The sequence below is a fragment of the Streptomyces sp. NPDC002577 genome, from assembly GCF_053594815.1.
On record NZ_JBSFWK010000062.1, the window covers coordinates 1 to 48221 of the forward strand.

Here is a 48221-nt window from a genome sequence, read left to right on the forward strand (position 1 = left end):
GGTGGGCCACCCTGCTCTGCGTGACCCGGTGTGTCTCCAGTAAGCCCCGGACGAGCGCTGCGGGTCACGCCCCTGCAATTCGGGGCTTGACGGACACGACGACCTTTGGTCGAGGACCAGGCCGCCGTCATCCGGCACGGCGCCGGCGGCCTCGACGCAGCCGCCCGGCCCACGGCCTGGTCGCCGCGCGCTTCCGCCACTCCGCCTTGCCTCCGTTTCCGACCTGGACCGCAGACCGCCCGCCGGCCCTGCCGCGCCGCTGCTAGGGCGTCCAAGGCCTGCTTGAGGCGGTCAGCCTGGGCGGGGGTGGCCTACTGCGGGTGGGGCTGCTTGAGATTGCAGCCGGGCGCGAGCACGATCAGGCCGGCCGCGGTCTCGTACAGGTTGGCTTCGGCGAGCTGCTCCCCCTACCTGGTCGCTCCGCACAGCGCTTTTGACTGACCCGTGGGCTGCCGGGTTCAGGGGCGGCCAGGCCAGGCTCCGGTCAGCTCGGCCGGGGGTGGAGCAGGGTCGCCCGTAGGTCGTGCTCGGTGATCTGGTCGGCGGGGCGGTGGAGTGTCCAGCGGTGGACCCCGCCGTCCATCGGCAGCACCTCGACGACGGTTTCCAGCGGTGGGTAGCCGAGTTCACCACAACTGAATTGGCGGATCACGACGGCGGTGTCGTCGTCCAGGCCGAGCAGGATGCGCACAGCGTCCCTCAGTTCGCGGAGGTGTGGACTCGGCCAGGCGATTCCTGGGCGTGGTTCCAGGTGCATGGGAGATACCCCTTGTTCCGGGAAGAGTGGCAGGTGGCGTAGATGGCGGGCTCCGCCGTGGTGGTTCAGTCGGGTGGTGTGCGGGTGGTGGCCCCGTTCCGGATCGGTGGCCTGACGGGTGGTCGGGCAGCGCGGTGTTGTGTGGCCACGGTCATCTGCCAGGTCGCGAGAAGCAGCAGCGTGCCGGTTTCGGCGAGGAGACTGAGGACGGCCTGTGGTGCGGGCTGCAGACCGCGCTCGGTGAATCCGAACACGCCTACGGTGCGCGAGGCAGTGAAGCCGCCGAGGGCCCCGAGCGCGACGCCTGCCGCGGCGGCCCTCAGCAGCAGGGGTGGTGTCCCCGTCAGCAGCAGGGCAGCGAGGGCGAAGGAAGCGCCGGCCTGGAGGAGGAACAAGGGGCCGATGATGTGGATGAAGCGGTACTCGTCGATGTAGAGCTGGGCGTGGATGTATCCGCCGGCGGCGAGGGTTGCGGCAGTCGCCCACCGCAAGGCGGGGGTCGGGAGTCCTCGGATGTTCATGCCAGCCTCTGATCCTTTATGGCCAGTTCGCGGTCGCCTTGGCGGTAGCCGACGCTGCGGATGCCGAGTGCGTCTTTGAGCTGTCGGGCGGGGACGACCTGCGGGGTGGGGGCGGAGGCACGGCCCGGTTTGGGCAGGGGGTAGGCGGTGGTGGTGGCGGAGTGGAAGGTGATGTTGCCCTCTGTCTTGGTGAACAGCTGGTGGACGTGCCCGTTGAGACAGGTGACAGAGGAAAAGCGGCGCAGGAGGGCGATAGCCTTGAGGGCGTCGTCGGTGCTCCAGCCCCACTGCGGGTACATGGCGAACAGCGGTATGTGGCTGAAGACCACGATGGGGGTGTCCGACGACAGTCCGGCGACGTCCTTGCGAACGAAGTCGATCTGGTCGTTGCCGAGGTGGCCGAGCTTCTCCAGGCTCAGGGTGTTGACCAGGGCGATGAAATGCACGCCGTGGGTGTCGAAGCTGTACCAGCCGTCGCCGAGCGTGCCCATGCCGAAGGTCCGCCGGTAGGCGCGGCCCGCATCGCCGATGGAGTCGTGCTCGCCGGGTACGGTGAAGACACGGTCTGTCTTCATTCCGGCCATCATCTGCTTGACCTGGTCGAACTGTCCGGCCGTGGACAGGTGGGTCAGGTCGCCGCTGTGCATGACGAAGTCAGGCCTGAATCCGAGCGAGTTGACCTGGTTGATCGCTTCGGTGAAGGAGCCGGCCACGTCCATGTTCGCCGGGCCCTGGAACCCGATATGGCTGTCGGAGACCTGCACGAACCGCAGCGCGTCGCTTCCAGCTGCAACGGCCCCGGCGTTGGTGCCCCGGGAGTCGGCGATGTGGCTGATCACCTCTCCACTGGCCAGGGTCAGTACCACCGCACCGCCGAACCACCCTGCATGCCGGAGGAGTTGACGCCGATTCATACCGTGTTCCGTATCGGGCTGACCGGCATCGTGGTCCGGCGCTCCGTCGTGACTGTCGTAGTAGTCGGTCATCAGGTCACCTCCACGGTGGCGGTCATGAACGGATGGATGGTGCAGAGATAGGCGTAGGTGCCGGGTTTGGTGAACGTGTAGCTGTAGGTGGCGTGTGTGGCCAGGGCGGCGGAATGCAACGGGCCGCCCGTTCCGGCGCTGGTGACGGTGTGGGCGTCGGTGTCCTGGTTGGTCCAGGCCACCGTCGTACCCACCTTCACCTTCAGCGTGGCCGGGGAGAATGCGAAGTTCGTGATGGCAACGGCGTTCCCGGCCACCGGCGCGGCCGGCGCGCCCGTGCTCGAGTGACTCGTGGGCATGCTCATGCTGGGCATCGGCGAGGCGCCGGGAGGGGAGCCCGCCGTGTTCCCCGGCCCCGTGGCACCGGGCATCCCGGCCGTCCGGTGCTGACCCGGACCGGGTGTGATGGCGCCGGCTCCGGAGGACGAGGGGTGCGGCGACTGGCCGCATGAGCTGAGGAGCCCCAGCGCGCCAGCGGTGGCGATGGTGGCGACGGCCAGCCCGGCCGCAGAGCGTGATCGCCGGCCTGGTGTGCGGAAGTTCAGATGCATGGTGTCCGTTCCTCACTGATCAGGCGGAGATGGGGGCTGCGCCGACAGGGGGCGCAGGCAACCGCAGGGATGTGTGGTGGATGCCGTGTTCATGGCCTCTCGATCGCTGCACGCGTCCAGCGCTGCGCAGAGCCGTCGCCGTGGTGTGCCCTGGGTACGGGCCGGGGGGCGCGGTGGCGCCGACTTCGATGCACGGGGGCACGGCGAGCGTGGCCGGTGCCAGGAGTGCACGCGTCGCGTGGTGTGTTTCGGTCACCTCTGATCCGTCCTTTGACACGGGGGAATCGATGAGGAACTGCGTGTAAGTCGGCTTTCGTCCGGCTCCACGGACGGCGGGGGTCATACGGTTCGGCATATATGCACTTTTGTGAGACTTCTTGGCATCGCCGCAGATCGGTCGGCCTCCTCGGGTGCTGTGCACGGATGGTCCCGGTGGTGTCGTGAGGCCAGCTGCCGACGTGCTCCCGCGGTGCTCACAGAGTGTTACTTGTGCCTCGCTGTGTGTTACCGGACAAAGCGGTGTATATGCGCGATGATCGGCTTATGTCCCGGAGTTCCCGAAAGCGTGATCCAAGGACCGATCCGGATCGCTCCGCGCGCCGTGTCTCCGGTAAAGGGACCCTTTCGACCGCGGATGAGGAACTGCTGCGCACTCTGTACGCGGAGCACGCAGGAGCCCTGTTCCACTACGTGCTGCGACTGACCTCAGGAGACTGGCAATGGGCGGAGGATGTGGTGCAGGAGACACTGCTGCGAGCGTGGCAGCATCCCGCCGCCTTCGACCCCGCACGCGGCCCGGCCCGGGCATGGCTGTGTACGGTCGCCCGGCACCTGGTCATCGACGCCCATCGGGCCCGGCAGGCCAGGCCGACCGAGGCCGGCGGCGAGGTGCTGGAGCGAGCCGCCGAGCAGAAACCTGGCGAGGACGAGATCGAGCAGGCACTGCAGAGCTGGGCGGTTGCCGACGCGGTCCGGTCGCTGTCCCCGGACCACCGCGCCGTCCTGCTGGAGACCTACTACCGTGGCCGGACCATGGTGGAGGCCGCGCAGGTGCTGGGCATCCCGCTGGGCACCGTGAAGTCGCGGACGTACTACGCCCTGCACGCCCTGCGGCTGGCGCTGCAGGAACGGGGGATCGAGCCATGACCGTGGCGGGCAGGAGGTGGCGACCATGAGTGCGGAGCACGACGCACTCCGGCTGGCGCTGGGAGGATACGTCCTGAGCACGCTGCCCTCGGCGGAAATGGAACGGGTGCGCGTCCACCTCGCGGAATGCGCCGAATGCCGGGCCGAACACACCCAGCTGGCGGGATTGCCTGCGCTGCTGGCGACGGTGACCGAAGCCGAAGCCGAAGCCTCGGGCCAGACGGTGCCGACGGCCGACGGGGACCTGGCCGGCCGACTGGTGGCACGGGCAGCCGAAGGCGCGCAGGGCTCCCTGCCCGAACGGCCCGCCGCGCCCGCGGTGTCCCAGGTGCCAGAGGGGGGTGTGCTGGAGAGGCTGCTCCAGCAGGCCGCGTCCCGGCGCCGCAGGACCTGGCGTCTGCAACTGGCCGGCGCTGCAGCCTCGCTGATGTTCATCGCGGCAGCGGCCGGCGGCACATGGCTGGCGGCTGTCGGATCCGTGGGCAGTCAGGCGACGCCGCCTGGGCCGACCGCGCCGACTGCCTGGCGCACCTTCTCCGGAAGCGATCCCGCCACCGGCGTCTCCGCCTCGGTGAAGGTCTCGCCCTCTGCCTGGGGCAGTGTCCTGCAGGTCTCCGCCAAGGGGGCACCCGCCGGAATCACCTGCCGGCTGCAGGCGGTCGGGCCCGGCGGAGCCAGGACGGACGGCGCTACCTGGCGGGCAGGCGAGTACCCTCCCGGCACCACGGTCCCAGGAGCGGTTGCCATGTCCCCTGAAGCCATCGAGCACTTCGAGATCCTCGCAGGCAACGGTCAGAAGCTGGTCACGATCCGGGCGTGACGCGACCACAGCTGTCGGGTGTGAGTGCACGGCGGCACAAGAGGCCAAGAAGACGTCGCGACCGAAGGGGCGTGTGCCGCGGCGGAGAGGGGCCGGCCAGTCGACAAGAAGCGAGCCGCCTCAAGACGGGTGGACCGGGCTGGAGGGGTGCGCTGAGGGCGTCCAGCCGATGGCCATCGAGAAGGCTTGTGCTCGTGACATCGGCTGCACAGGCACGCTCGTGATCACCGTCGTCGACCGATGCCACCACGCCGCACGGCTCCGGGATCGGCGAGATCGTCCGACAAGGGCACCCGGTGGATGAGCGCGGCGGCGGCCTCGAAGGCCGACACCGACACCTCTATGGCTGAGGGGCTGATCGGCGCCACGCGCGCGAAGGTGGCTGGTGGTCGAAGCGGCTGCCACAGGCCGGGAAAGGTCACCTCCGCGGCAGGGCGGATCAAGGTGAAGGCCGTCCGGGTGCGCACGACCGGCGGGTCGAGGGGCGGGGCCAGCGGTCGCAGTGGCAGGCCGGCCACCCCGCGACGGGCCGCCTCGGGTGCCGGCCGCGTACATGGGTGGGCACGGCTATGTGAGGGCCGGCGGCATGCACCTCAACCTCCACCGGGAGGAGGCCGAAGCCGGCGCCCTGGTCCTTCCAGCAGCGCGCCGACGGTTCCCGGGCCCTGGTCACCCTCACCCCCGGCTCCAACGAATCGGCCCAGTCCTCAGCCGACTTGATGCGTGAGTGCGCCGACGGGGCGTGCACTTCCTGTCCGGGTGGCCGGTGGCGCCGCCCTGGTCTTTACGACGGGCACGGCCGAGGTGTTGCCCTTCCCTGCCGCGAGCAGCGGTATGCGGTTCACCAAACGGCCGGCGACCTTGACTCTCCTTTTCCTCCGAAGTCCGTGCAGCAGGGGAGAAGAGGATCCCGGATGTCTGCATGCCGAGTGTCGCGACCAAGTCGAGATGCGGGCTGGGATGTTCGTCCGGCTCTATGGCGTGAGGTTCCCGCAAGGCCGTCCGGAAGACCACGGGCGAGGAGACCGAGCCGCCGGTGTCTGGTCCGGCCGAGTACGGCATCGAGCTCTGACGGAGGCGAGTGAGTCCAGCCAGGCCGCTGGCATTGACGTGACTCGCAAGAAGTAGAACAAAAGGGGCGAATAACTCGAACCGTTCGGCATGCGTCGCCCGTGGAACTCAATGAGCGCGCCCATGCAGGATCCCGCCTGTCGACCGCCCCCGAAGTTGTTGGCGGTCTCTCCCGATCCGGCCTCCGTACATCCACAGAAGAGACAGAAGACCATGTTTGTGACGGATTCCCCCAGCCCGAGTTCCCTGCTCGGCCAGCCCTGCCGCCACCAGGCGCTGCTCACCCTGCCCGCGCAGGAGGCGCACGTCTCCGCCGCTCGTCACTTCACGGCCGATCTGCTGGAGACCTGGAGTGTGCCCGCAAGCGAGCGGGACTCCGCCGTTCTCATCGTCGACGAACTCGCGGCCAACGCCGCGCAGTACGGCCGCGAGCGTATGACCCTGCTGCTCGTCCTCGACCACGGCACTCTGCACATTGTGGTCGCTGACTCCGGCACGACCGTGGAACGCCATCGCCCCGACATCGCCCCCGAAGAACACGGCCGCGGCACCGGCATCGTCCAGTACCTCGCCCAGTCGACCGAGGTCCGCCAGACACGCAGCGGCCGCGAAGTCCGCGCCTGCCTGAGGTGCTCGCCATGACCGGGCCGGACGTTTCGCACGAGCTGCGACCCCCTGCCGGGGCCGGCACTGCCGCACAGCGACGGGTCACCGGGCGGCGGCTGCGGCGTCGGGTCACCCGACGACCCGCCGAGTGGGCCTTCGCGACCCACAAGCCGTGCCCCATCGACGGCTGCCCGAGCCCGGCCCAGGTGTACATGCGGTCCGCGGCACACCCATCGGCCCTTGATCACGGCGACCCCGACCACGACACGGTGCTGCGTCAACGCTGCGGCGCCAGCCCCTACGTACCGGCGGAGGTGTGAGCGTGGACGTCACTCCGAACAGCGGCGAGGGCATCAGCGCCCCGCCCCCGCACGAGGCGTACGCGAATGCGCCGGACCTGCGCCGCGAGATGCACCAAGTGCTCGCTCTCGGGGCCGAACGCGACGGCCGCCAGGCCAGGCCCGTCACCGGCCCCCCGGTCGATGCGACGGCCGCCGAACGCGCCTGGCTGCTCTGCCAGGCCGCCCTCATGGACCGGATGGCCCTGGACGACCCCGGCCCCGGCCCGGTCGCAGCCGCCGCAGAAACCGCCGAACAACTCGTCCTGTACGACCGCTGCCATCCCGACCTGGTGGCCGGCCCGCACCACCCCGACGCGATCACACTCGCCCCCAGCCGCCGCCTCTACGTCCGCCAGGAGTACGCCGCCTGGACGGCCGCCGGGCGCCCCGGGATCTGAATCGACCCCGACCCGACAGGAAGAAGGACACATGCCCCGCAAGGACATCGACACCCGGCACGCCCCCGCAGCAGCCGGCCAACTCCACTCGCCTCGCCTTCCACGCCCGACAGGCACGCGTGAACATCGCGCCGGTCGGCGACAGGAACGGTCACGCCAGGGAAAGCCGATGAACGCACCGTGGCCGCACGCGAAGACCCATCGGCTGTTCCAGGTGCCCGAACATGGTTGCTCCCAGGGGCAGCGGCTGGGCGTCCATCCGGCCCAAACGCCCCCGCACACTCCGCGGGCCGGGCAGCCGGCGCAGGTGGCCATGCAGGTCACAGGCGGCGAACTGCGCCTCGCCGTACGCCCGTTGCCGGTCGAGCTCCCCGCGGTTGCGGCGGCGACGGGCGACGAAGTCACTTGCGAGGCCTGGCTGGACGACGCCGTGGGAATCTCCCGGTGGCGCGGGCGGCGGACACCGGTGAAACCGCCGTGCCAAGTGCACCGGGAAACCTCCTCCCAGGCGCCCGCCCACGAGACCTCGGGCACGGACGCCGGCCTGACCGGCCACCTCCTGCGGATCCCCTTCTGCTACGACGAGTGCCAGCCATCCGTCGGTGCAGAGCCCTGCCGGGTCGTGGACATCGACCGCGTCCGGCAGCGTGATGTCCCGGCCGAGTGCGGCCGGGACGCGGAGGGGGAACTCTTCGCCGTATCGGCGGACAGGCAACCGTGCTGGACGCGCCCGCCCACGGCAGCGGGCCGTCGTCCGCGGCCAAAGGCGTGCGCCTCCCGCCGCGTCGGCCTTCCGCAAGGCCCGGTCGTGGGTGGGACGCTTCTGTGGGCAGCGGCCGAGGCTCTGTGCGCGCCCGGAGAGCGATGGGGGCATGCTCGGGGCGGCAAGACACGATGCGCCGCGGGCGCTCCCGCTCCCACCGCTCCCGCTCCCACCGCTGCCGAGCAGGAACAAGCGGCACAGATCGCCGAGGCAGGTATGAAGGCCGACGCGTTCGAAGGGGTGGTGTGACGATGTTCCGCGATGCGCTGGAGCCCTGGCACCTGCTGATCCTGGTCGCGGTGGTGGTTTTGATCTTCGGCTCGAAGAAACTACCCGACACGGCCCGGGCACTGGGCAAGTCCATGCGGATCCTCAAGAGCGAGACCAAGGCCATGAAGGACGACGGCGCCTCGAACGAGCCACGCCCCGAGCCTGAGCCTGCACCGGGACCGCGGACGATCCCGGGCGCTCCCGGAGACACCGCCACCGCCCGAACCGCGCCCACGGACAGCACGACCAGCCACTGAGGCTGAGCCCGGTCCTGGGCGGCCGCCAACCGGCGCCGTGGCGAGCTCGCGCCCCACCGGGCGACGGAGACGATCAAGTACTGACGCAGGGCCGGTAGTCACCGGCCTGCCGCACGAGATGAGGACGTGGCGTGCCCCAGTCGGCCCGCAACAAGGAGAAGGATCCCGAGGGGCGGATGCCGCTCGCGGAGCACCTTCGTGAGCTCCGCAACCGGCTCGCCAAGGCCGTCCTTGCCATCCTGGTCGTCACGATCGCCGCGGGCTTCTCCTACAAGGGCATCGTAGACTTCTTCACCAGGCCGGTGCTGGACTCGGTCGGCTGCCCGACGTCCTTCGCCGATCTGGCCAAGCAGACCGCGGACACCACCTGCGCGCGGATCACGATCAACGGTCTGCTCGCGCCCTTCACCCTGGCGCTGAAGGTGTCCCTGATGGCTGGCGTCGTGCTGGCCTCGCCGGTATGGCTGTACCAGCTGTGGGCGTTCGTTGCTCCCGGCTTGCACAAGCACGAGCGGAAATACGCCTACGCGTTCGTCGGTGCGGGCGTCCCGCTGTTCTTCGGCGGCGCCGTCATCGCCTACAAGGTGCTGCCCACGACCGCGAAGGTGTTGATCGACTTCACCCCGCACGGGGTGGACAATCTGCTGCCGCTGGATGATCTGCTCGACCTCGTCACCCGCATGGTGGTCGTCTTTGGTCTTTCCTTCGAGATGCCGCTGCTGCTGGTGATGCTGAACCTCACCGGAGTGCTGTCGGGCCGGCGGATGCTCGGCTGGTGGCGCGGCATGATCGTGGGGATCACGGTGTTTTCGGCTGTGGCGACGCCGAGCACGGACCCGCTGAGCATGCTTGCGCTGGCCACGCCGATCGGGGTGCTCTATTTCGCTGCCGTTGTCTTTTCACTTCTCAATGACCGGCGCAAGGCCCGAAGAGAGGCAGAGGGACCCGGCGAAGACGAGATCTCCGACCTCGACCTCACGCCGCAGGACATCGGCGAAGTGGAATCGGTGTCCGCCAGCCAGGCCCTGCCCGCGCAGCCGGACGCTGACGACGACCGCGCCGACGGTGTGTCGGACTGCTCACCGGAGCCACGCTCGGCCCGATCGACGCGTGGTTGCTGCTGCGCGGCATGCGCACCCTGCCGCTGCGTGTGCCACGGCACAACGCCAACGGCCAGGCGCTCGCGGAGGCACTGAACGAGCATCCAGCCGTGGCCAAGGTGCACTATCCCGGCCTGGCGACCCACCCACAGCACGCGCTGGCGGTCAGTCAGATGAGCGGTTTCGGCGGGGTACTGGGAATCGAGTTCGCCGGCGGTTTCGAGACGGCCGACGCCTTCCTCGGCCGGCTGCGCTACCCCCGCCGGTCGGCCAGCCTCGGCGGCGTGGAGTCGCTGGCCGTGCATCCGGCGTCCATGTGGCGGGGGATGCTCAGCGAGGAACAGATCGCCGAGTCGGTCCCGTTGGGCCTGGTCCGACTGTCCGCGGGCACGGAGGACACGGCTGACCTGGTAGCCGACGCGCTCGCCGCGGCCGACGTGGTGCTCTCCGAAGCAGCGACCACCTGAGCGACCGTTCGTGCCGCGGCGGCGACGCCCGTTGCACGCCTGCCGAGACTTCAGTCGCCCCGCCCTCACCGTGGCCGAGGCCGCGACCGCTCCCGGCCGCCGGCGAACTTATGAACGGGTCGTGCTGGTCGCCCTGCTGTCGGCGATGAACGTGGCGATCTTCGTGATGCTCACCCAGGGCACCTTCATCGCCGGCTATTTCACCCGCCTGCGCCTGCAGGAGGAGATCCAGAACGAAGTCGAGCGCCAGTTCATCGACGTGGTCGGCACGACGCCGACGCTGGAGGTCCACGAGCGTTCGAGCCGCTCCGACAAGGCGGCCGTGGTCCGCGGTGCGCGGGGCGAGATCGGGCCGGGCTTCGACCGGCTGCTGTGGCTGGCCGGAGCCGCGCTGGCCCTGAAGGGTGCGGGTAGGGGCAGGGGTCATGGTGCGGGCAGGGCTTGTGGACAGGATCGCGTGCGCGGCCCGTTCCGCGGCGGCGAGAGCGCCCTCCGTGTGTCCGGCGTGGTCGGGGGCGGTCTCGGTCGACGCCCGGTGCAGTTTGCCGCCCAGCGCCGGCTGGTGGCAGCGGCGGGCGCGGCGGTCATACGCCGGTCGTGAGGACCATCCGGAAGCGGGCCCGTCCCTCGCGCAGCGTGTCAGCGCGTGCCGCGCCTCCTCCAGCGGGACTGCCTGAATCCACGGGCGGACACCAGTGGCGACCGCGAAACGCATGGCCTGTTCGATGTCGGAGGGGCTGCCGGTGAGGCGGCCCATGATGCACTGCGCCCGCATGACGAGCTTGCCCAGGGGCAGGTGCAGCGGGGTCCCGCCGAAGCCGACGACGGTGAGCCTGCCGTGCGGGGCGAGCCCGTCGACGAGCTCCGCCAGCGGCTCGCTGCTCGCGGCCGTGGAAAGGATCAGCCGGGCCCCGCCCAGCTCCTGCAGCGCCGTTCCCGGTGCCTGCGCCTCGGCGTCGATGTAGTGTCGCGCTCCCAACTGCAGGGCGGCGCAGTCGACGGGGGCGGGCCTGCCAGCGGGCGCGGTCGGCGCGGCTCATCCAGAGGAGCCTCATGTTGCCCCTCCAAACGGTGGTCATCCGAAAGGGCGGCTGGGTGACCCGTCCCAGGCAGTGCACGGGCCCTGCCAGGGCGGTGCCGGCCGAGCTGTACGGCGGCGGAACCCCGTCGTCGATCATCTGCCGAGAGGCCGGCGACCTGCTCGCCGGCGCTCCGGACAACGCACTGTCCATCCTGGGCGAAGCCGCCGGCCCCGACAGCACCGCCCCGCGCCTGCTGCTCCTCCTCGACGACGCTCGCGACCGCCTGTCCCGCCTGGCCCAGCGCCTGGCGGATGCGGGGTACGCCGGCGGCGAATGATCGGGGTTCCCGCCTCGCACGGACGGCTGTCCGCATGGCCGCGTCTGTCCAGGTCTCCTGACGACAGCGGCCTGCGCTCGTAGCGGTGTTCCAGACCCGGGTGCTCAGTCGGCGGCTGCGCCCGGTGGTTTCCGGGCGGCGATGGCCTCGCGGAGCCGGTCCTGTGCGCCTGCGGGGGCGCCCGCGGTCAGCAGTGCCTCCGCCGCGGCGCCCGCGACCGGCGCCACGTCCAGGACCCGGGGGCGGGCCAGCGGTGCCTGGGCGGCCAGCAGAGTGCCGATGTGGTCGCGCAGCAGCAGTTGGCCGTTCTGGAGGGTGCCGCCGCCCAGGACAACCGGGGTCGGGGTGCGCAGCAGACGGAGCCGGCGGAGCAGGGCGGTCACCATGGCGACGATCTCGTCGCCCAGGCGTTCCACGATGCCCCGCGCCACCGCGTCACCGCTCTCGGCGGTCGCGAAGACCAGCGGCGCCAGGCCGTGCAGGGCGGTCACGGGGATCTCCCCGGCGCTGACGGCCAGCGCGACGGCCTCCACGCTGTCCAGGCCGAAGTGCACCGGAAGCTCCTGGCGCAGCCGGGTCGCCGGCCCCCGTCCGTCGCCCGCGCGGACCGCGGCGCCCAGGCCGGCGCGGGCCACCGCGAGCCCGCCGCCCCAGTCCCCGGTGATGTCGCCGAGGGAGAGGAAGCGGGCCGAGCGGCCGCCCGGGTGGACGGCGGCGGCGTTGATGCCGGCGCCGGACACCACCGCCACGCCCCAGCCGTCTGGTGCGCCGGCTCGCAGCACGGCGAGCGTGTCGTTGTGCACGACGGTCCGCTCGGCCACGCCCAGATTGGTCAACTGCCGCTGGGCCAGCCGCTCCTGGGTCCGCCGGTCGACGTTGGCGAGGAAGTACGCGCCGGCCGACACCAGGGCCGTCTCGGGCAGGCCCGCCTCCTCCAGCGCCTGCCGGCCGAGGCGGGCGAGCCTTTCGGTGGTGGTCTCCATGCCCTCCAGGTGCGGACGGGTCCCCGCGCCGCGCACCCAGGACAGCAGCCGTCCCTCGGTGTCCGCGAGGACGAGGTCGGTCTTGGAGTTGCCGCCGTCGACGCCCACCACGAGGTCAGGCATCGGCAGCCTCGCTGGCGAAGAACCGGGGAAGATGGCGGCGGTTGGCCTCCAGCAGCGCGTCGAGCAGGGCGTTTGCGACGCCCCATTCGCGTATCAGCGGGTTGGCCATCAGGGCCCGCCGGGCCACTCTGCGGTCGCCGGTCAGGGCCGCCTCGACGGTGAGGGTCTCGTACGCCGTGACCGCCTGGACGAGGCCCAGCATCTCGGGCGGCAGCGGTGGCACGGGCATCGGGCGGGGTCCCGCATAGCCGACGTCGGCGGCCACCTCGACCACCGCCTCGTTCGGCAGGCCGCCCAGTAGCCCGTCGTTGCGGACGTTGACGTAGTGATGGGCGCCGTCGCCGGTGAGCAGGCTGGTGACCAGCGCGGCGGCGGCCTCGCTGTAGTAGGCCCCGCCCCGCTGTTGCAGGAGGTCTGGTTTGCGGTCCAGGGCGGGATCGGCATAGAGCCTGAGCAACTCCTTCTCTATGGCCAGGACTTGCTCGGCACGGGGCGAGCCCGCCCGCTGGGTCCGGATCTCTTCCTGGGTGCAGTAGAAGTAGTGGAGGTAGTAGGAGGGGATCGCGCCGAGGTCGCGCAGCGCCCCGGCAGGGACGCGGACTTGCGCGGCGAGTTCGTCGAGCGCGTCGCCGCCCAGGAGTTCCGGCAGACGGTCCACACCGTCCACGGTGACCGAGCGGATCCACGACAGGTGGTTGAGACCGGCATGGCCGAGGCGCACCCGGTCGGGATCGGTGCCGAGCCGGGCGGCCAGCTGCCGCTGGAACTTGATCGCAACGTTGCACAGGCCGACCGCGCGATGGCCGGCGTCCAGCAGGGCTCGGGTGACGATGCCGACCGGGTTGGTGAAGTCGACGATCCAGGCACCGGGCCGGGCCCGCCGCCGTACCTCCTCGGCGATGTCGAGCACCACCGGCACCGTGCGCAGGGCCTTGGCGAAGCCGCCGGGACCGGTGGTCTCCTGGCCGAGCAGGCCGAAGCCGCCCGGCAGGGTCTCGTCGACCAGCCGGGCCGCCTGGCCGCCCACCCGCAGCTGGACGAGCACCGCGGCGGCGCCGTCCACCGCCTCGGCCAGGTCGGTCGTGGTGGTCAGCCGGCCGGGGAAGCCCTGCCGGGCGAGGATACGGCGGGCCAGGCCGCCGATGACGTCCAGGCGCTCGGCGTCGATGTCGTGCAGGACGAGTTCGCCGACCGGCAGCACGTCGGCGCGCCGGGCGAAGCCCTCGATCAGTTCGGGCGTGTAGGTGCTGCCACCGCCGACAACGGTGATCTTCACTCGTGCTCCCATGAGAGATGTGGGGGTCAGCCCTTGACGCCGGTCAGCGCGATGCCCTCGACGAAGACCTTCTGCGCCAGGAAGAACAGCACCAGGACCGGCAGCAGGAACATCAGCGAGGCCGCCATCTGCAGCTGGTAGGCGTTCTGGTGCCCGTTCTTGGCGAGCTGGCTGAGGGCCACCGCGAGGGTCTGGCCGGTGTCGCTGTTGCCCGTGTAGAGCAGCGGGTTGTAGAAGTCGTTCCACGCGTAGAGGAAGGCGAAGAGGCCGACGGCGGCGATGGCCGGGCGGGCCATCGGGATCAGCACCCGCCACAGGATGCGCAGTTCGCCCGCACCGTCCACCCGGGCCGCCTCGGTGAACTCGTCCGGGATCGTGAGGAAGAACTGGCGCAGCAGGAAGATGCTGAACGCGTCCCCGAAGAAGGACGGCACGACGAGCGGCTTGAGCGTGCCCACCCAGCCGGCGTGCGCGTACATGACGTACAGCGGCAGGCTGGTGACCTGGGCCGGGATCATCATCGCGGCGAGGACGACCAGGAAGACCGCCTCCCGGCCGCGCCACCGCAGCCGCGCCAGCGCGTAGGCCACGGGCACCGAGGAGACGACCACACCCACGGTGGAGAGTCCGGCGTACAGCATGGTGTTGAGCAGGTCGCGGCCGAACGGCATGGCCCGGAAGACCTCGCGGAAGTTGCCGAACTCCCAGGGCGAGGGCCACAGCGAGCCGGTACCGGCCTGGTGCTGGGTCATGAACGCGGTGAGCACGCAGACGGTCAGCGGCAGCAGGAAGCACAGCGCGACGGCGACGGCGGGCGCGTGCTCGGCGAGCACGTACAGCGCACGGCGCCCGGCACGCTGCTTCGTCAGCTGAAGGGTGCTCATCGGCCACCGCCCGAGTAGTGCACGAAGCGGCGCGAGGCGCGGATGAACACCACGGTCGCCGCGAAGATGACGAGGAACAGCAGCCAGGCCATGGCCGAGGCGTAGCCGGTCTTGAAGTAGCCGAAGCCCTGCCGGTACAGCTCGGTCGAGTAGAAGAGCAGCGAGCCTGCGGGGTAGCCGATCAGGTCGTTGCTGGATGAGGTGGCGTTCGCGGAGCTGGAGGCGACGAACGCCTCGGTGAAGTACTGGAACGTGTAGATCATCCCGGTGAGCAGGGCGAAGAAGATGACCGGGGAGATCGCCGGGAGGGTGACGCTGCGGAACTTCTGCAGAGTGCCCGCGCCGTCGAGTTCGGCGGCCTCGTACAGCTCACGGGGCACGTCGAGCATGGCGGCGGAGAAGATGACCATCACGTTGCCGCTCGCCCACAACGCCATCAGGACGAGGCTGGGCTTGGACCATGCGGGGTCCGAGAACCAACCGGGCCCGCTCACCCCGACGAGGTCCAGCAGCCGGTTGAGCGGGCCGACCGGGTTGAGCAGCACGATGAACGACAGGGCCGCGGCCACCACCGGCACCATCGACGGCACGAAGAACAGCGTGCGGTACACGGCCCGGCCGCGCTTGACGCGGATGATCACCCAGGCGGTGAACATGGCCCAGGCGGTGCGCAGCGGCACCATGACGACGACCATCCACAGGGTGTTGCGCACGGACACCCAGAAGGTGTCGGACTGGGTGAACAGGGCGCGGTAGTTGCGCATTCCGACGAACTGGACCGGCCGGTACGACCCGGCCTGGAAGTCGGTGAAGGAGTAGTAGAGCGTGGCGGCCACCGGGTAGAGCACGAAGACGCAGAACCCGATGACGAACGGGGACAGGAAGGCCAGTACGACCCACCAGCGGGCCCGGCTCGGACGGCGCCGCCCGCCCCGGGCGGCGCGCTGGTGCGCCGTGCCCGGGGCGTCGCCGACGGGGGCGAGGACGGTCGTCATCGCTACTGCCCGCTCTCGGAGTTGAGGTCGTCGATCTTCTTGCCGACCCCCGCGAGACCGCTCGCGACGTCCTTCACCTTGCCCTGCTCGTAGTCGAGCAGGAACGCCCGCCAGGTGTCCATGTCCTCGATGCCCGCCGGGGTGAGCGTCTTGTAGGAGGAATGCTTGTTCTCGAAGATGTCGACGAACGGCTTCCAGTGCGGGTCGTTCCGCTTGTCCCAGGCCTTGAGCGCGGCGAACGTGGTCGGGACGTTGTAGACCGTGTCGGCGAGGGTGTTGAGGAACGTGGTGTCGGTGGTGAGCTGCTGGAGTGCGAAGAACGCCTCCTGCTTGTGCTGCGAGCCGGCCGACAGGTAGGCGACGGTGCCGAGGGTGCTGCCCGCGCCGTAAGTGCCTGACGATCCGTCCAGGACCGGCATCGGTACCACGCCGTAGTCGAAGCCTTTCTTCTCCGTGGCGATCTCGCCGACGTGCCACTCGCCGTCGAACTCCATGGCGGCGGCCCCGGTCAGCAGCGCGTTGCCGGCGTCGTCGGCGTGCGGCTGGTAACGGCCGACGAACTTCTGGACATTCGCCTCGCCGTAGTAGTCGATCAGCTCCTGGTCCCACTTCAGCAGTTGCTGCCACTTGGGGTCGGAGGCGAACGTGGTCTTCCCGTTCCCGGCGTAGAACTCGGTGCCGCTGTGCGCGCCGGTGAAGAGGTAGCGGTTGACGTCGTAGTCGGAGCGGGGCATGAAGCCGTAGGTCTTGATGGAGCCGTCTGCGTTCTTGACCGTCAGTTTCTTGGCAGCGGCGGTGAGTTCGGCGAGCGTCTTCGGCGGCTCGGTGATGCCGGCCGCCTTGAACATCTGCTTGTTGTAGTAGAGCGCGAAGGCATCGGTCAGCAGTGGCAGCGCGCACTGCTTGCCCTGGTAGCGGGTGTAGGCCAGGGTCGCGGCGGGGAAGGTCTTGGCCGCGTCGATCTTCGCCGACCTCAGGTAGGGGCCGACGTCGGCGACCGTGCCGTTGTAACAGAACTTCGCCACGTTGTCGGGCACGGAGCTGATGAAGACGTCGGGCGGATCGCCCGCGGCGACCGCCTTGGCGTAGGCGGCGTCGTCCTTGTTGGGCACGAACTTCACGGTCAGCCACGGGTACTTGGTGTGCAGCTGGTTCAGGGTCGCCTTGAACGCGGCCACCTCGTTGGGCAGGTGGTTGAACGTCCAGACGGTGACCGTGGTGGCCGCGTGCGAGGCGCCGGGGGATATGGCGGAGTCGGGCTGGGAGGCGGAGGGTCCGGTGGAGGTGCAGCCTGCCAGCAGCAGGACTCCGGCGGCCGTGGCGGCCGCGGCCCCGGTGATAGGTTTGAACACTGATCGTCCTTCCTCGGAGACGGGATTCCCTGGGTGACGGATCGGTCGTCGGTCGACGGGCACGGCAATGCCCGGTGACCAGGAGCGGCGGCGCTGTCCGGCAAGACGGCGTCGCCGCGGTGTTTCTCAGGACAGAGCCGACGGCTCCGCCTGTGGCACGGGGGTGGTGGCGGCGGCGAAGGCGGCCTCGCGGGCCAGCTCCGCCGACATGGTCGTGGCTCCGGTGAGCACGGCGTCCTGGCCGAGGCCCGACGCGACGATGGGCGGCCGGAAGGTACTGAAATCGGCCAGATGACGGGCGACCGGCTCGAGCAGCAGATCGCCGTTGGCGCCGATGGCGCCGCCCAGCACGATGAGCGCCGGGTCGATGAGAGGGGCGACGCAGGCCACCACGTAGGCGACGCTGCGGGCGGTGTCGTCCACGATCGCCAGCGCGCCGGGATCGCCGGCGCGGGCCAGGTCGAAAACGGCGCGCGGGCTGCCGTCGCCGGGCAGGCCCAGCCGCCGCGCCTCGGCGCTGATGTAGCGGGCGCCCAGGTGTTCCTGCACCAGGTCCCGGCGCTGTCCGACCGGTGCGATCATGCGGTCGCTGGGCAGGTAGCCGGCCTCACCGGCGACCCCCGTGGCACCCCGCCGGACCCGCCCGTCCACGACCAGTCCGAGGCCGAGCCCGACGCCCAGGCTCACCAGCACGAAGTCGTCGGTCTCGGTGCCGAGGCCGTGGGTGCGCTCGGCCAGCGCCGCGAGGTTCACGTCGTTCTCCAGGACCAGCGGCACCGGGACCGCCCGGCCGAGCGCCTCGCCGAGCCCTTCCCCGGCGTCCGGCAGTCCGGCCGCGTACGACAACCGGCGTCCGTCCGGCCCGACCGCGGCCGGCAGGCCCGCGACGACCTGGGTGATCTCCCGCAGCTCCCGGCCGACCTGCCCGGCGAGGTCCACGCACATCTCCAGGACCTGGCTGACGAGGGCGTCGGCGCCCCGGTCGCCGTGCTGCTCTGCCTCGGCCCGCGCCCGGATCCGGCCCGTGACGTCAGCGACCGCGGCACGGATCCTGCGGTGCCCGACGTCGATACCGATCGCGAAGGCGCAGTCGGCGTTCACCCGGTACTGCGCGGGGGCCGGCCCCTTGCGGCCCGTCGCCGGACCCACCTCCGTGATCACCCCGCGCTCCAGCAGCAGCCCGACGGCGGCGGCCACGGTGGGCCGGGACAACGGGATCCGCCCGGCCAGATCGGTGGTCGTGACCGGCCCCGCTTCGTCGATCGCCTCCAGAACGGCACGGCCGTTGAGCGAACGCAGCAGCCGCTGCGGACCTGCTGGATAACGGCGGGTCACGGTGCCCTCATCTCTCCATCAGCCAGCCTGTAAGAAAGAAAGTTGCTTATTTATACGCTCGGGCATGACTGGAATCAACCCTTCGCGCATCTCCGCAAGACGGCGGCGGAGCCCGTCGGTACGCCGAGTGAGGCAGGAGTGATCCGGACAGGCCGACCTACACGGCGTGCGGGACGCCCTGGCGGATCGCCCCGGAATTCGGCGAGGGCGGCCTTCGCCTCGGTGCGGGAGCCGGCGGGCAGTCGGACGGTGACCTCGACGGATCCGGAAGCGCCGAGGGTCCGGTTCTCCGCTTCCGGGGTGTGGATCCGCAGGATGCCGTCGGCGTGGGCGACCTCGATCCGCTCGGCCGCCTTCACGTCGCGGCTTCCTGGACGCGTTGGCGGGCAGGACTTCGACCGTGGTGTCGGCCCGGGCGGCGGCGATGAGCCCTCGACCATCACATGCGAGGTCATGAGCAACGGCGGCCCCACCGCCTACCGCGCCCACCTCGCCACCGAACACCGCGCCCACAGGCGCAGGCAGACCGCGCCCCAGGGGCCGGAGGCGCCCCTGCAGGCCCACGGACGCGACGCCGAGGCCGTGCGCGAGTGCGAGGAGACGTTCACGTGAGGTTCTGTCCGCGGGCTTGCGGGGTCGGTGAGTGGCAGGGATCAGTCGGTCGCCGTGCAGGCCGTCCCGCGGGGGCTGGGCCCGAATCGAGATCGAGCACCCGATACCCTGCCGGGGTATGGTCTGATGGCGGGCGCTGAAGGAGAAGGAAGGGCATGGCCGTGGACAGCTCACAGGTAGGCAGGCGGGGCATGGCCCGGCTGCTGACGGTGTGCGCGGTGCTGTTCGGCCTGTTCCTCATGCACGGCGCCCCGGCCACGGCCGCGGAAGGCTGCCACGGCGCCATGACCGCGGTTGCTGCCTCGCCGATGACCGGCGGCCACCACGCCGCCGTCTTGACAGCCGCGCCGGCCGGGCACGTTTCCGGTCCCGCGGTCCGGGCCGCCGGCCCATCCGGGATGCCCGGGATGCCGTGCGTCTCGACCCCGGCCCACGAGCGGACTCTCCTGCCCGCACCCGACCTACTCGCCGTAGCAAGTACCGCAGTGCTCGCCCCGTGGACGCTGGCCCGACTGCGGGCGGCGGCCGACGAGACGGCGCGGCGCGGGCCACCGGCCTGCGGAAGAGATCTCCTGCTTCAGGTGTGCATCGCGCGGACGTGACAGGCGCGCGCCGGACCCCGGCCCAGGCCGGAGTCGGCACCGTGTCCTGCTCGTTTCCGCGTACCACCGGTGTGGTGCGCCCACCCGGAAAGACCCACGTCGATGTCTTCTTCTTCCCGTTCCACCACGCGCCGCCGCAGCCTCGCAGCGGCCGGCGCCGCTGCCGCTCTCGCGCTGACGCTGGCCGCCTGCGGCTCCTCCAGCGACTCCTCGTCGTCCATGCCCGGCATGGGCCACGGCGCCAAGTCTTCCGCGTCCTCCTCGCCCAGCGCAGCGCAGGCGATGGGTGACATGCCCGGCATGGACCACATGGCCACCGGCAACGGCCTGTTGGCCGCCCAGGACGGCTACCGCCTCACTTCCAAGGACGCGACCCTGCCGTCGGGCAAGCAGACCGCCTACCGGTTCACGGTGACCGGCCCGGACGGCAAGCCGGTCACCGACTTCGCTGTCGACCAGACCAAGCGGATGCACTTCTACGCCATCCGCTCCGACCTGACCGGCTTCCAGCACATCCACCCCACTATGGCCGCCGACGGGACCTGGAGTGCCGGCCTGGCCTCCCTCACCCCGGGATCCTGGCGTATCTTCGCCTCTTTCACCCCCACGGCCGGGGCCGGCAAGGGCAAGGACTTCGTCCTCTCGCACACCGTCACCGTGCCCGGCAACGCCACGAAGACCCCGCTGCCCGCCCCCGCCGGCAGCACGCAGGTCGACGGGTACACCGTCACCGTCAAGGGCGAGCCCATGGCGGGGATGGCGCACCCGCTGACCGTCTCCATCGCCAAGGACGGCAAGCCCGTCACCGACCTGCAGCCCTACCTGGACACCTACGCCCACCTGACCGCTTTCCACGAAGGCGACACCGCGTTCGCCCATCTCCACCCGACCACCAAGGTGACCGGCGACCACGGCGGCCCGGACCTGAACTTCCACGCCGAGCTGCCCACGTCCGGCAACTGGCGGCTGTTCCTGCAGTTCCAGACCGGCGGCACGCTCCACACCGCCGCCCTGACCCTGCACGTCGGCTGACCCCCGGCGGGGCGCCGCCTCACTGCGGCGGCGCCCCGGCCGACAGCAGGGCCTCCGACACGGGCGTGTCCCCGGGCCGTACGCCGCACCTTGGAGGGAAGGCTTCACAGATGCACGCAGTACTGCACGCACTGTCGATCACCGGGGCCATGACCTGGGAGATCACCTGGGCCCTGATCCTCGGCTTCACCCTGTCCGCCGTCGTCCAAGCCGTGGTCCGCAAGGCCACCGTCGTCTCCCTGCTCGGCGACGACCGGCCCCGCACCCTCGCCGTCTCCGCGGGCCTGGGCGCGGCGTCCTCTTCCTGCTCCTATGCCGCGGTGGCGCTGGCCCGCTCGCTGTTCCGCAAGGGCGCGAACTTCACCGCCGCGATGGCTTTCGAGATCGCCTCCACCAACCTCGTCGTCGAACTCGGCGTCATCCTGGCGCTGCTGATGGGCTGGCAGTTCACCGCCGCAGAGTTCGTCGGCGGCCCCATCATGATCATTCTTCTGGCTGTTCTGTTCCGCCTGTTCCTGCGCGAGCAGCTCCTGCGCCAGGCACGCGAACAGGCAGAACGGGGCCTTGCCGGGGCGATGGAGGGCCACGCCGCGATGGACATGTCCATTCAGCGCCAAGGCTCCTTCCCCCGGCGCCTGCTCTCCCGCGAGGGCTTCACCGCCACCAGCCACGTATTCGTCATGGAATGGGCGGCGATCCTGCGCGACCTGGTCATGGGCCTGCTCATCGCCGGCGCCATCGCCGCCTGGGTCCCGGACTCGTTCTGGCGCGCCTTCTTCTTCGACGGCCACCCGCTCGCCGCCAAGCTGTGGGGCCCGATCGTCGGCCCGCTGGTGGCGATCGCCTCCTTCGTGTGCTCCATCGGCAATGTGCCGCTGGCAGTGGTGCTGTGGAAGGGCGGCATCAGCTTCGGAGGCGTGGTGGCGTTCATCTTCGCCGACCTGCTGATCTTGCCGATCCTCAATATCTACCGCAAGTACTACGGCGCCAAGACGGCCGCCTTCCTCCTCGGCACCTTCTACCTCGCGATGGTCATCGCCGGATACATCGTGGAGTTCGCCTTCGGCGGCCTCGGCCTGATCCCCGACCAGGCCACCGCGAAGCTCCCCATGGAAGGCGTCAGCTGGAACTACACCACCTGGCTCAACATCGCCTTCCTCGTCCTCGCCGCCGTGCTCCTGGTGCGGTTCTTGCGGACCGGAGGGCTTTCCATGCTCCGCATGATGGGCGGCTCACCCGGCGCGGGCCGGGGAGCGGCCGCGCAGCGCTACTGGTGAAGCGGGTCGGGGGCGAGGGCGATGTTCATCCACGGCACGGCGACTTGGCGGAAGCTGTGCCCGACCGGCTCGAGGCCGCCCTGCTCGTCGAGGCTGAAGATCATCGCCGAGTCGTCGGCGACGGAGACGAGGTGGGTCCCGCAGCGCGGGCAGAAGCCGCGGTGCAGGGTCGGCCAGGTCGCATACCAGGTCGGCTCGCCTGCGGGGCCGGTCCAGGTCAGCTCGTCCCTGCGGAACCCGCCCCAGGCCATCGCCGGCGAGCCTGAGATGAGCGTGCAGTGCTTGCACGAGCACAGGTGGGGGTCGTCCGGGGTGCCGGTCACCCCGTAAGCGATGTCGCCGCACTGGCAGCGGCCCGTCCGCAGTTCGGGTGCGGCGGTTGGTCCGGTCATTCGAACATCTCCCTTGGACACAGAGGAGGGTTGGGAGTGCCAGTGTGCTACCGGGCCGGGATCCCGGGCTGGTGTGCGAGGTTCCGGGCCCTGCGGGCGGGATCAGGTTCACTCCGCGCGGTGAACGGCTCGGCACGGGGACGGCTTGCCGGCGACGAGGGTGGCAACCGGCGCGGGTGCGTAGGCGGGCGTCTGTCCGGGCACAGTCCAGCAAGGCCGGTCAGCCGAGTGTTGAGACTCGTTGAATTTGGCTCTGTCCGCAGTTCCATGATCCGGCTTGATCGTCACGATCTGGGCGGCGGCACAGGCCAGGGGTGTCCATCTGGTGAGCTGTTCGCCGGTCGTCCGGCGACGATGTACGGCCGGGCCTCGTTCGAAAGCTCACCGCGCGCATGGTCACCCGCAGCGGGCGGCTCTGGGCCCGGGAATGTCGGATACGGGCCGCGTCCTTCATCCGGTGGATGCCCTCGAGCAGCTCATGCCGCTGACCGAACACGTCCACGCCGATTCGGGCGGCACCTATGATGCCCGCCGGATCACCCCTGCCCTGCGGCGCAAGGGCGTCGCCGTGGCCCGCTGCACCGCCAAGCGGTTGATGGCCGACCTCGGGATCGAGGGCGTCATCCGCGGCCGGCGGCGCCGCACCACCGTGCCGGAGCCGTCGGCACCCCGACCGCCGGACCTGGTCGACCGCGACTTCGCCGGGCGGGAGGACAAGCGCATCGCGTGGCTCACCAGAAGCCGATATCGGCAGAAAACTTGCGCGTCCGGCGGGGGACAGGCGCTGCTCCGAGTACCGATCTACGTACCGATCTACCGGGTGGACTGACTGCTGTGAGCCGCACACCCGTCCGCGGGTGCACTGTCCGCAGCTGGCCGGGACGCGACATTTCGCGCATGGCCCGGAGAGGAACGTGCGCAGCCCGACAACGGTACCTAGGGTGGGTAGTGGCAGGTCTGTGACACAGCCTGGAACGAGTGACGAAGCAGGAAGACGCGCGACGCAGTGTCCAGTGCGCTGTGGGCCCGGCCGCGACGAGCGGCGACCGGTGCTACCGCATGCACGCCGTCGGGCGTTGGGGATGGACCAAGGGTTCTGAACCATGAGGGATGTACATCGGCTTGAGCCCATCTCGGCGAACCTGGGCAGCGGCACCGTGCTCGAGGCGTGGGAACGGTTCGTGCAGGGCGAGGACCAGGTCCCGGGTGTCCGGCCCCTGGTGGCGATCTCCTGGCATCGCTGCCGAGAGCAATACCGGGTCGATCCTCACCTCACAGAGGCTCCGCCAGCCGTCGCGGAGCCGGACCGTACGCCCGAGCACGATGCCGTATTCGCCGAGCTGGGTTTTCGTGCCGCCTCCGTGGCACATGAAGTGGGCAACCTCGGTGGCATCGTCACCGTCACCGATGCCAATGGCCGGATCCTGGCCGAGTGGGGTGATCAAGCCACGCTCGCCAGAGCCGACGACTGCAATCTGGCGCCCTGGTTCTGCTGGTCCGAGTGCGCGGTCGGCACGAACGGCATGGGCACGGCGCTCGAGGCGTACGGCCCGGTACCGATCAGGGGCGCGGAGCACTGGTGCCAGGCGTTCCACAACTGGGTCTGCGCGGGCATCGCGGTGCGTGACGTGGTGACCCGAGAACCGATCGCGGTCCTGAACATCTGCTGCTGGCGCTGCCAGCTTCCCGCGTCCACGGAAAGCTGGCTGGCGAACGCGGTCACCATGACCCGGTACCCGCTGAAGAGGCGCGCCCGGGACAGCGGTGCCGAGTTGGTCGCGGCCTACACCCAGGCCAGGGCTCACTCCAGTGCGGCGCTCGCCGCTGTGGACACCGCGGGCAAGGTGGTGATCGCCGACGACATGGCAAGCGTGCTCCTGGGCGTGCCAGCATGCACCCCGGCGATCGACCCCACGCTGCGATGGAACCCCGGGCTGCCGGAATTGATCACAGCCGCCCGGTATGCCAGCAGGCAGGCAGCCCACAATCCTGACTGGGTCGGCTCGACGCAGATCTTCGCCCACCTCGCCGACGAGCCGACATCGATCAGCATCCGACCCGTCTTCTCGGCCGGGCACCTGATCGGGAACCTGGTCTCGTTCGGTGCCTCCGACGGGGCGCAGTTGCCCCAGGCGGAGGGGTCCGCGCACCCTCGGGTGCAGCCGCGCCGACTGGTTGCGATGCGCGACAACCGGATGGTGCTGCTGCGGCTGCCGGAGGTCTCCTTCGCCGAATCGCAGGGAAACGACGTGTGGCTCTCCACCGATCAGGGGCGATTGCGAGCCGCCTCTCTGAGTCTGGACAAGCTCGACAGTGAGCTGGCGGATGTCGGCTTCCTGCGGGTGCACCGCCGGTATGTGGTCAACCTCAGCCGCATCCGCGAAATAGAGCGCGGGCTCAAGGGCGAGCTGTCTCTGGTCATGGATGACCGGAGACACGAGATGGTGCCGGTCTCCCGGCGGAACGCGCCGGCCGTGCGTCGCGCGCTGGACATCTGAGTTCCCTGGCAGAACCTCTGGCCCTGGAAGGAAGTTCTCGTGTCTGACAGTCCGGACGCCGTTGTCGGCGATACGAACGCTGGGAGCGCGGGTGGCCTCGGCCTCTCTGCCTCGGCCGGGCACCGCGGTCATCCGACGGGGGGCGCGAGCAACCGCGACTGGTGGCCGAACCGGCTCAACCTGACGATCCTTCGAAAGCACCCGCCCATGGCCGACCCCATGGGCGAGGACTTCGACTACGCGGCGGAGTTCCGGACGCTCGACCTCGACGCCCTGGCGCGGGACGTCGACGAGGTGCTGACGACGTCGCAGCAGTGGTGGCCGGCCGACTTCGGCCACTACGGGCCGCTCATGATCCGGATGGTGTGGCATTGCGCCGGGACGTACCGCATCGACGACGGCCGCGGAGGCGCGGGCGCCGGCATGCAGCGTTTCGCGCCGCTGAACAGCTGGCCGGACAATCGCAACCTCGACAAGGCGCGCCGGCTGCTCTGGCCCGTGAAGAAGAAGTACGGCCGTAAGATTTCCTGGGCCGATCTGATGATCTTCGCGGGCAACCGCGCCCTGGAGACGATGGGCTTCACGACCTTCGGCTTCGCCGGCGGCCGGGCGGACGTCTTCGAGCCCGACGAGGACATCTACTGGGGTCCCGAGCGCGCCTGGCTCGGCGACGAACGCCACGGCGGCGTCCGGGAGCTGGAGAACCCTCTGGCCGCCGTCCAGATGGGCCTCATCTACGTCAACCCGGAGGGACCGAACACCGTCCCGGACCCGCTCACCGCGGCACGGGACATCCGCGAGACGTTCCGGCGCATGGGGATGAACGACGAGGAGACCGTCGCGCTGATCGCGGGCGGCCACACGTTCGGCAAGACACACGGTGCGGCCGGCCCGGATGCCTACCTCGGCCCCGAACCCGAGGGCGCCCCCCTTGAGGAGCAGGGCCTGGGCTGGAAGAGCAGCTACGGCACCGGAAAGGGCAAGGACGCCATCTCCAGCGGGCTCGAGGGTACGTGGACACCCACCCCGACGAGATGGGACAACAGCTTCTTCGAGACCCTGTTCGGCTACGAGTGGGACCTGGAGCTGAGCCCCGCCGGTCTGTGGCAGTGGATCCCGAGAGACGGCGGCGGAGCCGGCACCGTGCCGGACGCCCACGACCCATCGACGACACACGCCCCGACGATTCTGACGACGGACCTCGCGCTGCGGTTGGACCCGGTCTACGAGCCGATCTCGCGGCGCTTCCTGGAGAATCCGGACCAGCTCGCGGATGCGTTCGCCCGGGCCTGGTTCAAGCTGACGCACCTCGACATGGGCCCGATCCAGCGCTACCTCGGACCGCAGGTCCCCCGGGAGACGCTGATCTGGCAGGACCCGGTCCCTGCCGTGGACCACGAGCTCGTCGGGGCGGCGGACATCGCCGCGCTCAAGAGCCGAATCCTCGCCTCCGGGCTGTCCGTCTCCGAGCTCGTCTCGACCGCGTGGGCGTCGGCCTCGACGTTCCGCGTCAGCGACAAGCGTGGCGGGGCGAACGGCGCGCGCATCCGCCTCGAGCCGCAGCGGGACTGGGAGGTCAACGACCCCGACACGCTGGCACAGGTGCTGCGCACCCTGGAGGGGATCCAGGAATCCTTCAACAGCTCCGAGACCGGGGACAACAAGATCTCGCTGGCCGACCTCATCGTGCTCGGGGGAGCCGCCGCCATCGAGCAGGCCGCCAAGGCCGCCGACTACGACGTCCAGGTCCCCTTCGTTCCGGGACGCACGGACACCACGCAGGAGTGGACCGATGCGGAGTCCTTCGCCCCGCTCGAGCCGACCGCGGACGGGTTCCGCAACTACCGCGGCAAGGGCAACCGGCTGCCGTCGGAGCACCTGCTGGTCGACCGTGCGAACCTGCTTGACCTGACTGTGCCCGAGATGACCGTTCTCGTGGGTGGCCTGCGGGTGCTGGGCGCCGACTACCAGCAGTCGCCGCTGGGCGTCTTCACCTCGGCGCCCGGGTCGCTGACCAACGACTTCTTCGTGAATCTGCTCGACACGGGTACGGAATGGAAGCCGACATCCGCGACCGCGGAAACCTTCGAGGGTCGCGATCGCGCCACCGGCGAGGTCAAGTGGGCCGGTAGCCGCGTCGACCTCGTTTTCGGTTCGAACTCCGAGCTGCGTGCCGTCGCGGAGGTCTACGCGAGCGACGACGCACGGGAGAAGTTCGTGCAGGACTTCGTCGCCGCGTGGGCCAAGGTCATGAACCTCGACCGGTACGACCTCGCTTGATCCTCCATCGGGGCCCGGACGTCGGGAGAGCGTCGTGACCGGTCAGCCGGTGTCGACCGGCGACCATCGATCGGGTCTGCTGCCGCCCCCGGCACGACGCGGTGCAGTGCAGCCCGGCTCCTCCGAACGGTCGCACATCGGGTACGAACGGTACCTGGTCGCGGACGAACGGCATGAGCCGGCCCGAATTGGGGCTCACCCTTGTCGGTGTGATTCACCCGGCGTAGCGTGTGATTTTAGTTGTTAATTTCTCACCCTTTTCGGTGTGATTCATCCGTCATAGCGCGCTCCTTGACCACCGATTGCATCCGGCATCGGGCGACGCAAAATAAATCGAGGTCAATTCGGAGAACATTTTTGCCGAGCGGAGGTGTGCAACCGGCCGCGAGGTGTCTCCTTCAGCGCGGCCGATGCGAAGCGGACACAGAGATTCGGGATGAGGAGAGTGAAGCCCCGATGACGACCGCGCAGGAGCGGGCCGACCTGCTGGACCAGATCGGGTTGGACGCACAGAACAAGGCAGCGCTGGGTCAAGTGCTGGGAACCGGACGCATTGCACTGGCTACCGAGAAATCGGATGGCCACATGGAGGCCACCATTCGCATCCACCCGGATGAGCTGACCTGGGATCCCGACATTCTGGTCATGCCCCATGGGGGCGATATCGAGCTCGAGCTCGTCAATGACGACATGAACACGCACTGCGCGCTCCTGCCGAGCAATGGCGACCGGAAGTTCATCTGGCTGGTGAACCATTCACGCGGACACGCGACCCTCAACCTCGACGGACCGGGCTACTACTGGTTCAGCTCGCCCACGGGCAATGACGAGGGCCGGGGGCTGACCGGCGCCATCGTCGTCCTGGGAGACGCTCCGCCGGAGGCTCGCCTCGATCGTCCCGAACAGCCGCGGCCGTAGCAAGAAGTAGGAGGTGGAGGAAGTGACCGTCGACTACGTGGACGCGGGTGAGGCTGTCGATCAGGGAACCCTGAGTGGCAAGGTCGCGGGCGGGGATGTCGCGCCGCCGGTAGTGGCCGGGGTCAACTACGAGCGCATACTCAATGCCCGCGAGGAACCCCAGAACTGGCTCACCTACTACGGCGCCTACAACGGGCAGCGGTACAGCCCGCTGGATCAGATCAACACGGAGAACGTCAAGCGCATGGTCCCCGCATGGGTCTTCCAGGCCGGAACGACCGGCCTGATCGCGGGCGCGTCGACCTACTCGTTCGAGGCCGCCCCGATCGTCGTCGACGGAGTCATGTTCCTCTCCGGCTGGGACGGCTGGGTCTGGGCCCTTGACGCCAAGACGGGCGTGGAGATCTGGCGGTACAAGCATGCGGTCCCCTTCGACGTCTCCCTGTGCTGCGGGAACGTGAACCGTGGGGTCGCCGTGGCCCAGGGGAAGGTCTTCTTCGTCACGGCGAATGCTCGTGTGCTCGCGCTCGACGCCACCACCGGCAAGCGAGTCTGGGACAAGACATACGGTGACGTCCGGGCCGGGGAGAGCGCCACGCTCGCCCCGCTGATCGTGAAGAACATGGTCATCGTCGGGAGTTCCGGCGGTGAGTTCGGCGTACGGGGCCACCTCGACGCGTTCGACCTCGAGACCGGCGAGCACCAGTGGCGCTGCTACACGGTGCCGAAGCCCGGGGAGCCGGGCTCGGAGACCTGGCCCGCCGAAGGCGAGGCCTGGGCACGGGGTGGGGCGAACTGCTGGGTCACCGGCACCTTCGACCCGGAGACGAACCTGCTGTACGTCGGCACCGGCAACCCGGCGCCCGACTTCGACGGAGAGGTACGCGAGGGCGACAACCTCTTCACCGACTGCGTCATCGCCGTCGATGTCGACAGCGGTCAGATCCGCTGGCACTACCAGTGCACCCCGCACGACGTGTGGGACTACGACAGCATCGCCGAGTGCATCCTGTTCGAGCAGGACGGGCGCAAACTGCTCGGGCACTTCGACAAGAACGGCTACTTCTTCGTCCTCGACCGCACGAACGGCGAGAGGGTCGGGATCACCCCCTTCGTGGACCGCATCACATGGGGGGCGATCACGAGGGACGGCAAGGTGACAGCGAAGGTGTACCCGGACAAGGAGGGAGAACCGGTCCACTTCTACCCAGGTCCGGCCGGCGCCAAGGAATGGACCCATGCGGCCTACAGCCCGAAGACCGGGCTCTTCTACGTCCCCGTCCAGGACACCGGCGCCACGGCCACCCGGCGGCGTCGGGAGTTCAAGGAGAGCATTCCGTACTGGGGTGCGGGCGTTCAGGTGGACATCGAGGACATGGCGGGGTCCATCAGCGCGTTCGACGCCACCGGCGAGGAGAAGTGGCGCTGGCGCAACGAACTCCCGATGTGCGCCTCGGTGCTGGCCACCGGCGGCGACCTGGTGTTCGCCGGTGAGCCCTCCGGCGAGTTCAACGCACTCGACGCCCGCACCGGGGAGCAGCTGTGGCAGTTCCAGTGCGGAAGCGGCCACCACAGCAGCCCGACCACCTACATGGTCGACGGCAGGCAGTACATCGCCGTGCCGGTCGGTTGGGGCGCATGGGCCGAGGGGTTCCTTCCCGGCATGCTCGGCGCGGGGCACGGAAGCGCCCTGCTCGTCTTCGCCCTCCCGGAACCGTCGTAGCGCGTTGACCGGAGCCTTGCCGCATTCGGCCGAGAGGAGGTGACTCCATGGAGACCCAGCTCGCTGTGTGGGAGACACCCGAGTTCGACGAGATCGCAGTCGCGGCCGAGGTGACCATGTACCTCGCTCAGTTGGAGGACTAGCGGTCGTGGGACGGCGCCGGACCTGGTCCGGCGCCCTCCGACGGCTCGAGACGGCCACGGACGGCCGCGCCGACGACGGATCCGGATCCTCACGGACGCGCATCCTCGATGGAACGGAAGTGCCAGCGTGTTGCTGCGAGTGCTGGGCTCGGCGGCGGGGGGCGGCTCCCCCCAGTGGAACTGCGGCTGCCCGGTGTGCGCCGCGGTCCGCTCCCGGGCCGGCCTCGCGCGCACCCAGTCGTCGGTCGCGGTCAGCGCCGACCGCCGCCGGTGGTTCCTCATCAACGCCTCGCCCGACCTCCGCGCCCAGATCGAGGCCTTCCCGGGCCTGCACCCGCACGACGACCGGACGACGCCGTTGGAGGCGGTGCTGCTCACCGACGCTGAGCTGGACCACACGCTGGGCCTGCTTCTGTTGCGCGAGGCCCGCGCCCTGCGGCTGTACGCCACACCGGCGGTGCGCAAGACCCTGTCCGACGGCTCCGGGATTCTGCGTACGCTCGAGCGCTACTGCCCGGTCGAGTGGCGTGCCGTGACCCCCGGCGCCGGCCTTGCCCTGGCGGACGGGCTCTCCTGCCGGGCGTTCGACGTGCCCACCGTCAAGCGCGACCGGTTCGGAGCCGGGGTGGACCACGGCCGCGTCGTGGGCTACCGGCTGACCGACGAGCGCAGCGGCGGGAGACTGGTGTACCTCCCAGGGGTGCAATCGCTGACTCCGGCGCTGCACGAGGAGATCGAGGGCTGCGCATGCCTGCTGATCGACGGGACCTGCTGGCGCGACGACGAGCTCGTACGGCTCGGCCTGGCAGGCAAGACGTCCCGGGAGATGGGCCATCTGCCCATCGACGGCCCGGACGGCAGCCTGGCGCAGCTCCCGTCGCTGGGCGTGGGGCGGACGATCTTCGTACACATGAACAACACCAACCCGATCCTCCTGGAGGACGCGCCCGAGCGGCGTACCGTGGAGGAGAGCGGCATGGAAGTGGCCATGGACGGCCTCGAGGTCCAGGTGTAGAGCCGTGACGACAACGACCACCAGAATCGGCGCCGACGGCTTCGTCGAGACGTTGCGGGCCCACTCGCGGCGATACCACGACCAGCACCCGTTCCACGTCCGGATGAACGCCGGCCAACTGAGCCACCGGCAGATCCGAGGCTGGGTGGCCAATCGCTTCTACTACCAGGAGAACATCCCCCGCAAGGACGCCGCGATCCTTTCCAACTGCCCCGACCTCGAGGTCCGCCGCCGCTGGATCCGGCGGATCGTCGACCACGACGGCACTGCCGCCGGCGAGGGCGGCATCGAGGCGTGGCTGCGCCTCGGCGAGGCCGCCGGGCTGACCCGCGAGGAGGTCCGGGACCACCGGCACCTGGTACCCGGGGTGCGGTTCGCCGTCGACGCCTACGTGAACTTCTCCCGGACCCGGCCGTGGGTGGAGGCGGTGGCGTCCTCGCTCACCGAGCTGTTCGCACCCGACCTGATGGCGGCGCGGCTGGCCGCGTTCGAGCGGTGGTACCCGTGGATAGACCCCGAGGGCCTCGTCTACTTCCGCGCCCGCCTGGAGCAGGCTCCCCGCGACTGCGAGCACGCCCTCGAGGTGGTCACCGCGTACTGCCTCTCCGCCGAATCCCAGGCGCGCGCCGTCGACGCGCTGTCGTTCAAGTGTGACGTCCTGTGGAGCCTGATGGACGCCATCGACCAGGCCTACCCGGAGTGACCGCCATGGACCCGACCCATACGGGAACGACCCAGACCAGAACTGGGACCCCGCCCGGCCTCGAGGTGTCCGGTTCGGACCGGCCCCGGCTGGCGCGCCATGTCCGGCTGACCTTCTGCCGGACCAGGCAGCGCAAGGTCCTGCTGCACCCCGAGACAGTGGTGGTTCTGAACGGCAGCGGCGCGGCCATTCTCGAGCTGTGCGACGGGCGGCACACCGTGGCCGAGATCGTGACCGAGCTGGGCACCAGCTACCAGACCGTCCCCGAGGACGAGGTGCGGCAGTTTGTGACCCGGCTCGTCGCCCGGCGCTGGCTGGAGCTCACCGATGGATAGCCCGTTCGGGTTGCTCGCCGAGCTCACCTACCGCTGCCCGCTGGCCTGCCCGTACTGCTCCAACCCGCTGAACATGGCCGGCTACCAGGACGAGCTGGCCACCGACGAGTGGCGGCGCGTGCTCGGCGAGGCCGGCGACCTCGGGGTTCTGCAGTGCCACCTGTCCGGCGGGGAACCGCTGCTGCGGCGCGACCTGGCGGAGATCGTGGCGGACGCCCACGACCTGGGCCTCTACACCAACCTCATCACCAGCGCTCTCGGGCTCTCGCGTCCGAGGGCCGAGCAGCTGCGGGCCGCCGGCCTGGACCACGTGCAGATCAGCATCCAGGCCGATGAACCGACTGCGTCCGACCGGATCGCGGGGACCCCGTCCTTCCAACGCAAGATCGAGGCGATGGGCGTGGTCAAGGATTTGGGCTGGCCGCTCACCATGAACGTGGTGCTGCACCGGCCCAATATCGACCGCGTCGCCGACGTGCTCAGGCTGGCCGAGGAGGTGGGCGCCGACCGGCTGGAGCTGGCCAACACCCAGTACTACGGCTGGGCCTGGCGAAACCGTGACGCGCTGTTGCCGAGCCGGGCCCAGCTCGAGGCGGCGGAGGTCGTCGTGCGGGCTGCCCGCGAGCGGCTGCGGGACCGCATGGACGTCATCTACGTCATCCCCGACTACTACAGCCGCTACCCGAAGCCCTGCATGGGCGGCTGGGCCTCCCGGCAGCTGACCGTGACGCCGAACGGCGACGTGCTGCCCTGCCCGGCCGCCCAGTCCCTGCCGTTGCCGCGGGCCAGCGTGCGGGAGGACCCGCTGGAGCGGATCTGGGCCGAGTCCCCGGTGATGACCGCGTTCCGGGGGACCGACTGGATGCCGGAGCCCTGCCGGAGCTGCTTCCGGCGGGACCTGGACTTCGGCGGGTGCCGCTGCCAGGCGTTCCTGCTCACTGGTGACGCCGCTCGCACCGACCCGGTCTGCTACCTGTCGCCCGACCACGACCTGGTCACCCGGGCGGTCGAGGCCGCCAACGCCGACTCGCGGGCCGACGATCTTCCGCTGGTCCCCCGCTCGCACCGACCCGGTCTGCTGCCTGCCGCCCGACCACGACCTGGTCGCCCGAACGGGTGAGGCCGCCAACGCTGACTCGTGGGCTGACGATCTTCCTGCGTTGAGTGAGCGGGTCAGCCGCCGAACCACAACGGCAGCGCCGCAGCGGCGATGATCAAGGTGACCCCGCTCAGCAGGTCCGAGCGGATCCGGACGAGGCGCGCCGCGGCCCGCCCGAGTTGCAGCCCGACCAGCGACATCACCGCCGTCATGACGCCGAAGACGGCGGCCGAGAACCACGGCGAGAGCCCAAGGACCCCCAGGCTCGCCCCGGCGAACAAGTTGTCCAGGCTCAGCGTCAACGGGATGCCGAACAACGCCCATGGGTGGTCCAACTCGTCCGGCTCGGGGTTCCGAAGGGCCGAGACGACGAGGTAGAGACCGTACCCGCCGAGCGCGGCCGCGCCCACCAAATCGGCGACGTCCCCGACGGCCTCCCCGATCTGGCGACCGATCAACAGCCCGACCAGGGGCATGATCGCGTCCCACAGTCCGAAGGTCAGCGCAACCTGCACCGCGCGCTTCAGACCGAATGGGACGGTGCCGAGCGCGATCGACACCCGGAAATTGTCGAGGCCGAGTACGAAACCCAGGACCAATATTTCCCAGATCATGGCAACGCCGCTGCCCGATGACGACCGACGTCGGCAGAAACGACTCCGCCTCGGCTAATACACGCCACAATTATGTATTGTATCGCGGGCGGTTCGCTGCATAAACCCGGCAAGCTCATTTCCGGAAGTTTTTCGACACTACTCGCCCGACGGTGACCATCGCTTCCAGAAGAGCCCGCTGATTGAACCTATGTGCCTCATTTTCAACATCTCGTAGATGGCGTTACTGGGCCAACGCTGACAATCACAGGCTCATTATGGGGCTTGTAATCGATTTGGGCGGCTGCTCAACACCCGCCACCACCTCGACACCGCCGCACTGACCGAGGCGGTGTGGCAGCAGCGGCGGCAGGCCGAGCGCTGGTTCCTGGCCGCGGGCGGCGAGTCCGGTAAGAGGTTCGGCAACTGAGACCATCCGCGTCCCCCTCGACGGCGAGATCAGCATCAAGCTGCCCGCCCCGCCCGCCGAGTGGGAGGACGCCCAGCACGGCAGGTACGTCCTTGCCTCGCGGATGCGGTTCTGGCACCGGTCAGGCGAGTGGGCGGACCGCGTGGAAGCGAACAGGGCCGTCGCCTATCGCATCTGCTACGACGTGCCGCTGGGCCGCTGGTACCTGACCGCCTCATGGCAGATCCCGCCCGCCAAGACCATGCCACTCGACGCCGCGCCCGGGGGCGTGGTCGGTGTGGACACGAACGCCGACCACCTGGCCGCCCGGCGCCTCGATGTCCACGGCAACCCGGTCGGCGAGCCGAAGACGTTCGGCTGACCTGTCCCACGCCGCACAGTGCCGGGACGCACAACCGCGGCACGCCCTGATCCGGCTGCTGCACAGGGCCAGGCGCCACGGCCTCGCGGTCGCGGTCGAAGACCTCGACTTCACCGCGGAGAAGACCCGAGAGAAGCACGGCCGCCAGAAGCGGTTCGGCAACCTGATCTCCGGCATGCCCACCTCCAGGCTGCGGGCCCGGCTGGTGGCCATGGCCGCCGAAATCGGCGTGCCCGTCGTCGCCGTCGACCCCGCCTGCACCTCCAGTTGTGACGGGGCGTCCAGCACTGGCAGAAGCCCCTGACCACAGGCAAGAACAGGACGACCACTCGTCATCATGCGGCAGCGGGGGCCATCGGCGGGCGCGCCCTGGGGCACCCGATCCGGCGACGGACGGCACCGCCCGCGCACGACCGAAGCGATCGTGCGGGACATCGGACCGTCCAGGCCCGACCGGCCACCCCAAGGAGTGAGGGAAGCCGCCCCCGTACTCCCGGACCACGGACACGATCCGTGCGCGCCGGGTACGGAGCGAAAGCGGAGGACCAGAACGCCCGGCACCGTTCAAGGCGTTCGGCTGAGTACGGGTCCTGGGCAAGAGGACTCACCCGCTCAGTCCTCAGGACCGGTGCGATGCGTCACCGTACGTGAACAGACCTGCCGGGAATATCACCTGAATGCCGATGTACCGTAAAATGAGCTGTTGGTACCAGTGGGATGTTGATCTCTAAATCGATCAAAATTCGTATGACGGGCTGTGGCGCGCCGATCCGGTGAGGAGCGTGGTTCGGGTGCCTTCATATGACCTGGACCGTCTCAGCAGCGCCTACGAGCGCTTCCTGGCCGGCGGCACGGTAGAGGCGGAGGTCAGGGACAGAATTCTCGCGTCCTGGCGGCGCTGCAAGTCCCTCCGACTGGAGCCCGACCGGCTTGAGATTCCCTACCAGGAGGAGCTGGACCCGGAGGGGCGCCTTCTCCGCGCGGCCGGCCCCGTGCTCACGCAGCTGGAGGCCACACTCTCCGGAAAGAACGTGAGCGTGATCCTCACCGACGAGTACGGCAGGGTGCTTCAGCGCCGGGGCGGCGACACGAAACTCAACACAGGCCTCGACGCGGTCCAGCTCAGCGTGGGATTCACCTTCGCGGAGCCGATAGCCGGAACCAACGGCATCGGCACCGCGCTGGCGGAACGCCAGCCCTGCTACATCCTCGGCCGCGAGCACTTCGCCCTGGGCATGGAGCCTTTCGCCTGCGCCGGCGCCCCCGTCCGCAACCCTCTGAGCGGGCACATCGAAGGCGTCCTCGACTTCACATGCTGGCGGAACGACGCCGATCCCACCATGCTGACCACCGTGTCCGGGGCCGTCGCGGAGATAGAAGAGCGCCTGCTCGAACAGGCCACGGAAGGGGAGCGGCAGCTGTTCAGGACGTTTCTGCGGACGGGCCACCACGATCGGCTGTCCATCGGTCCGCCGGTCCCAGGACGAGGGACGGTCGGCATCCATCCGCCGATCGGTGAAGTCCTCGACCGCAGCGATCATGCGCTGTTGCGGGAGAAGGCCGCGGAACTGATCTCCTCCCCTCTGCGGGTCACCACCGAGGTGATGCTCTCCTGCGGCCAGATGGCCACGCTCCGGTGCCGGCCGGTTACCGGCCCCTCCGGCAAGATGGGTATGGCGGTCGAGGCCAGGCTCTCCGGCGCCGGCCTGCGGGGGCGGGTTGCCCGCACCGCCTCTGGTACCACCGGCGCCGTCCCCTTCGCCCCGGACTCGCTGCTGGTCGCGACCGACCGACTGACTCCGAGCAGGCTGAGGCCGCCCCGGGCCGCGTCCGCGAACAGCGCAGCCGCCGCACCGGCACGCGAGAGCTCCGCCCCGAACCTCCTGGGGCCTCCCGTCCCGGCCGCCTCAGCGCAGGCGCCCCCAGCCCCGGTGAGCGGCACCGACGAGTGGCTGCTTCTCCTGGACGAGCCGGGGGTGGGGCGGCGTGCTGTCCAGGCGCGGCAGCGTCTGGCGCTGCTCTTCGCCGCCGGTTCCCGCATCGGCACCACCCTCGATGTGAACCGGACCGCCGAAGAGCTGGCCGAGGTGGCGGTTCCGCAGCTGGCCGACTTCGTCACTGTCGACCTGATGGACGCCGTGTTGCACGGCGAGGAACCGGTGCTGGGCCACGACGAGGTGCGCCGGGTGGCGATGAGAGGGGTTCGTGAGGGCTCCCACCTGTACGCGGTGGGGGAGCTGATCGACTTCGTTCCCTCCACCCCGCAGGCCCGCAGCCTGGCGCACCGGCGGTCGGTGCTCGAACCGGTGCTGGCCCAGGCCCCGGGCTGGATCGCTCAGGATCCGGCACGGGGCGCAAAGATCCTCGGTTCCGGGATCCACTCGCTCATCACGGTGCCCATGCAGGCCCGCGGCCTGCTGCTGGGAGTCGTCAGCTTCTACCGCGCGGAGTGCCCCGACCCGTTGGAGGACGACGATGTGTCTCTCGCCGAGGAGCTGGTGGGCCGTGCCGCCCTTTGCATCGACAACGCTCGCCGCTACGCCCGGGAACACACCCTGGCCCTGGCGCTGCAGCACAGCCTCCTCCCTCAGGGGCTGCGCTCGCAGAGCGCGGTCGAGGTCGCGCACCGCTATCTGCCGTCGAAGGCCGGTGTCGGCGGTGACTGGTACGACGTCATCCCGCTGTCCGGTGCCCGGGTGGCGCTGGTCGTCGGGGACGTCGTCGGCCACGGCGTGCACGCGGCGGCCACCATGGGGCGTCTGCAGACGGCCGTCCACAGCTTCTCCTCCCTCGACCTGCCCCCCGACGAACTTCTCTCGCGCCTCGACGCCCTGGTCGACCGCCTGGACGCGGACCAGGACATGGCGGGAACGGGTCGAAGTGTCGGCAGCGGGGTCGTGGGAGCCACCTGTCTGTACGCGGTCTACGATCCGGTATCCAGGCAGTGCGTCCTGGCTCGCGCCGGCCACCCGCTACCCGCGCTGGTCCTCCCCGACGGCACCGTGGAGTTCCCCGAGGTTCCCGCTGGACCGCCGCTGGGCCTGGGCTGCCTGCCCTTCGAGACGATGGAACTGGAGATGCCCGAGGGTAGCGAACTCGTCCTCTACAGCGACGGGCTCATCGAGGACCGCAACCGCGACATCGACGTCGGGCTCGCGCTGCTGCAGCGTGCCCTCGCGCAGCCCAGCCGCCCGCCAGAGGAGACCTGTGACGCGGTGCTGGACGCCCTGCTGCCCGCCCGCCCCAGCGACGATGTCGCCCTTCTCGTCGCCCGCTTCCGCTCGCTGGACGCCGGGCGGGTTGCCGTCTGGGACCTGCCGCACGACCCGGCGTGCGTCTCCGGGATACGCGCCGCGGTCACGGAGCAACTGGGGTACTGGGGCCTGGAAGAGCTGGTGTTCGCCACCGAACTGCTCGTCTCCGAGCTGGTCACCAACGCGATCCGGCACGCGGTCGGGCCGATCCAGGTGCGCCTGCTGCGCGACCGCACCCTGATCAGCGAGGTGTCCGACGGCAGCAGCACCTCGCCCCGCATGCGTCGGGCGGCCACCACCGACGAGGACGGCCGCGGCCTGTTCATGACCGCTCAGCTGGCGACCCGCTGGGGAACCCGGTACACCAACAGCGGCAAGGTCATCTGGACCGAACAAACCCTGCCGTGACTGCCCCTCCAACAAGCCGAACCGTCGTCACAGCGGTCCGGATCGTGACCGGCTGCGTCCACAGGCAGAAAGGATCGCCATCGGCTGACCCCGCCCCGCCCCGAAACTGACGCTGCCGGACGCACAGCACGCGGGTCAGCATCGGGAGGGTGAACTCGCCGTCGACGGTTTCCGGTTGACTCGAGAGGTAGGCGCGGATCCGGCCCAGCGTGGCCTCCCGTTCCTGTTCCGGCAGGACCAGCATCCCCGCCTTCGTCGCGCGGGTCGCGACGAGTAAGTCGGCGGTGCGACGCTGCCCGTGCGGGCATTCGGCGTGGTCGTCGACTTGGGTCTGTCACGGGGCGGGTAGTGGCCTTCGCTCGGTTTTCGGTGGCACATGCTCAGTTTTCGGTGGCGTGGGGTAGCAGAGTGAGTTGGCCTGGTTGTCCGTGTCATGGAGCGAGTCGCACCGATGCTGAAGTGCCTGTGCGCTCTCTCTGCCGGGGAGGTGTCGTGGTCTTGATCGCTCTGCTTGTTGCCGTGCTGGTGATGCTGTTCATGCTCGCGTGGCTTGGTTCGCTTCGAGCGACAGTGTTTGGTCATCGGTATGGGGGAGGGTCGGGCATTCTCGGCGTCGTGAATGGTCGGGAGAAACGACGTCACGCGGAGCAGACAGACCTGTCTGGCGCGGCCTCCCGTCCCGGGCTCATGTTGAGGGCGGTGGCGAGGACGGGTTGGCCATGGTGTGACCCGGATCACCGCAACGTGGCTCGCGCAGCGGACATGGAGGAGTGTGGAGATTTCACTACGTGCTCGTGTGCGGGCCGGGAATCGGATGCATTCAGGCAGCTCTTCGACGAGCACGCTTCTGTGGTCTACCGGCACGCCGCCCGGATGACCGGCAACTGGGCCATGGCCGACGACGTTGCGTCGCTGACCTTTCTGGAGGCATGGCGGCTGCGGGAGCGGGTCCTTCCGGGTGACGACAGCCTGCGGCCGTGGCTGCTGGGGATCGCGACGAACGTCACGCGCAACACGGCGCGGGCGGCGCGAAGACACCAGGCGGCGCTCATGAGAGTCCCGCCCCCCGAGCCTGTGCCGGATATCGCCGACGAGGTGGCACCGCGACTCGCCGACACTGAGGAACTGGCCGCCGCGCAGAAGGCGTTGAGCATGGTGCGCCGTGGGGAGCGCGAGGTGTTCACGCTGTGCGTGTGGGAGGGCCTGGATGCCGCCACGGCGGCCGAGGCCCTGGGTGTCGCCGTCGGCACCGTACGGGCGCGGCTCTCACGCGCAACCAAGGACGGTGCCGACGAAATCTGGGAAGGCCGCCACAACTGGACCAACACCCACCTCATGGACGCCCTCCAAAACGGCCTGGATGCACATCATCCGCTCCCAGGCATTCGCTAACCTCTGGTGTAAATCCCACCGGGCCCACAGCAACGGCCTGACCGTCGTCCGTGTCCGCGGCACCGAAGAACTCCACGTGGCCGGCGACTGGCGCACGGTATTCACCGAAGGCCGCCTCACCACCCAGATGAAAAAAAGACCAATACCCCCTGCCGAGGCTGTCCGGGCCCGCGGTTGGCGGGCGTCGGCACGCGCAGGAGCTTGGCGAGCCGGGGCACCTTGGTGAAGCGGCCGGTGTGGTAGGTGCCGGCGACCGCGCCGGAGCGCGAGCGGCACGGCGAGCCGGGCCCGGCCCGGCAGCGCGGGCAGAGGTGGCACTCGACGTCGTCCGCGTCGCTCAGGGACGCTTCTTGAGGGGCCGTCATGCCTCCGGATGCTGTCACAAACAATTCTCAGAAGTACCCCGAACCCATCCTTGAGTGAGAACGAGTTTTGCGAACTGATCCCGCGTTTCGCGATCTCCGTACGGCACTTCTCGATCTTGCTCGGACAAAGGATTCGATTGTGAGAACCGTGTGGCATCGAGGGGCCTAACGAGCTTCGTCGCCGGAGCTGGCCGGTGCGTACGGATTCGCCTTACGGTTCGCCGCCGCCAGCCCGAGCGTTGCCGAGGCGTGCGATCACCAGCTGTACTCGTCGGGTTCTGGTTGACCTACGATGACGCGGTGAAGTTCGTGATGGTGCCGGGTGGCTGGCAAGGTGGATGGGTTTTCGACTCGGTGGCTGCCCAGCTGCACCGAGACGGTCACCACGTCGAGGCGGTGACCCTGTCAGGGTTGGAGTTGGACGGCCCAGTCGATGTGGACCGTCCGCCGAACCTCGACGCCCATATTGACCAGGTAGCCGAGATCATTGCCGGTAGCGACGAAACGCCCCTCGCACTGTGCGGGCACAGCTACGGCGGGATGGTGATCGCCGGTGTCGCGGATCGGCTCAGCGACCGCCTCGATCAGCTCGTCTTCATCGACGCCTACGTCCCGGACGACGGGGATTCATGTTGGTCTTTGACCAGCGACAGCTTCCGGGAGTTGTTCATAGCCGGCGCCCACGCCGACGGTCGATGGGTCGCAGTCCCTGATGGGCTCGACCCGCGCGCGCGACCGCACCCAATGGCGAGCTTCGTCCAGTCGATCAGGCTGGGAGGCAACCCCAGCCGCGCGCTCGGCCGAACGTTCATCAGTGGTGGCGCGTGGCCAGGTAGCCCGTTCGTGACCCTGACCGAACGGTTGCGCAACGACTCAGGCTGGCGGGTTCACGAGATTCCGGTTGGTCACAACATCGCCCGCCGCGACCCGCATAGCCTCGCGACCATTCTCGGCGCATTGCCGCCCAACTTCGGCTGACGCACAGCTGCTCACTCCTCTGTGCCGTCGTCGTCCTCGTCGAGGTGGACGGTCGCCGGGTCGCGCAGGGGGTGCAGGCCCTCCTCCGCGGGGAGCGCCCGCAGGTGCGCGACGGCGGCGTCCAGGTAACGGGTCGTCCAGAGCACGGCGGCATTGAGGACCAGGCCGAGCGCGCCGAGTTGGTCCTCCTGACCCGTCCGGTACGCCTGCATGATCTGGCCGCGCTTGCCGTGGCAGATGTCCCGAGCCAGCTTGTGACGCGACTCCTGGACGGTCAACTGCCGGTTCATCTGCCGCCGGTAGGTGTCGTCAACCCGGTCGACGACCCGCAGCAGGTGCAGGGTCTTGGCGATCCGCCCGTACTCGGCGAACGCCTGGCCCAGCGGGGTCGGCCGCCCCTCCCGGCCGAACATCCGCAGCAGGTCGTACGCGCGGACCTGCCCGGTCACCAGCGAGCCGGCCACCCGCAGCATGTCCGGCCAGTGCGTGGTGACCTTGTTCAGGTTCACCTTGTTTCGGGCCAGGTCCTCCAGCGGCCCGTAGCCGCCGGTCTCCACACCGGGCATCTCCGCCCGCCAGAACCGCTGATCTAGGTCGAGCGCCTGCTGAAGCAGGGCTTGCGCCTGGTGTAGGTCCCCTGTGTCACGCGCCCCTTCCGCCCGCGTACACAGGCTCCTGGCATTGGTGACGTCCAGCCCCTGGTGGGGCAGCCTGAACCGGCGTTAAGCCTCCGTTGCCCCTGGAGGGCGGCTGACGGGGCGTCGGGTGCACTGTCGCGGGAAGCGAGTGCGCTCCGCGTGACATGCCCGTGAACGTCCCGGCGTGTCGTGAGCGGTCAGGAATCGAGAAGCCCGGTTCACGAAGTCGCCTCTAGCCTGCTCGCCATGGACATCACCATTCACACGACTTCTCTTCCGCACGACGATCCGGACGCGTCGCTCGCCTTCTACCGCGACGTCCTCGGCTTCGAGGTCCGCAGCGATGTCGGGCAGGGCAGGATGCGCTGGATCACGGTCGGCCCGGCCGGTCAGCCGGGCACGTCGATCCTTCTGGCGCCGCCTGCCGCCGATCCCGGCATCACCGAGGACGAGCGCCGCACGATCACCGAGATGATGGCCAAGGGCACCTACGGCTGGATCCTGCTGGCCACCCCGGACCTCGACGTCACGTTCGAGAAAGTTCAGGCCGGTGATACTGAGGTCGTCCAGGAGCCGACCGAGCAGCCGTACGGCGTCCGCGACTGCGCGTTCCGCGACCCCGCGGGCAACCTGGTCCGCATCCAGGAGCTGCGCTGAGCTGTGCGGGTATCGATGCGGCCGTCCGGGCCGACATCGCGACCACCCATACGTTGAACCGGTCATGAGCCCGGACTCCGTCCCGCTGTTGTCCGGCAGTTGCTCGACCGGCTGGTCGAGTCCGGCGGGTCGGTCCACACCACCGAGCGTCTGGGGTGCCCGCCGAGGCGGGCACCCCAGACGCTCGAAGACGTCGATGGACATGGAAGATGAAAGACAAAGGGGGGTTCTCATGTGTAAGCCTGAATGGCGGCGTGCACGCGTCCAGGCGCAGCGCCTGGCTGATCTCGCGCGGCTGCGCCGCGTCCGCGACCGGATCGACAGGAAATACGCGCAGCCGCTGAACGTGGAGGCGCTCGCCCGTGATGTGAACATGCCCGCCGGGCACCTGAGTCGGCAGTTCCGGGCCGCCTACGGTGAGTCGCCGTACGCGTACCTGATGACGCGTCGCATCGAGCGGGCGACGGCGCTGCTGCGGCGGGGCGACCTCAGCGTCACCGAGGTCTGCTTCGCGGTCGGCTGTGCGTCGCTGGGCACGTTCACCACCCGCTTCACCGAGCTGGTCGGCATGCCGCCCGGGGCCTTCCGGCGCCAGGCGGCGGATACGGCGGCCGACCATGCCGATGCTGCGGGTACGGCCCGCGATGCGGGGTCGGCGATCAAGGTGGAGGGGATGCCGGCGTGCGTGGCGAAGCAAGTCTCAAGACCGGTCAGGAATCGAGAAGCCCCGGTCGCCGCGCAGCCCCTAGCGTGATGGTCATGGCAACCACCACTTCCAACGCAGCCAACTCGTCCCTCGTGTCCGTCACCCTTGAGGTGGCCGACCCCGAGGCCGCCCGCCGCTTCTACAGCGCCTTCGGCGCGGACACGTACATACGCCTGCGGGCGTCCGAGGCGCACTCCACCGGATTCCGCGGCTTCACCCTGGCGCTCACGGTGTCCGGGCCGGCCACCGTCGACAGCTTCGTCGGCGCCGCCGTGGACGCCGGCGCCACGGTGCTGAAGCCCGCCGCGAAGTCGCTGTGGGGCTACGGCGGCGTCGTCCAGGCCCCGGACGGGACGATCTGGAAGATCGCGACCTCGGCGAAGAAGGACACCGGCCCCGCCACCCGCGAGATCGACGAGGTCGTCCTGCTGCTCGGCGTCGAGGACGTGAAGGCCACCAAGCAGTTCTACGTCGGCCGGGGCCTGACCGTGGCCAAGAGCTTCGGTGGCAAGTACGCCGAGTTCGCCCCCGGTCAGTCCAGCCCCGTCAAGCTGGCGCTGTACAAGCGCCGTGCCCTTGCCAAGGACCTCGGCGTCCTGGCCGACGGCACCGGCTCGCACCGCATCGTCCTCGGCAGCACCGCCGACACCTTCACCGACCCGGACGGGTTCGCCTGGGAGGCTGCCGCGTCGCCCGCCCCCACGCCGTCCTGACTCCCGGCCCCCGCACTCACCGCCCCGCCTGACCCTGTACGAGAGGAAACTTGCCATGCCGTCCACGACGTCGCCCGCCGAGGACTCCGGCACGACCACCGAGAAGTACAACGGATTCACCGCCGAGGAGCGGGCGGCGATGAAGGAGCACGCACGCGAGGAGAAGAAGGCGGCGGCGCGGCGCGGTTCGTCCCGGGCGGAGAAGGAGGCGGCGGCGGAGCGGGACGTGCTCGCGAAGATCGCCGAGATGCCGGAGGCGGACCGCGTCCTCGCCGAGCGGATCCACGAGATCATCAAGACCGCCGCTCCGGACCTCGCGCCCAAGCTCTGGTACGGGATAGAACGCATCGACGGCAACGCGCTCGACGTAGCGATCGGCTCCTGGCTCGCCGCCCGCGACCCAGACCGCCTGCCATCCGGTCAGGACCCGCTCTCAGGGCCCCGCCGTTCCCTGGCCGTGGACGGCAAGACGGTGCGTGGCGCCCGCCGCTCCGACGGCACCCAGGTCCACCTGCTCGCCGCGATGACCGCCACCGGCCTGGTCACCGCCCAGCGCGAAGTGGACGGCAAGACCAACGAAATCACCGTTTTCCGGCCCATGCTCGCCGAGCTCGACCTGGCCGACACCGTGGTCACCTTCGACGCCCTGCACTCGCAGACCGCGCACGCGCGCGCAAGGACAAGAAAGCCCACTACATCGCCGTGATCAAGGGGAACCAGCCCCTGCTGCACCAGCGCCTGAAACGCCTGCCCTGGCGGGACGTGCCCCTGCTGGGCAAGACCCGGACCACCGGGCACGGCCGCGACGAGATCAGACGGGCCAAAACCGCCACCGTGGCCGACCTCGACTTCCCGCACGCTGCACAAGCGGTGCAGATCGTGCGCCGCCGGCGCACCATCACTGCCGGCGCGGTCACCCTCGAGCGCGTATACGCCGTCACCGACCTCGCGGCCGACCAGGCAGACGCTGCCGAAATCGCGCGCCGCATCCGCCGGCACTGGGCCATCGAGAACCAGCTCCACCACGTACGTGACACCGCCTGGACTGAGGACGCCGCCCGTGTGCGCACCGGCACCGCCCCTCGGGCCATGGCCAGCCTGCGCAACCTCGCCATCGGTGCCCTCCGCCTGGCAGGGCACCGGAGTATCGCCGCCGGCCTGCGCCACCACGCGCGCAACGCCACCCGCCCCCTGACCACCCTCGGCATCACGTGATCAAGCCGGACAACGCTCCCAAATGACGTCCAGCGCCCTGTGCCGCACGGCGAGGCTGACTGAAATCGTGGATGGTGCTGCATAGTTTTGAACGCGTTCAACTCTTTGGTCTAGGCTCACCGAGACGAAGGAGGGGTAGCCGATGAAGATTGTGATTCCTGGGGGCACCGGACAGGTCGGCGCGGTCCTTAAGCGCGCACTCGACGCCGCCGGCCACGAGGTCGTGATTCTCACCAGACGCCCCAGGCGCGAGGGCGAGGTCCAATGGGACGGTCAGGCCCTGGGGCCATGGACGGCGGCGGTGGACGGCAGCGATATCGTGATCAATCTGGCCGGACGCACTGTGAGTTGCCGATACACGGCGGCCAATCTGCAGGAAATGATGGACTCCCGGGTCGACTCCACCCGGGTCGTGGGCGCCGCGATCGCGGGCGCTGCCCGACCGCCCCGGGTCTGGCTGCAGATGAGCACCGCCACGGTGTACGCGCACCGCATCGACGCCCCCAACGACGAGGCCACCGGTGTGATCGGCGGTACCGAACCGGGCGTGCCGGACTACTGGGCGTACAGCGTCGAGATCGCCAAGGCCTGGGAGCAGGCTCAGCAGCAGGCCGAAACGCCGGCCACGCGCAAGGTCGCTCTGCGCTCGGCCATGGTGATGAGCCCGGACCCCGGCGGGGTCTTCGCCGTCCTGCTGGGACTGGCCCGCCTGGGTCTCGGCGGCCCGGTCGCCGGTGGAGCACAGTATGTGTCGTGGATCCACGAACACGACTTCGTGCGCGCGGTGGAGTTCTTGATCGACCGGGAGGACATCGCAGGGCCGGTGAACCTGGCGGCTCCCCATCCCCTGCCGCAGCGCGCATTCATGCGCACCCTGCGTTCCGCGTGGGGTGTACCGGTGGGTCTCCCTGCGAGCAAGTGGATGGCCGAGGTCGGCGCGTTCGCTCTGCGTTCCGACACCGAACTGCTGCTGAAGAGCCGCCGTGTCGTGCCGGGCCGACTGACCCAGGCAGGCTTCGACTTTCAGTACGCACAGTGGCCGCAGGCCGCGGATGAGCTGGTGCGTCGGGTGCGCAAACGGGTCGGAGGCGGTTCCGCGGCACGCCGGTGAACGGATCCGGGACGGCGGCCGATCTGGCCGCCCCGTCGGGCCCTGGCCAGCCTGTGCTGCACCAGCCACCATGCGCGCAACGCCACCCTCCCCCTGGCCAGCCTCGGCATCACGTGATCAAACCGGACAGACCCACTGAACGATGCCGCCCTGCCAGGACCCCGCGCAGCCGACCAAGGTGGAAGTAGGCAGCACGGACAATATGCAGCTCTACGTCTGCCCGACCTCTCCCGAGCATCCACACACCGACCTGATCCAATGAGCTGTCCAGCCTGTCACACACCCACCCTCCCGTAGCCGGTGGCGGAAGTGCTTCCAGGTCAGGTTGTGTGACAAGCCGCTTGCCTTGCTGGTGTCAATCAGACTGCTTTGACCAATCCCACTCACTACGAACTGGTTTCAAGTTCCTCGATGGTCGGACTGGTTGTGTGACACGCGGCTTTGGATTTGCTCGTTGGACCGGTACGGCGAAGCCTTGGGAAATCGATGGAGGTCTGTGGACCCGGATCGCGGTACTGCTGCCTGAGCATCGCCCCGGGACGCATGGTCCGGTGCCGTTGGATGACCGGAAGTGCTTGCAGGGCATCCTGTTCGTGCTCTATACCGGCATCAACTGGAAGCATGCGCGCGAGCTCGGCTTCGGCTCCGGCATCACCTGCTGGAGGCGCTTCCGGCGTTGGTGCGAGGCCGGAGTCTTCGACCGTCTCCACAGTCTGCTGCTGTCCGAGCTGCACGCACTCAATGAGATCGACTGGTCGGCGGTCTGCCTCGACGACTCCCACGTCAGGGCTAAAAAGGGGGCGAGGGCACCGGCCCATCACCGGTAGACCGGGGCCGGCCCGGTTCCAAGCACCACATCGCCTGCGACGGTGCGGGCCTGCCGCTCGCGATCATCACCACCGCAGGGAACGTCCCCGACATCAAGGCCGCTCAGGTCCTGGTCGAAGCGATTGGGCCCGTCGCCGGGCGGGTTGGACGCCCGCGCCGCCGACCCGATGCCATCCTGGCCGACGGCGGCTACGACTCCGCCGCCTTCCGCGAGTGGCTGCGCTCCAAATGGATCGAGCCGATCATTCCGCAGCGCGGGCGCAAGAAGATCACCGGACGGTTCGCTGGGTGGTCGAACAGTCCATCGCCCACCTCCACCAGTTCAAACGCCTCGCAGACCGCCGGGACCGCCACCTGCTCATGCATGAAGGCTTCGGCAAACTCGCCGCAAGCCTCGTCTGTTGGCGGCGCCTTGCCCAGCGTTCCCCGCTTACGCCTTGAGCCAAGTGGCCCAGGTCGGCATGGCCTCAAGCATCATGGCCATCGCCTTCACCGACTCCCTGAGTGTCTGAGCGAAGCTGGCCCGGTACTCCGGACTCCCGCCCCGGTGGCCGCAGGCCATCCACAGCTGCCAACCCGCCGCTCCCACGCGTCCGGCGAACATACCGGTGAACGCCGACTCATCGACCGCCCCGACTGCCCCTCCCGCAGCGACATACCCGGAGAGGCACGCTTCGATGATACGGCGCTCGGGCACTTCCAACCTGCGGCCGAAGCCGGCGAGATGGAAAGCGGTGAAGACCAGCTCCCACCACGGGTCCTGCGCCCCAGCGGCATCGAAGTCCAACAGCACCGGTCCACCGGAGCCGGTCAGAACGTTCTGGTGCCGGATGTCGCGATGCATGACCAACTTGGATCGCCACAACTCCTGCTGATCCTCAACCATGGCCTCGGCCTGCTCCACCGACAGCTTGAAAATGCGGACATGCTCGGCACTGAGGACCTCGAGGCGTTCGGCCTGAGCGAACCACTCCTCCCACTCTCCCTGGGAGTACGACCGGTAGTCGCCATCAACGGTCGGGTCGGCTGGAATCGCGCACCGTGCAAGGTCAGCGACGAGCCCGCCAGCCCATGCCGCCAACGGTTCGGACGCCGGCGCGGTCGGATGCGCGCCCTCGACGAAGCGCACCGCACGGGCGTAGACACCGTCCCCGATCGGTCGCCACAGACCCGCTTCTCCCAGAGTCGTCGATTGCGGCTCGGGCATCGCGACACCGATCTCCCACGCGGCGACTTCAAGCGCCCCTGCCTGGGCAGCCATGGGCAGCCAGAAGTCACCCCAGAAGGGGACGATCTTCACCACCCATGAGCCGGAGTCAGTAACGGCCTTCCACACCGGGCTCTGCTCGTCATCCTTGAGCAGCAGCGGGGCATCCAGCAACTGCCCCAACCCGAGCCGCTCGGCCGCCTGTGCCAGGTTCATAGCCAGTCACTCAACCCGCCCGCCACCCCAGCGGCAAACGAATTAGTCGCCCTACCCAACAATCTCAGTGGGCGGTTCGTGAGTTGATGTCCGTTCCGGACTTGGTTACTGCTTCTTGCTGAAGGTGCCGGGCTCGGCCTCGGTGAGGATTCCTAGTGT

The 48221-nt window shown here is 69.5% G+C and carries 46 protein-coding genes and 7 pseudogenes; 35 read left to right on the forward strand and 18 right to left on the reverse strand.

Annotated elements, in window-relative coordinates; genetic code table 11:
• Nucleotides 1-484 precede the first annotated feature (484 nt).
• The 4 genes from ACWD4J_RS40230 to ACWD4J_RS40245 all read right to left on the reverse strand — a co-directional run bounded on the left by ACWD4J_RS40230 (nucleotide 485) and on the right by ACWD4J_RS40245 (nucleotide 2569).
• A complete protein-coding gene (locus ACWD4J_RS40230) occupies nucleotides 485-757 on the reverse strand; it encodes a hypothetical protein (RefSeq protein ID WP_451400513.1) in 273 nt (90 codons plus the stop codon).
• 65 nt (nucleotides 758-822) lie between these two features.
• Nucleotides 823-1278: a hypothetical protein gene (locus ACWD4J_RS40235; RefSeq protein ID WP_451400514.1), complete on the reverse strand. Its 456-nt coding sequence runs from the start codon at nucleotides 1276-1278 to the stop codon at nucleotides 823-825.
• Complete coding sequence (locus ACWD4J_RS40240) at nucleotides 1275-2264, reverse strand: metallophosphoesterase family protein (protein ID WP_451400515.1); 990 nt, start codon at nucleotides 2262-2264, stop codon at nucleotides 1275-1277. Before ACWD4J_RS40240 ends, ACWD4J_RS40235 begins: the two co-directional genes overlap by 4 nt.
• Nucleotides 2264-2569 (reverse strand): plastocyanin/azurin family copper-binding protein, encoded by a 306-nt coding sequence (locus tag ACWD4J_RS40245; RefSeq protein WP_451400516.1) that lies wholly within the window; start codon nucleotides 2567-2569, stop codon nucleotides 2264-2266. The genes ACWD4J_RS40240 and ACWD4J_RS40245 overlap by 1 nt, the downstream gene beginning before the upstream one ends.
• Nucleotides 2570-3358: 789 nt before the next feature.
• Here ACWD4J_RS40245 and ACWD4J_RS40250 point away from each other — a divergent pair.
• Nucleotides 3359-3961: a sigma-70 family RNA polymerase sigma factor gene (locus ACWD4J_RS40250; RefSeq protein ID WP_451400517.1), complete on the forward strand. Its 603-nt coding sequence runs from the start codon at nucleotides 3359-3361 to the stop codon at nucleotides 3959-3961.
• 25 nt (nucleotides 3962-3986) lie between these two features.
• Nucleotides 3987-4781 carry a zf-HC2 domain-containing protein gene (locus ACWD4J_RS40255; RefSeq protein ID WP_451400518.1) on the forward strand — a complete coding sequence of 265 codons (795 nt, stop codon included), beginning with the start codon at nucleotides 3987-3989 and terminating at the stop codon, nucleotides 4779-4781.
• A 224-nt stretch (nucleotides 4782-5005) separates the two neighbouring features.
• Here ACWD4J_RS40255 and ACWD4J_RS40260 read toward each other — a convergent pair whose 3' ends face one another.
• Nucleotides 5006-5299: a hypothetical protein gene (locus ACWD4J_RS40260; protein ID WP_451400519.1), complete on the reverse strand. Its 294-nt coding sequence runs from the start codon at nucleotides 5297-5299 to the stop codon at nucleotides 5006-5008.
• Between the two features lie 772 nt (nucleotides 5300-6071).
• Here ACWD4J_RS40260 and ACWD4J_RS40265 point away from each other — a divergent pair.
• The 7 genes from ACWD4J_RS40265 (at nucleotide 6072) to ACWD4J_RS40295 (ending at nucleotide 10655) form a co-directional block, all read left to right on the forward strand.
• Nucleotides 6072-6494: an ATP-binding protein gene (locus ACWD4J_RS40265; protein ID WP_451400520.1), complete on the forward strand. Its 423-nt coding sequence runs from the start codon at nucleotides 6072-6074 to the stop codon at nucleotides 6492-6494.
• 286 nt (nucleotides 6495-6780) lie between these two features.
• Nucleotides 6781-7197, forward strand: a complete 417-nt coding sequence (locus ACWD4J_RS40270) for a hypothetical protein (RefSeq protein WP_451400521.1) — start codon at nucleotides 6781-6783, stop codon at nucleotides 7195-7197.
• 169 nt (nucleotides 7198-7366) lie between these two features.
• A complete protein-coding gene (locus ACWD4J_RS40275; RefSeq protein WP_451400522.1) occupies nucleotides 7367-8209 on the forward strand; it encodes a hypothetical protein in 843 nt (280 codons plus the stop codon).
• A 2-nt stretch (nucleotides 8210-8211) separates the two neighbouring features.
• On the forward strand, nucleotides 8212-8487 hold the full coding sequence (gene tatA, locus ACWD4J_RS40280; protein WP_451400556.1) for a Sec-independent protein translocase subunit TatA: 276 nt from the start codon (nucleotides 8212-8214) through the stop codon (nucleotides 8485-8487).
• 131 nt (nucleotides 8488-8618) lie between these two features.
• The gene (gene tatC / locus ACWD4J_RS40285; protein WP_451400523.1) at nucleotides 8619-9683 is read left to right on the forward strand and encodes a twin-arginine translocase subunit TatC; all 1065 of its coding nucleotides are present in this window, start codon (nucleotides 8619-8621) and stop codon (nucleotides 9681-9683) included.
• Nucleotides 9617-10054: a PLP-dependent transferase gene (locus tag ACWD4J_RS40290; protein ID WP_451400524.1), complete on the forward strand. Its 438-nt coding sequence runs from the start codon at nucleotides 9617-9619 to the stop codon at nucleotides 10052-10054. Before tatC ends, ACWD4J_RS40290 begins: the two co-directional genes overlap by 67 nt.
• 121 nt (nucleotides 10055-10175) lie before the next feature.
• Nucleotides 10176-10655, forward strand: a complete 480-nt coding sequence (locus ACWD4J_RS40295; RefSeq protein WP_451400558.1) for a hypothetical protein — start codon at nucleotides 10176-10178, stop codon at nucleotides 10653-10655.
• A gap of 114 nt (nucleotides 10656-10769) precedes the next feature.
• On the opposite strand, the pseudogene ACWD4J_RS40300 reads toward ACWD4J_RS40295, so the two are convergent.
• Nucleotides 10770-11033, reverse strand: a pseudogene (locus tag ACWD4J_RS40300) (zinc-binding dehydrogenase); the annotation flags it as partial.
• 74 nt (nucleotides 11034-11107) lie between these two features.
• Between ACWD4J_RS40300 and ACWD4J_RS40305 the strand changes: the two are divergent.
• Nucleotides 11108-11413, forward strand: coding sequence for a hypothetical protein (locus ACWD4J_RS40305; RefSeq protein WP_451400525.1), 306 nt, complete (start codon nucleotides 11108-11110; stop codon nucleotides 11411-11413).
• A gap of 104 nt (nucleotides 11414-11517) precedes the next feature.
• On the opposite strand, the gene ACWD4J_RS40310 is transcribed toward ACWD4J_RS40305, so the two are convergent.
• The 7 genes and pseudogenes from ACWD4J_RS40310 to ACWD4J_RS40340 all read right to left on the reverse strand — a co-directional run.
• On the reverse strand, nucleotides 11518-12519 hold the full coding sequence (locus ACWD4J_RS40310) for an N-acetylglucosamine kinase (protein ID WP_451400526.1): 1002 nt from the start codon (nucleotides 12517-12519) through the stop codon (nucleotides 11518-11520).
• Nucleotides 12512-13795 carry a 6-phospho-beta-glucosidase gene (locus ACWD4J_RS40315; RefSeq protein WP_451400527.1) on the reverse strand — a complete coding sequence of 428 codons (1284 nt, stop codon included), beginning with the start codon at nucleotides 13793-13795 and terminating at the stop codon, nucleotides 12512-12514. Before ACWD4J_RS40315 ends, ACWD4J_RS40310 begins: the two co-directional genes overlap by 8 nt.
• Nucleotides 13796-13821: 26 nt before the next feature.
• Nucleotides 13822-14679 (reverse strand): carbohydrate ABC transporter permease, encoded by an 858-nt coding sequence (locus tag ACWD4J_RS40320; RefSeq protein WP_451400528.1) that lies wholly within the window; start codon nucleotides 14677-14679, stop codon nucleotides 13822-13824.
• On the reverse strand, nucleotides 14676-15674 hold the full coding sequence (locus ACWD4J_RS40325; RefSeq protein ID WP_451400529.1) for a carbohydrate ABC transporter permease: 999 nt from the start codon (nucleotides 15672-15674) through the stop codon (nucleotides 14676-14678). The genes ACWD4J_RS40320 and ACWD4J_RS40325 overlap by 4 nt, the downstream gene beginning before the upstream one ends.
• Before the next feature lie 2 nt (nucleotides 15675-15676).
• Nucleotides 15677-17026, reverse strand: coding sequence for an ABC transporter substrate-binding protein (locus ACWD4J_RS40330; protein ID WP_451400530.1), 1350 nt, complete (start codon nucleotides 17024-17026; stop codon nucleotides 15677-15679).
• Nucleotides 17027-17152: 126 nt separating this feature from the next.
• Entirely contained in the window at nucleotides 17153-18361 is a 1209-nt protein-coding gene (locus tag ACWD4J_RS40335; protein ID WP_451400531.1) for an ROK family transcriptional regulator, read from the reverse strand.
• 188 nt (nucleotides 18362-18549) lie between these two features.
• Nucleotides 18550-18790 (reverse strand): annotated as a pseudogene (locus tag ACWD4J_RS40340) (hypothetical protein); the annotation flags it as partial.
• Here ACWD4J_RS40340 and ACWD4J_RS40345 point away from each other — a divergent pair.
• The 4 genes and pseudogenes from ACWD4J_RS40345 to ACWD4J_RS40360 form a co-directional block, all read left to right on the forward strand.
• Nucleotides 18785-18970, forward strand: a pseudogene (locus ACWD4J_RS40345) (MarR family transcriptional regulator); the annotation flags it as partial. The pseudogenes ACWD4J_RS40340 and ACWD4J_RS40345 overlap by 6 nt on opposite strands.
• 158 nt (nucleotides 18971-19128) lie before the next feature.
• Nucleotides 19129-19575, forward strand: a complete 447-nt coding sequence (locus tag ACWD4J_RS40350) for a hypothetical protein (RefSeq protein WP_451400532.1) — start codon at nucleotides 19129-19131, stop codon at nucleotides 19573-19575.
• 102 nt (nucleotides 19576-19677) lie between these two features.
• Nucleotides 19678-20607, forward strand: coding sequence for a hypothetical protein (locus ACWD4J_RS40355; RefSeq protein ID WP_451400533.1), 930 nt, complete (start codon nucleotides 19678-19680; stop codon nucleotides 20605-20607).
• Between the two features lie 110 nt (nucleotides 20608-20717).
• Nucleotides 20718-21884 carry a permease gene (locus ACWD4J_RS40360; RefSeq protein ID WP_451400534.1) on the forward strand — a complete coding sequence of 389 codons (1167 nt, stop codon included), beginning with the start codon at nucleotides 20718-20720 and terminating at the stop codon, nucleotides 21882-21884.
• On the opposite strand, the gene ACWD4J_RS40365 is transcribed toward ACWD4J_RS40360, so the two are convergent.
• Nucleotides 21875-22276 carry a GFA family protein gene (locus ACWD4J_RS40365; RefSeq protein ID WP_451400535.1) on the reverse strand — a complete coding sequence of 134 codons (402 nt, stop codon included), beginning with the start codon at nucleotides 22274-22276 and terminating at the stop codon, nucleotides 21875-21877. The genes ACWD4J_RS40360 and ACWD4J_RS40365 overlap by 10 nt on opposite strands.
• A gap of 457 nt (nucleotides 22277-22733) precedes the next feature.
• Between ACWD4J_RS40365 and ACWD4J_RS40370 the strand changes: the two genes are divergently transcribed.
• The 10 genes from ACWD4J_RS40370 (at nucleotide 22734) to pqqE (ending at nucleotide 33011) form a co-directional block, all read left to right on the forward strand.
• Nucleotides 22734-23105 carry an IS3 family transposase gene (locus ACWD4J_RS40370; RefSeq protein WP_451400536.1) on the forward strand — a complete coding sequence of 124 codons (372 nt, stop codon included), beginning with the start codon at nucleotides 22734-22736 and terminating at the stop codon, nucleotides 23103-23105.
• Between the two features lie 274 nt (nucleotides 23106-23379).
• Entirely contained in the window at nucleotides 23380-24774 is a 1395-nt protein-coding gene (locus ACWD4J_RS40375; RefSeq protein ID WP_451400537.1) for a LytTR family transcriptional regulator DNA-binding domain-containing protein, read from the forward strand.
• A 39-nt stretch (nucleotides 24775-24813) separates the two neighbouring features.
• On the forward strand, nucleotides 24814-27054 hold the full coding sequence (gene katG, locus ACWD4J_RS40380; protein ID WP_451400538.1) for a catalase/peroxidase HPI: 2241 nt from the start codon (nucleotides 24814-24816) through the stop codon (nucleotides 27052-27054).
• Nucleotides 27055-27510: 456 nt separating this feature from the next.
• Complete coding sequence (locus ACWD4J_RS40385) at nucleotides 27511-27972, forward strand: MSMEG_3727 family PQQ-associated protein (RefSeq protein ID WP_451400539.1); 462 nt, start codon at nucleotides 27511-27513, stop codon at nucleotides 27970-27972.
• Between the two features lie 13 nt (nucleotides 27973-27985).
• Entirely contained in the window at nucleotides 27986-29695 is a 1710-nt protein-coding gene (locus ACWD4J_RS40390) for a PQQ-dependent dehydrogenase, methanol/ethanol family (RefSeq protein ID WP_451400540.1), read from the forward strand.
• Nucleotides 29696-29742: 47 nt separating this feature from the next.
• Nucleotides 29743-29838 (forward strand): pyrroloquinoline quinone precursor peptide PqqA, encoded by a 96-nt coding sequence (gene pqqA, locus ACWD4J_RS40395; RefSeq protein ID WP_451400541.1) that lies wholly within the window; start codon nucleotides 29743-29745, stop codon nucleotides 29836-29838.
• Between the two features lie 127 nt (nucleotides 29839-29965).
• Complete coding sequence (gene pqqB, locus ACWD4J_RS40400) at nucleotides 29966-30853, forward strand: pyrroloquinoline quinone biosynthesis protein PqqB (RefSeq protein ID WP_451400542.1); 888 nt, start codon at nucleotides 29966-29968, stop codon at nucleotides 30851-30853.
• A gap of 4 nt (nucleotides 30854-30857) precedes the next feature.
• Nucleotides 30858-31556 (forward strand): pyrroloquinoline-quinone synthase PqqC, encoded by a 699-nt coding sequence (gene pqqC, locus ACWD4J_RS40405; RefSeq protein ID WP_451400543.1) that lies wholly within the window; start codon nucleotides 30858-30860, stop codon nucleotides 31554-31556.
• A gap of 5 nt (nucleotides 31557-31561) precedes the next feature.
• The gene (pqqD, locus tag ACWD4J_RS40410) at nucleotides 31562-31891 is read left to right on the forward strand and encodes a pyrroloquinoline quinone biosynthesis peptide chaperone PqqD (RefSeq protein WP_451400544.1); all 330 of its coding nucleotides are present in this window, start codon (nucleotides 31562-31564) and stop codon (nucleotides 31889-31891) included.
• Nucleotides 31884-33011: a pyrroloquinoline quinone biosynthesis protein PqqE gene (gene pqqE / locus ACWD4J_RS40415; RefSeq protein ID WP_451400545.1), complete on the forward strand. Its 1128-nt coding sequence runs from the start codon at nucleotides 31884-31886 to the stop codon at nucleotides 33009-33011. Before pqqD ends, pqqE begins: the two co-directional genes overlap by 8 nt.
• A gap of 53 nt (nucleotides 33012-33064) precedes the next feature.
• Here the strand turns inward: pqqE and ACWD4J_RS40420 are convergent, their stop codons facing one another.
• Complete coding sequence (locus ACWD4J_RS40420; RefSeq protein ID WP_451400546.1) at nucleotides 33065-33550, reverse strand: manganese efflux pump MntP; 486 nt, start codon at nucleotides 33548-33550, stop codon at nucleotides 33065-33067.
• Nucleotides 33551-33884: 334 nt separating this feature from the next.
• Between ACWD4J_RS40420 and ACWD4J_RS40425 the strand changes: the two are divergent.
• The 3 genes and pseudogenes from ACWD4J_RS40425 to ACWD4J_RS40435 form a co-directional block, all read left to right on the forward strand.
• Nucleotides 33885-34951 (forward strand): annotated as a pseudogene (locus tag ACWD4J_RS40425) (IS200/IS605 family accessory protein TnpB-related protein); the annotation flags it as partial.
• Nucleotides 34952-35165: 214 nt separating this feature from the next.
• Complete coding sequence (locus ACWD4J_RS40430; protein ID WP_451400547.1) at nucleotides 35166-38036, forward strand: SpoIIE family protein phosphatase; 2871 nt, start codon at nucleotides 35166-35168, stop codon at nucleotides 38034-38036.
• Nucleotides 38037-38534: 498 nt separating this feature from the next.
• Nucleotides 38535-39428 (forward strand): RNA polymerase sigma factor, encoded by an 894-nt coding sequence (locus ACWD4J_RS40435; protein WP_451400548.1) that lies wholly within the window; start codon nucleotides 38535-38537, stop codon nucleotides 39426-39428.
• A gap of 116 nt (nucleotides 39429-39544) precedes the next feature.
• Here ACWD4J_RS40435 and ACWD4J_RS40440 read toward each other — a convergent pair whose 3' ends face one another.
• Nucleotides 39545-39793, reverse strand: coding sequence for a zinc finger domain-containing protein (locus ACWD4J_RS40440; protein WP_451400549.1), 249 nt, complete (start codon nucleotides 39791-39793; stop codon nucleotides 39545-39547).
• Nucleotides 39794-40093: 300 nt separating this feature from the next.
• On the opposite strand from ACWD4J_RS40440, the gene ACWD4J_RS40445 reads away from it, so the two are divergent.
• Nucleotides 40094-40771, forward strand: a complete 678-nt coding sequence (locus tag ACWD4J_RS40445; RefSeq protein WP_451400550.1) for an alpha/beta fold hydrolase — start codon at nucleotides 40094-40096, stop codon at nucleotides 40769-40771.
• A gap of 11 nt (nucleotides 40772-40782) precedes the next feature.
• Here the strand turns inward: ACWD4J_RS40445 and ACWD4J_RS40450 are convergent.
• Nucleotides 40783-41361 (reverse strand): annotated as a pseudogene (locus ACWD4J_RS40450) (Tn3 family transposase); the annotation flags it as partial.
• Between the two features lie 294 nt (nucleotides 41362-41655).
• On the opposite strand from ACWD4J_RS40450, the gene ACWD4J_RS40455 reads away from it, so the two are divergent.
• From ACWD4J_RS40455 to ACWD4J_RS40485, 7 genes and pseudogenes are all read left to right on the forward strand, one after another.
• Nucleotides 41656-42066 carry a VOC family protein gene (locus ACWD4J_RS40455; RefSeq protein ID WP_451400551.1) on the forward strand — a complete coding sequence of 137 codons (411 nt, stop codon included), beginning with the start codon at nucleotides 41656-41658 and terminating at the stop codon, nucleotides 42064-42066.
• A gap of 232 nt (nucleotides 42067-42298) precedes the next feature.
• Complete coding sequence (locus ACWD4J_RS40460; RefSeq protein ID WP_451400557.1) at nucleotides 42299-42820, forward strand: helix-turn-helix transcriptional regulator; 522 nt, start codon at nucleotides 42299-42301, stop codon at nucleotides 42818-42820.
• A complete protein-coding gene (locus ACWD4J_RS40465) occupies nucleotides 42820-43485 on the forward strand; it encodes a glyoxalase (protein ID WP_451400552.1) in 666 nt (221 codons plus the stop codon). The genes ACWD4J_RS40460 and ACWD4J_RS40465 overlap by 1 nt, the downstream gene beginning before the upstream one ends.
• A gap of 55 nt (nucleotides 43486-43540) precedes the next feature.
• A pseudogene (locus ACWD4J_RS40470) lies at nucleotides 43541-43825 on the forward strand (hypothetical protein); the annotation flags it as partial.
• 362 nt (nucleotides 43826-44187) lie between these two features.
• Nucleotides 44188-44700: an ISAs1 family transposase gene (locus tag ACWD4J_RS40475; protein WP_451400553.1), complete on the forward strand. Its 513-nt coding sequence runs from the start codon at nucleotides 44188-44190 to the stop codon at nucleotides 44698-44700.
• A gap of 142 nt (nucleotides 44701-44842) precedes the next feature.
• A complete protein-coding gene (locus tag ACWD4J_RS40480; protein ID WP_451400554.1) occupies nucleotides 44843-45811 on the forward strand; it encodes a TIGR01777 family oxidoreductase in 969 nt (322 codons plus the stop codon).
• Nucleotides 45812-46239: 428 nt separating this feature from the next.
• Nucleotides 46240-47080 (forward strand): annotated as a pseudogene (locus tag ACWD4J_RS40485) (IS5 family transposase).
• On the opposite strand, the gene ACWD4J_RS40490 reads toward ACWD4J_RS40485, so the two are convergent.
• Complete coding sequence (locus ACWD4J_RS40490) at nucleotides 47070-48062, reverse strand: aminoglycoside phosphotransferase family protein (RefSeq protein ID WP_451400555.1); 993 nt, start codon at nucleotides 48060-48062, stop codon at nucleotides 47070-47072. The pseudogene ACWD4J_RS40485 and the gene ACWD4J_RS40490 sit on opposite strands and share 11 nt — an antisense overlap.
• Nucleotides 48063-48221 lie beyond the last annotated feature (159 nt).

Coding starts and splice junctions, on each gene's coding strand:
- ACWD4J_RS40385 (WP_451400539.1), top strand. CDS start 27,511: ATGACGACCGCGCAGGAGCGGGCCGACCTGCTGGACCAGATCGGGTTG.
- ACWD4J_RS40355 (WP_451400533.1), top strand. CDS start 19,678: ATGTCTTCTTCTTCCCGTTCCACCACGCGCCGCCGCAGCCTCGCAGCG.
- ACWD4J_RS40480 (WP_451400554.1), top strand. CDS start 44,843: ATGAAGATTGTGATTCCTGGGGGCACCGGACAGGTCGGCGCGGTCCTT.
- ACWD4J_RS40320 (WP_451400528.1), bottom strand. CDS start 14,679: ATGAGCACCCTTCAGCTGACGAAGCAGCGTGCCGGGCGCCGTGCGCTG.
- ACWD4J_RS40460 (WP_451400557.1), top strand. CDS start 42,299: ATGTGTAAGCCTGAATGGCGGCGTGCACGCGTCCAGGCGCAGCGCCTG.
- ACWD4J_RS40440 (WP_451400549.1), bottom strand. CDS start 39,793: ATGACGGCCCCTCAAGAAGCGTCCCTGAGCGACGCGGACGACGTCGAG.
- ACWD4J_RS40245 (WP_451400516.1), bottom strand. CDS start 2,569: ATGAGCATGCCCACGAGTCACTCGAGCACGGGCGCGCCGGCCGCGCCG.
- ACWD4J_RS40350 (WP_451400532.1), top strand. CDS start 19,129: ATGGCCGTGGACAGCTCACAGGTAGGCAGGCGGGGCATGGCCCGGCTG.
- pqqD (WP_451400544.1), top strand. CDS start 31,562: ATGGACCCGACCCATACGGGAACGACCCAGACCAGAACTGGGACCCCG.
- ACWD4J_RS40310 (WP_451400526.1), bottom strand. CDS start 12,519: ATGCCTGACCTCGTGGTGGGCGTCGACGGCGGCAACTCCAAGACCGAC.
- ACWD4J_RS40250 (WP_451400517.1), top strand. CDS start 3,359: ATGTCCCGGAGTTCCCGAAAGCGTGATCCAAGGACCGATCCGGATCGC.
- ACWD4J_RS40325 (WP_451400529.1), bottom strand. CDS start 15,674: ATGACGACCGTCCTCGCCCCCGTCGGCGACGCCCCGGGCACGGCGCAC.
- ACWD4J_RS40360 (WP_451400534.1), top strand. CDS start 20,718: ATGCACGCAGTACTGCACGCACTGTCGATCACCGGGGCCATGACCTGG.
- pqqA (WP_451400541.1), top strand. CDS start 29,743: ATGGAGACCCAGCTCGCTGTGTGGGAGACACCCGAGTTCGACGAGATC.
- ACWD4J_RS40290 (WP_451400524.1), top strand. CDS start 9,617: ATGCGCACCCTGCCGCTGCGTGTGCCACGGCACAACGCCAACGGCCAG.
- ACWD4J_RS40255 (WP_451400518.1), top strand. CDS start 3,987: ATGAGTGCGGAGCACGACGCACTCCGGCTGGCGCTGGGAGGATACGTC.
- ACWD4J_RS40465 (WP_451400552.1), top strand. CDS start 42,820: ATGGTCATGGCAACCACCACTTCCAACGCAGCCAACTCGTCCCTCGTG.
- tatA (WP_451400556.1), top strand. CDS start 8,212: ATGTTCCGCGATGCGCTGGAGCCCTGGCACCTGCTGATCCTGGTCGCG.
- ACWD4J_RS40455 (WP_451400551.1), top strand. CDS start 41,656: ATGGACATCACCATTCACACGACTTCTCTTCCGCACGACGATCCGGAC.
- ACWD4J_RS40305 (WP_451400525.1), top strand. CDS start 11,108: ATGTTGCCCCTCCAAACGGTGGTCATCCGAAAGGGCGGCTGGGTGACC.
- pqqE (WP_451400545.1), top strand. CDS start 31,884: ATGGATAGCCCGTTCGGGTTGCTCGCCGAGCTCACCTACCGCTGCCCG.
- ACWD4J_RS40375 (WP_451400537.1), top strand. CDS start 23,380: ATGAGGGATGTACATCGGCTTGAGCCCATCTCGGCGAACCTGGGCAGC.
- ACWD4J_RS40240 (WP_451400515.1), bottom strand. CDS start 2,264: ATGACCGACTACTACGACAGTCACGACGGAGCGCCGGACCACGATGCC.
- ACWD4J_RS40275 (WP_451400522.1), top strand. CDS start 7,367: ATGAACGCACCGTGGCCGCACGCGAAGACCCATCGGCTGTTCCAGGTG.
- ACWD4J_RS40230 (WP_451400513.1), bottom strand. CDS start 757: ATGCACCTGGAACCACGCCCAGGAATCGCCTGGCCGAGTCCACACCTC.
- ACWD4J_RS40490 (WP_451400555.1), bottom strand. CDS start 48,062: ATGAACCTGGCACAGGCGGCCGAGCGGCTCGGGTTGGGGCAGTTGCTG.
- ACWD4J_RS40235 (WP_451400514.1), bottom strand. CDS start 1,278: ATGAACATCCGAGGACTCCCGACCCCCGCCTTGCGGTGGGCGACTGCC.
- ACWD4J_RS40365 (WP_451400535.1), bottom strand. CDS start 22,276: ATGACCGGACCAACCGCCGCACCCGAACTGCGGACGGGCCGCTGCCAG.